Source organism: Echinicola sediminis (assembly GCF_054777495.1).
Window position 1 is genome coordinate 1 of the sequence record NZ_BAAHAP010000004.1, and the last position, 57,671, is coordinate 57,671.

Here is a 57,671-nt window from a genome sequence, read left to right on the forward strand (position 1 = left end):
AAGACAACAAATTCATGGATAAAATAAGACAATGTCATCCAACTCCTTTATATTCAAGAAAATGTTACTTTCTCGCAGTGACGTTCATAAAACGAACTCTGATAAATGTGGATTTGCTCGAATCCGCAATCATGAATAACCAGAGTCCAAAGGTTAATATTGATTTGATTTTGGGAGATGCATAGCCCATTGATGGGGAGGTCGGGATTGCAAATCCCGACCAGCTTCCCTAAGTAATGACTAACCCGCAACTTTGCCAAAATGGTTTGATAGAAAAAAGATGCCTGCACCGACTCAGGTGGGCTCAATTATTATCCTCCGGCACCTGTGTGCAGGGGCGTAGAGCAGCAGACGGAACAACGAATGCTTGTATAGAAACGGAATTCTGTCATCCAACTCCTTTATGTTTAAGAAAATATTAGTTTCTCGCAGTGACGTTCCCTGTCAATGCGAGGAGGTACGGTGTGGCAGTCTCCGTTTCATGAAAGGAGAATAAAAGGGGCAGCTCTGAAGTTGATTGGGAAATTTTGGCCCTTCCAGAACTAGTTGGGAAGGATCTTTGTATATAAGATGATCCGTTGGGGATTTAAACTCCACGATTGGGGGATTTTAAAAAAAACAGCCTTAATTTTGAGGCTCAATTACATAAGAAGGCAAACATATAGTTTAGGAATGTTATTTAGCTTATTTAAAAAGAATAAAGAAGAGAAGAAGAGAGGAAGCCAGTACCTGTCTCTAAAGGTCAGGGAAGTGGTCAAAGAAACTCCTGATGCCGTCACCATTTATTTTGAGCAGCCGGAGCCTTATCTGGATTACAAGCCAGGGCAATTCCTGACGCTGATTTTGGAGATTGATGGAAAAGAGGAACGTCGTTCCTATAGTCTGAGCACGTCTCCTTATGAAGATCCCCATCCCGGGATCACGGTGAAGCGCATTGAAGGGGGATTGGTCTCCAATTTCCTGAACGAAAAGATCCGTCCCGGAAAAACAGTGGAGGTGATGAAACCTATGGGACATTTTACCTCCGATTTTCATTCCAAAAACAAGAACCACTTTGTGATGATCGCAGGGGGAAGCGGTATTACCCCTATAATAGGGATAAGCAAATCCGTGCTGATCAATGAACCTCATTCAAAAGTGAGCCTGGTATACTGTAACCGTTCTGAAGACCAGATCATTTTCGATCAAAAACTTCAAGAAATGGTAGGGAAGTATGGCGACCGGTTTGAGGTGGTGCATACCCTCAGTCAACCATCTGATGAATGGTCGGGGCTCCAGGGCAGGCTTACCGAGCAAATGCTGGAGAAGATATTGGCCGAGAAGCATTATGCCGATGCTGAAAAGGAACTGTACTATCTCTGCGGTCCTGAAGGCTTGATGAAAGCCAGTGTTGAGGCTTTGCTGAACCTAAATGTTCCCCATGAGAACATCCACCGGGAGAGTTTTCATACCTCTTCTTCTGATGAGGCGGAGAGCGAAGAAAAGAAACTTACCGACGAACAGCCAGCGCTCACACGGGAAGTGGAGATCGAGCTGGAGGGAGAGAGCCACCGTTTTGAAGTTAGCCCTGGGAAAACCATTTTGGAAGCAGGCCTGGATGAGGGACATGATTTGCCCTATAGCTGCCAAAGTGGGCTTTGTACCGCTTGTAGGGGTAAGCTGGTCAGTGGAGAAGTGAAAATGGACCAAGATGCCGGTTTGAGTGAAAACGAAAAGAAAGACGGATATATCCTCTGCTGTGTTTCTCACCCTGTCAGTGGAGATGTGAAAATAGAAATCGGATAAGCAAATGACGATGAAGCAAAAATTTAGGATTCTTGAACGAAATGTGCTGATTTTGATCGCTATTCCTTTGCCTGCGTTTGCTTTTGCCTATCTGTATACGACCAGTAGTAATATGGAGCTTTCGATCCCCCGTTTACCGGAAATGTTCAATTCGGTATTGCTGGGGTTTATTTCAGCCTTATTGCTCGTAAGCTATATTGGTTTCAATAGAGGTATAAAAAGGCTGCGAGATCCTGAAATGCCACTGGAGGTAAAGTTGGCAAGGTACAGTAAACTGACCACGGTGAGGTTTTGGCAGCTCTTTGTATCCGGCTTCCTGTGCGCAATAGGTCTGCTGGGTTATCAAAATCCCGGCTTTACTGTCGCTTATGCGGTGACGTTGACGCTGATATCCCTTGGGAAGCCTACCCCCGACAGGATAATCCGCCTGATGAAGTTAAAAGGGGAGCAAAGGGAAACTGTCAGCGACTTTAACAGAAGAGACGAATAGATACAAAAAGGCTTCGGTGTGCAGTGCTAACCGAAGCCTTTTTTTTGAAATCATAGTTCTTCGATGGAGATCATTCCAGAACCTATTTTACCTTTAATCGTATGGGCTGCCCCATGGTCAATGACCAGGTGATCGGTGGATGACAGGTTACCTACTTTGACAAAGCCACTGCCAGCACTAAAGTCATAATTGAACTGGTCCAGCAGGGTGGTGACTTTGATCTTAAAGGCCCCAGAGGAGCCGTAAAAGGAGCTGTTGGGGCCGATGCCGACATGCTTGGCATTGATAAGCCCGGAGGACAGTTTAAGCTGGCCTAGGCTTGTTACATCCTCAAGGCTGGCACTTCCTGAGCTGATGTTAACATTAAGTTCTCCATCGATATGGCGGGCTTTGAGCTGTCCGCTTCCAGCAACCAAATCAGCGTTGCCTTTGATAGACTCGAGTTCTGCGATGCCACTTCCCATTTGACAGGTGACCTTTCCTTCAATATTTCTTGCGAAGATTTTTCCAGATGATCCCTGAAGTAAAAGGTCGCCTTCGATGTTTTCGATTTCCAGCATTCCGGAATTAGCGCGAAGCTCCGTCAATTCCGATTGGACATTTGCGATAAGCATTTTTCCAGAGGAATTACTGGCTCGTAATTTTATCTCCTTTGGACCGGTAATATGGATGTACTTTTTACTGCTGTGATGATTTTTCCAGTTGCTAAGATGCGGCTGATATGAAATTTTCAAAGTAGAACCAATCGTGACAAAAAACACGTTTTTATCAGATTCTTCGTCATTTCCCATATCCGCAATCACCTCGATAGAAGTTTTGGTTGGGTCACCCTGATAACTTACCTCTATGCTTCCACCTTCAATTTCCAGTTGGGAAATGCCTTCGAAAGTTTTTTCGATTTTTGATTGGGCCAGGGAGATGGCCGATCCCCAAAAGAAAAGAAGGAAACTTATACTCAGCGTACTTATTAATATTTTCATGTCAGTGTTGCTTTACAGTTCATTTTGTTTCTACTAAGCTTGATTCATGCCATGACTTTAAGTCATGGCATGAATTCGTTTGTCTTCAACTTTAGGAACAGTTATTTGCGTTAGGTTTGAGTTAAGCGAAACCACTAGAAGACAATCCCAAAAGTGATGGGGTTTAGCGCAGGGCCTTTGCCTTCTTGGAACAGTTCGTTCAGGTCATAGGAGGTAAAGAAGGTCAATCTGTTCACTCCTACTTCCCCTCTGAGACCATAGCGGAAATTGTTGAGGTAGAGGCCGGTGTTGAGTTTTTCCTTGTGCCTTCCGGAGCCTCCCAGTTCGCGGTAGTTGAACTTGCTTCTTCCGCCAACCCTATAACCCGCGTAGGGCCCAAAGGCCACTTTCAATCCCTTGTCTCCATTGTCATTCATTCTGCCAAAGTCAAGTTTGAACAGGGTCATGACCGTGATATAGGAGGCCGAAATTTTACTTTTAAACCCATCGATATCATTCCGTTGGACAAAGGCGATGGCACCATCGCCCCGGACGGCTTGGTAATCGCGGTTCTCAAACTTGAAGTTGTACCACTGCAGGCCAAGCCCAAAGTCCCAGTAAAAACCCTTTGATAATCGCTGGCTGGCCATCCAGTTGAGGCCTACGTTCCAGCTGCCCCAGCCCTTGACGGCATAGGGGAGGTCAGAGGAAGGAAATTGGCTATCCTGCAGATAGTTGTTGATGCCCAAGTCCACGTTAAAAAATGTCCGAAAAGAAGGTTCTGCTTTTTTGGTCTTTTCCACCCGTACTTTGGTAGAGGAACCGGACTCGTCGACGATAATCTTGATTCTTCCCACGGATACAGCGGTCTCGGTATCTCCTTCCTCTACCCGGACGATTTCCTTACTCTTGCCATCTTTATCCTCTACTTCTACCACCGTGAGTTCACCGGTCTCCTCGTTCAGTTCCAGGTCCAGTTCCCGGATAATCTGGTTGACATCCAGCGCTTTCAGTTTTTCAAAATCTTCCCTGTTATCCACCAGGATAACGATTTTGCCGGAATGTCCATATTCTATGATGATGCTGTCCTTTGGTGTCAGGAGAGGCATGTCCGGCGAGCTTGCAAATACCGTCTGCACAAGCGCCATAAATAGCACGGCCATTACATATCTTTTCATGTTATCTCAAATTTGTAGAATGGTTTATTTCGTTTCTTTTTTGGTGATCAATGCAGTGAAAAGGTTGTTTTTTGCATCCTGCAGCTCTGCATAGCCTTGGTCTACTTTGCCCAGCAGGCTGCCCAGGGTATTGATCTTATCTTCTATCCCTTCCACCAGGTTTTCTTTTTTGGGCTTCTCGCTGATGCCACTTGAGCGGATGCTGATTTTATAAGCGACGGGTTCAGGTGTTTCTAATTCCATTCCTTCGGTGGATATTTCTGCCACCAGCTCACTCATGTCCAGCTCTGGAGTTGCGATGACCGGAATGGCTTTCTCATTTTCCTGGGAGCTGTCAGCAGATAGAACTTCTTCTATCTTTTCTGTTGCTGCTGGTCTGGGCTTAATTACCTGAACACTGTTTTTTTTGCTTGCTTCGTTATTGGCAGCGACTTTTTCCGGATTAGGCGGTTTGGGAATGGACGGTTCATCACCGCCAACATTCACTTCCTGTCTGGCTGTTTTATCTTTAGGCTTGTCCTTGGACATGGGAGCCGTTTGTCTCAGCTCTTCCGCCATTGTAGGGGGCTCATTGGGAATAGGGGAAGGGAAGTTTTGCCAAAGCAGGTAGACCAGTGCCAAAGCAGCCAAGAAAACGGCTGCTATTCTGAGCCAAATGCCTTTGTTGCTGCCTTTTTTGGGTCCCAGCTGACGCTCCAGTTTTTCCCAGGCCAGAGTGCTTGGTTTTTCCTGGTGTTGCTGTAGCTTTTGGCTGAAGAGCTTGTCTATAGTGTGTTTTTCCTTATCCATTGATGCTCCTTTCTTTTAGCTGTAACAGGGTGATTTTTTGCTTCAGCAAGGCACGGGCCCTGCTAAGTTGGGATTTGGAAGTGTTTTCCGAGATTCCCAAAAGGTCTCCGATTTCTGCATGGGAATAACCTTCAATCGCATACAGGTTGAAGACGGTCTTGTAGCCCACTGGAAGTTCCTGGATCATTTCCATCAGTTCGTTGGCCTCCATGTCCGCAGGTTCCTGCCAGGGCAGGCCCGCTTCCAGCTGCTGGTCCAAATGGGTCTCCATGGAAAGCTTTTTGTTCTTTCTCAAGGTCAGCAGGGACTGTGTGACGATGATCCGTTTCATCCAACCTTCAAAACTGCCTTTGCCTTCAAATTGAGGAAGTTTCTCAAATATTCTCATAAAGCCTTCTATCATCACATCCTCTGCCAGGTCGCGGTCTTTGATATAGCGTAGACAGATGGCCAAAAACTTCCCCGCATACTGGTCATAAAGGTGCTTCTGGGCATCGCGATCCCCTTTGAGGCAACCTTTTATAATGTCAGTTTCTTGGGTAAAAGTTTTCCGGATAAACATGATGTTTGGACTTCCTTCGAAATTGCTTGCTGGCCCGCCTAATTGTCATCGATCATTAGTGACGGGGTTCAATGAGGTAGATACAAGTTACGCAAAAAGGGTTGCATGGCTTAGGTAAAAAATTGGAAAAAATCTTCAGGTAGATAGGATAGGACTACGGTGAATGTCCACAGTTGACTGTCCACTATGGACGGTCAACCGTGGACTTAAAAAAAGCTAATAAAAGCAGACCCTATGGAGAGGAGCCCACTAAAAGATAAGAATTTACACCGGCTAATACGCCGCTTTATAATTGATCACTATTTCTGCGCTTGTCCATTCACCGTCTTTGACCTCGATGGGATGGATATAACTGTCCAGGTCATAGACACTGGCAAAATATCCTTCATCTTCTACGGTAAAGAGGGAATATTGGCCTGGAGGCAAGCCGATGATAAAGCTCCCATCATCATCTGTTTCGAATTCAGCGACCATGGGCGTTTCGATCTTGGTGAACAAGGTGCCTCCCATAGTGGCCTGGTTGATATGGGTGCGCTTATAAACTCGGATGGTGCGCTTTACTTTCTCCCTTTCCGGTTTTTTGGGGATTTCAGCCCCACTATCGGTCACTTTGGGCATCAGGTTCCCTTCTATCCAGTAGGCCTGGCCCACAATGCCCTGTGTGTCCACTCGCTGGGCTTTGCAACCCAGGAGAAGTGATCCTGTTAGAAGGGGTACAAAGACAACAACTAGAAGTCTTAGGAGTTTTGAGGTGTTCATGGTTGGTGTAATATTAAGTTCAAATAATAAGCTTGGTCAAAAGATATAGAATCACATTTTATGCCAATTAGATTCCCTGAAAAATTTCAAAGGATTCTAGGTAGTTGGGGACAGCGGTATTCCAGCCAAAGCGTTCGTTCAGTTTTTCAGCAAAAGTTTCTGCAGCGGCTTTTTCGCCGTGGACCACAAAAGTCATCTTTGGTTTTTCTGCCAGGCAGTCTGCCCATCGCAGGAGTTCGTCCTGATCGGCGTGGGCACTTAGCCCGTTGATATAATAAATCGAGGCCTTTACTTCCACATCCAACCCATACATCCGGGAATATTTTTCCCCTTCCAACAATTTTCGGCCACGGGTTCCTTCTGCTTGGTACCCGACAAAAATGATGCTGTCCTGTTCGTTGGGCAGGCGGTTATAGAGGTGGTGCAAAACCCTTCCTCCGGTGGCCATGCCACTGGCGGAGATGATGATGGCATCGCCCCTCAGTCCGTTTAGGGACATGGAAGACTCCTGGCTTTGGTAGTAGTGGAGGTTTTTGTGTGTAAAAGGATTGGCATTATCCTCCTGTAAAGAGGGGCCGAGGCGGTGATAATGGATATGGTCCTTGTACAGCTTGGTGACATCTATGGCCATGGGGCTGTCCACATAAATAGGGATTTGTGGGATTTTACCTTTTTGCTGGAGCTTATAGAGGTAATACAATAGCATTTGCGTCCTTCCTACGGCAAATGCAGGAATGACTGCCACGCCGCCCTTTTGATAGGTTTCATTGATGGTACTTGCCAGAAACTCTTCTGGGCCGTTGCTGTCGTGTTTCCGGTCCCCATAGGTAGATTCAATGAAGAGGATGTCCGCTTTGGGCAAACCAATGGGGGGATTTAAGATGGGGTCATTATACCGGCCGATGTCCCCGGAAAACACCAGGGTTTTGGTCTGATGGTTTCCCCGTACCCGGAGTTTGAGAATGGCTGCTCCAAGAATATGTCCGGCATTATAGGCCGTCAGGGTGGTGGAGTCTGTCAGGGATACTTCCTCGTCAAACTGTATGGGGTGCAGCAAGTCGAACACTTGCTCAGCATCTTCCATGGTATAAAGTGGCTCAGGCTTTTCATGGCTGGAGTAGCCTTTTTTTCTGGCGTATTCAGCTTCTTCCTCCTGGAGTTTCCCCGCATCCAAAAGAAGGATTTTGACCAGGTCCAGGCTGGGCTCAGTCAGGATGATCTGCCCCCGGAAACCTTCTTTGACCAGTTTGGGGAGGTAACCGGAATGGTCAATATGGGCATGGGTGAGCAGCACCATGTCAATTTTGGAAGGGTCAACAGGGAAATTGTCCCAGTTGCGCTTTCTCAGCTCTTTGATCCCTTGGAACAAGCCGCAGTCTACCAGGATTTTGGTAGCATTGATCTCCAACAAAAAGCGAGAGCCTGTTACCGATTGGGCACCACCTAAAAATTTGACCCTTATATCCATATGGTTTATTGTTTAACTGTAAGTTAACCAAAAAGTCCAAAGAAATGAAAAAAAGCAAAGAAGACACCTTCCTTGCTTTTTCAAAATCAAATCAACGCATAATTGTCTTATTTTTTCATGAAAAAACGGTCTTTTGCCATTTCCCTGGACAGACTGTCGGCAGGGCTGTTTTTATGTTCACTCGTGCAGGTAAGACAGAGCAGGCCTTCTTCATTGAAAACCCAGTAATTATCCGAGGTCACATCTTTGAGCTTGTAGCCATTGGTATAGATGGTGCTTCTGATGATCGATAGCAGGGACTTGTCCATTACAAAGGGCCTGTTATAAGGGATATACAGGGTTTGATTCAGGTTTTGCCCCCTGAATTTGGCCATAGAAGAGAATTCCAAGGTACGGTCAAAGGTTAAGGTAGAGTCGTCCAGAGAATAGTGGTACTGGATGGCTTTGGCGTTTTCCTCCGCCTCTTCTATGCTTCGGCCCTGAGATTGGAACTTTTGTGAAAGGGACACGGTGCTGTCCTGTGTCCCTTTCAGGTACACATTTACCAGCCCCAGTTCATCGAAATTCCGCTCTCTTTTGTTGGCGGCAATAACAAGGGTGCTTTCGGGAACCGGAATGATCGTTTCCATCACATAAGTCCCTTCGTCCTTAAATTGGGCAATGGTCCTGGGGATCTGAAAAGCACATACCATGATGCTCAGCAGCCAGACTCCAAAGGTGACCAGTCCAAACCTGGAATCAATCAGGCTGTGTTTGATAAGGACACTGATTCCCAGTAAGGTAATGACTATTCCAGGAATTAGTACCGCCACGCTTGCCGCTATGGCCAGCCACACAGGGAGTAATTCGGATAGCATTTCTATGGGGATATTGTCAATCATGTACCTGAAGCTATCATTGGTAAAGAATTCAAAATAGGCCCCCAGAAAAGCCAGTGGAGTCAGCACGATGATCAAGCCTATAAAGAAAATGATCAGTCCGAACACCACGCGGATCACTTCAAGGATGAACTTTCCGAAGGGGCCCAAGGCCTTTCCCAGCTTATCGATGATTTTGCCGAGAAAGCGAAATGGGGCCAGCCAAGTTTTCCTTTGCTCTGTAGGTTGGGGCACTTCAGGGATTTGGCGGTGCTCGATGATGGTACTTTCAATATTGCTCAAGGTAATTTCTCCCCCCTTCATTTTGATCCGTTCGGTGATGGATTTGGCCAAAGGGGTGATGATCCATAAAATAAGGTAGATCACAAGACCGGCGCCTCCAGCGAACACCAGCCCGATAAAGGCCAGCCGAGCCCAAAGAACCTCTATGCTGAAATATGCTGCTAAGCCGCTGCAGACCCCGCCGATCACCCTGTCATCTGGGTTGCGGTAAAGCTTCTTGATTTTCTTGTCCTCGGGTACCTCATAAGAAACAGGGAGGATGATCCATAGGACGATATAGGCCAATACTGCCCACCAGCCCAAGGAGATGGAGAAATCCCATTCCCAGGGAAAGAAGTCAAAGTTATGAAAGGAAAACCGGCCGCTGAAGAGCAACAATATGGCTACCAGTCTGGTCCAAAGGGGATCAATGGCCAGGTAGTGGGCCAGTCCGGCGCAGACACCGCCGAGGATTTTGCTCCGCTCCAACCGGCTAAGTTTTTTATAGCCTTTGCCTGCTTCCTGATGAGGCGGCGTAATGTATTTGTAGAATTCATTGTCGCTGTCCTCATCGTGAAATGCTGATGGCTCCGCTTCTGTTTTGTTATCCTCTTCTTCCACAGCTTTGAAATCCGCAATGGTTCCCATCTTCTCGATCAGCTTGTCGACATTTTCTGCAGTGATCACCTGCTTGTTGTTCTTCAGGTTGGAAAGGAATATCTCCGCAATGCGGTTTTCGATGTCCTTGATGATTTCCTGGTTGTCTTCGTAATGAGAGAAATGCTTGTTGATCGATTCCAGGTACTTTTTCAGGGTGTCGTAGCCATCTTCTTCGATATGGAAGAGGATGCCGCTGATATTTATACTGATAGTTTTTTTCATGATCTTATCTTTTGGAAGTGATTAATGTGGTGGACTGTACCAAGTCATTCCATGTGGTGTCCAGTTTGGATAGAAATTCACTCCCTTCGGGGGTAATAGAATAGTACTTTCTCGGAGGCCCCGATTCAGATTCTACCCATTTGTAAGATACCAAGGCTGCCGTTTTTAGTCTGTTGAGCAGGGGATAAAGGGTGCCTTCTACCACAATGAGTTTGGCTGCTGTCAGTTCATCGATCATATCAGAGGCATAGACTTCTCCCCGTGATATGATGTGCAAAATGCAGAACTCCAAGATTCCTTTCCGCATTTGTATTTGGGTGTTTGATGCTTTCATCAATTTTGCTATTTATGAAGACGAAATAAGCCGGATGGACTTTCTTATTTTCTGCTTCGGTAGTGGATACTTCCCTTAACCATACCGAAAAATAATACCAAAGTTAAATCAGCTACCTTGCTATACCTATTTCCTTGCTTGGACAATTAGGGGTAAGCCAGGTTTGGGCTTGAAAAGTGCCTTTTTGAGCCTTTGGGCGATGGTTTTGGCTTGTGATAAAGAATGTTCGACGTTTGTAAATAATTTTGAGAATTCTTCAGATTGTCTTTTCGCCAATGTCCAGTGTATATCGAATGAACAGGGTTTGTTCGGTAATGAACAGATAAAGAGTAGTGATAAAAAGGAGAAATTGGCGCAAGGGTGTTCTTTCCTACAGATTTATTTTTTACTTTGCATAGGTGGAAAAAGACAGGAAAAATGGTTTTTGGCAGTTTTACTTTTTACTGCTATTGGTTTTGGTCTACGGCAATGGGATGGCCCAAGGGATAGCCCCCAAATATTCCAATGAATTTATGAATATAGGAGTCGGAGCCAGGGCATTGGGGATGGGAGGAGCACAGGTGGCTGCTGTTCAGGATGTCACTGCTGCCTATTGGAACCCGGCAGCTTTGATAGGGATAGAACATCGCTACGAGTTTTCACTGATGCATGCGGAGTATTTTGCCGGAATTGCAAAATATGATTACGCGGGATTTTCGACCAATATAGAAGAAGATAATCAGATTGCCATTTCCCTTATCCGGTTTGGCGTAGACGACATTCCGGACACCCGTTACCTCTATGATGCTAATGGAGCGATAAATTACGATAATGTACAATTTTTCAACGCAGCGGATTATGCCTTGATGTTATCCTATGCCAGGGATGTCAGTGACGTTTTTAAGGGAGGTATCAATGCAAAGATCATTCACCGCAACGTGGGGAAATTCGCCAAGGCTTGGGGCTTTGGATTTGACGTAGGGGGGATTTTTCTTATGGAGGGCTGGAAAATCGGGATCATGCTCCGGGACATTACCACGACGTTCAATGCCTGGTTTCACGATGCAGAAATGGTAAAGGAAATCTACGCCAAAACCGACAATACTATTCCTCAAAACAGTATTGAGCTTACCTTGCCAAGAAGTATACTGAGCATAGCCAAGGAATTCAGTTTTCAGGATGCGCTTACTTTACAGGCCGTGCTGGACCTGGACATGACTTTTGATGGAACCCGGAATACTTTGCTCAGCACCTCTGTAATGAGTGTGGACCCTCGGGTCGGTCTGGAGCTGGGATATCGGGAACTGGCGTATCTGCGGGGAGGGGTCAGCAATTTTCAATACATAAGAGATTTTGACGGACAAAAATCATTGTCGTACAAGCCGAGTTTCGGTTTGGGTGTATTTCTAAATGATAAGGCACAAATAGATTATGCCCTCTCGGATATTGGCGGCGTGTCTGAGACACCCTATTCCCATGTATTCAGTATAAAAGTGAGCTTGGAGCCTTTAGCTGAGGGTTTTAGGTTTTATAAAGGTTGGGGAGAAAATTAAATTGTTCAAATGAGAAAACTACTTCTCCTATATGTTCTTTTTACGGGCTTTGCATTCCTCTGCCAGGCGCAAAGCGAATGGATTGATTATGGATTGACCTATTATAAAATCCCGACATCGACAGATGGTGTATACCGCCTGAGTTATACCACACTCTCGGCCTCGGGCATGAATATGCAGGCTATTGATCCCCGGGAGATCAAGGTTTTTCACAGGGGCCAGGAGGTAGCGGTTTATGTGCATGGTCAGGACGACGGAAAGTTTGACAGGGGAGATTATGTCGAGTTTGTGGGGGAACGCAATGATGGGGAAGCCGATGAAAAACTCTATCCTGATCCGGACCATATGGCCAATCCCCATTACAATAACCATAGTGATGCCACGGCATATTTTCTTACCGTGACCAAAGGGACCCTTGGTAAAAGAATGCAGCGTAGGGATGTGGACCCTGCAGCCCCAACAGTGACTTCTTACCGGACAGAGCGGCTTCAGGTTTTTGCGGATCAGTATTCGTTGGGTCAAAGTTACCTGTTCAATATTCATTTGGGTATTTACGATAAAGGCCAAGGATGGACAGGACGGGCGGTCACCAGAGGGAACCACAGTGAAATAGGCTTTACCTCACTGGGGACTTTGACGGGAGGCTCCACGGTGGTTTTGGACCTTGGATTGTTGGGCCGTTCTAATGCCCCCCATAAGGTGGAGGTGAGAGTAGGAGCTACAGGGGCTAATTTGAGGTTGCTTCAGACTGTCGATTTCGAGCCCTTTGCTTTTTATCGTTTGGTGGCCAACTTATCCCCATCAGACATTGGCACAGATGGAAGGTTTTTGGTCAGGGTGACACCTGTCAGTACAGAGGGAAGCTCTGATAATGTGTCCATCAGTTATGCCAAGTTGGAATACGATAGGCAGGTGGGAGGTGAGGACTTGGATCAGGAAACCCTGTTGTTTGGACCCGGAGAAAGCAGTCTTTCTTTGCCTTCGGACAACTATATAGGGTATGATGTGAGCGACCTGGCTAATGTGGTGATGTTGGGGCAAAGTAAGGTAGGAAGCACGGTCAAGCTTCCCGTAGGGGTTTCAGGCAGGGAGTCTAAGGTGCTGCTTCAGGCAGCCAACAAGCTCGTAGAGCCCAATGTCCTTCAAAAGGTGAGGTTTCGTGATCTCCTACGTCAACGTGCCAACTACATCATTTTGACCCATCCAAGTTTGCGGGAGCCCACTTCGGTCAATGTCGATCCCGTGGCCGCTTATGCGGCGTACAGGCATTCCCCGGAAGGGGGAGGCTATGATACGTTGATCGTGTCAGCAGAGGAGCTATACAATCAATTTAACTACGGGGAAAAATCCCCCCTTGCCGTGAAAGAGTTTTTGAGGCAGTATTCAGCTCTTCAGCAACCGGAGTATTTGCTGCTGATGGGGCGGGCCTTTGGGATGTACAATTCAACCCGCTCGGGGGGGCAGACTTATTTCTACCGGGATAGACCGGAATTGTTTGAGATTCAGGATTTGGTGCCCACCTATGGTTACCCTTATAATGACAACCGCTTTGCGGTGGGACTTGACCCTGCTTCCCCCTTAGGAAAGGAGATCGCTATCGGCAGGATCCCGGCAAGAACTCCCCAAGAGGTCAACCAGTATTTGGCCAAGGTCAAGGAAAAGGAATTGCTGGGGGCCACCCAAGCTTGGCAAAAGGAGGTGATCCATTTAAGCGGGGGGCTTTCTGCCTTTGAACTGGAGCGTTATTATAATTTTGTCAAAGGTTTCGAAAATATAGCAGAAAACATCTACTATGGAGGGAATGTAACCACTTTCCGAAAGCGCACCAATGCTTCAGTGGAGCTGATCAATATTTCGGATAAGGTGAACGAGGGGGCAAGTATGATTACTTTTTTCGGGCATGCGGCGGTATCCACCACGGATATCGATGTGGGCTTTGTCAGTGTGGATGATTTAGGATACCGTAACAAGGGCAAGTACCCTTTTTTATTGCTCAATGGCTGTGATGCAGGAAATGCATTTGGCGGGGCTTATACTTTTGGGGAGGACTGGGTACTTACTCCTGACAGGGGGGCTTCCAATTTTATGGCCCATGCCAGTGTGGGGGTGGATGTTTACTTAAGGAGGTATTCGGAGTCTTTTTATACAAAGGCCTTCACGGATTCCACTTTGAATTATAAATCCCTGGGAAAGATTAAAATCGAAGCAGAAAAGCTGTTTTATGAACAGTATGGGGAGTCGGTGATGAACCAGGCCCATGCCAATCAAATGGTCATGCTGGGAGATCCTGCCGTGAAACTGTTTCCTGCTCCCAAGGCGGATTACTCGCTGAGCGACAATGAGGTGTTTTTCAGTGATTTTAGTGGGGAAGAGATCAATGCGCTGACCGACTCCATTGATTTGTCTTTTGTGGTTCGGAACCTTGGCAGGGTGGACCTGGATACCATGACGATCAGGGTAGTCCGTGCCCTGCCTGACGGGACGGTGATCAATTATGATGGAGAGCAGCTTGATCCTGTTTTTTACAGAGATACCGTACACTTTGCAGTCCCCAATATAGGGCTGAATTCAGCTGGTGAAAATGTGTTTACCATAACTGTAAATGCGGGTAGGCAGGTTGATGAATTGACTTATGTCAACAATACCGTGGTGGTAAGTGAATTTATAGAATCCAGTGGGACGCAAAACCTCAGTCCGCTCAACTTTGCATTGCATAGTCAGCAGGAGGCGGAGTTTGTAGCCCAGATCCCGGGCAAATCAATCGAGGACAGGGTGGTTGTTTTTCAGTTGGATACTTCACCGGAATTCAGCAGTGCCAAGAGGAAGGAGGCCAGGGTGAACGCCGACAATATTGCCAAGTGGAAGCAAAGCCTTGCAGGGATGATCAGCGGTTCGGATACGGTGACTTTTTATTGGCGTACGCGGTTTTTGGAACAAAAGGAAGGGGAGAGCGGCGATTGGACCAATAGCAGCTTTACCTATATTCCCCGAGGGCCGGAAGGTTGGGTGCAGCGGGAATTTGCCCAGTTGGGGGCAAATCAAGTGAACAATATGGAAATTACCCCTTCCAAAAACCAGTGGAAATACCAAGGGACCTCACTGGATTTGGAGGTGTTTACATTCGGCTCAGAGACCGAGGGGCTGACTTATGGCCAGGTACAGATTTCCTTAAACGGAACGGCCTACAATTTGGATCTCTTTCAGAGACGATGTACCAATGGATCATTTGGCCTGATGGCTTTTGATAAGCGGACACTGGCCCCTTATCTGGTAGTGCCTTTGACCAACTTTGATGTGCTTGACGGTAAAAGCTGCGGTAAAACCCCACAGATCATACAGAATATCCGCAATAGCTGGATCACCGGTGAGGGGCAGACCATGCTGTTGGATTATATCGAAGGGGTGAAAGAAGGGGATTATGTCATCATGTTTTCGGTGGGGCCTGTGACATTTGAGGCTTGGCCGGATGCTGCTTTTTTGAAGATGAAGGAGTTGGGGGCAAATGAGGCCACGCTGCGCAATATGAAGACCGGGGAACCTTATATTCTTTTTGGGAGGAAAGGGATGCGTCCCGGTGAGGCCCAGGAAATCCTTGCAGACAAGGCTTCGGAAATCCCCGCCAATGCGCAGGTAATTAATTTTAATGCCCAGATGAAGGGGTTTTATGATGAGGCCAGTGTGGTCAGTACAAGGGTAGGCCCGGCGTCATCTTGGGAGACCTTTTATAATCGGACCAAGCGCGGGACTTCCTCAGGTACCGAGCAATTTATGTTTGATGTCATTGGTGTGGACCAAAATGGTGGAGAGACCGTATTGTTTGAGGATCTTCGGGAAGGAGAAGTGCCCTTACATGAGGTGAATGCTGAAGCGTACCCTTACCTAAGATTGAGGTATAAGCTGGAAGATTCTGATACCGAAATCCCCGAGCAATTGTTGCGCTGGCAGGTCAATTATACCGGAGTGCCGGAGGGAGTGCTTGTCCTGAAGTCCAAAAAGGATCATTTTGAGTTGCAAGAAGGAGAGGAGGCTACGGTGGAGTTTGAATTTTTAAATATCTCCAATTATGATTTCACGGATTCACTCACGGTCACCTATCGTTTGTTGAATAAGACGTCCAATACGGTAACTACTTCCTCCCTAAAAATACCGGCAGTAAAAGCGGGGGGAAGTCATTCCTTTGAGATCAACTTCAGTTCTATCGGTAAGCCGGGACTCAATTCACTGGATGTATTTGCCAATCCGAGGGAGTTTTTGGAGTATTCCTACAAGAACAACCGATTGGATCTTGCAGATTATTTTGTGGTTGCCAGAGATGATCAAAATCCTGTTTTGGATGTTAACTTTGACGGCGTGTACATTATGGATGGGGATATCGTGTCTCCGAATGTGATGGTGACCGCTTTGCTGAAGGATGAAAATGAGTCTCTCTACAAGAAGGACACTACCGGGATGGAGGTCTACTTGAGACAAAACTGTGAGGGCTGTGAGTTTAAGAAGATTTCCTTTAGCCATCCGGCCCTGAAGTGGTTTGAGGCTTCTGATAGCAATGATTTCAAATTGGAATACCAGCCCGGACCCTTGGAAGACGGTACATATACCTTAAAAATAAATGCTGCTGATGCCTCTGGAAACAAGGCGGGAGAGAAGCCCTACGAGGTGACTTTTGAGGTGGTCAATGAGTCCAGCATTACCCATTTTTATCCTTATCCCAATCCTTTTAGTACAAGTGTGCGATTTGTATTTACGGTGACAGGGCTAGAACCGCCGGATCAGATCAAGGTGCAGATCATGACCGTAACGGGTAAGGTCGTCCGGGAAATTCTTCAGGAAGAGCTGGGGCCTATCAAAATCGGTCACAATATCTCGGAGTACGCCTGGGATGGGAAAGACGAATTCGGTGATCAACTGGCAAACGGCGTGTACATTTACCGGGTGCTGGTGCGAAAAGACGGGCAGTTTATAGAGCACCGGGCCACTTCAGGGGATAAGGCCTTTAAGAAGGGCTACGGGAAGATGTATCTTTTGAGGTGAGGATTGGGGATTGGAGGGTTGTAATATTGGGAGATTGTAAGGTTGGAAAATTGTAAGATTGGGGCCGAGGCAGAGGAATGGATTCGAAAGGGGGCATTGTTCAGGTGGTATGAAGAAGAACAGATGCCAGGGACCATAAGATCAGAAGTAGATATCCGCAAATAAATCGGGATGAACGCCAATAAAAAAGGCTCTATATGATTTAGTATGGCTAAACCCGCTAAAACATCCAATTGCAGTTCTCTTCTGTGTGGTTTATTGGAGGAGTAGATAGTTAGATATTCCAAGCCTGATTAAGTGCGATTTTTAAAAGGGGCTGGTATGTAGAGTTATAGCAAGGTGAAAATGCTTAAATTTAAGGAAAAAGCATCATGGGAGAACTGCCGGGCTATATAAGCATTGTTTTCGAGTTGGTTGTCTTTGGCACCGTAGCTTGGCTTTATGCTGCTGTTAAGTCCCGGCTTTTTCTGGTCATGGCGGTGGTATGGATAGTGTTGCAGTCATTGATCGCCCAATCAGGATTTTATCAATACACTGAAGCCGTTCCGCCAAGGTTGATGCTTTTTGGTGTCTTTCCTACCTTGCTATTGATCGCTTTCGTCTTTGGAACCGCAAAAGGGAAAGCCTTGATTGATCAGATTGACCTGAAAACCCTTACCTATTTTCATTTTATCAGGGTGCCTGTGGAAATCATCTTGTTCCTGCTTTTCCGGGAGGGGGAAATTCCTGTGAATATGACTTTTGAAGGGAGCAATTTTGATCTATTCTCTGGAATTTCAGCTCCTATAGTGGCTTACTTGGCCTTTAGGGGAGACCAGGTCAACAGGCGATTGTTGTTGGGCTGGAATATTGTGGGTCTTTTGTTGCTGTTCAATGTGGTCATTACCGCTATATTGGCCCTGCCCAGCCCTTTTCAGCAGCTCGCCTTTGACCAGCCCAATAGGGCGGTGATGTATTTTCCTTTTAACCTGTTGCCTGCCCTGGTGGTTCCAGCAGTTTTGTTCGGGCATTTAGTGGCATTTAGGAGGCTGGGGAAAATGAAGTAGGACTTAACTTATCCTTCAAAAAAAAAATCTTGCTTCTATTAAACAGGCAGAGATTTGGGGAATGAAAAAAACGGTTGTGGTTACTTTAACAATTGTTTATTGTCCTTTGTTTTTTTGAACACGGATGGATAAAGATAAACACAGATTTGGTTATAAATTTATTATACCTCTGTGTGCATGCTTTTTGCCTGGCTGACCGGCGAGGCAGGTCTGTGGTTTAAACAAACCTTATTCTGATAGGGAAAGATAAAATTTAGGTTGATTTATCAGTCTCCCCGGAAAATTTGCTTGGTACGTACTTAGGAGATGAACTTTGGTTGGCACAGATAGAGATGGGGTCAATAAATAGGGCAAAAAAAAGGCTCTCAAAAAGAGAGCCTGTGTACCCAGGGCCGGAGTCGAACCGGCACGAGTGTTACCTCATTGGTGTTTGAGACCAACGCGTCTACCAATTCCGCCACCTGGGCTTGATGACAAGGTAGTTTTACCATTGTTTTCAAAACTTTCGAAGATTTCTTCTCTTGTTTTGTTTCCGTTCCTTCCTGAACGGGATGCAAATATGGATAAAGATTTTATTCTATGCAATAGCTTTGGATGACTTATTTTGATTTTTTTTCATCCTTCTCACAGGAGTTTTTATTATTGGGTGATTAATCTACTCTTTAGCAAATACTTAGTGTTTTTGTCCGGTGAATTTGGCTTGGAAACTTTTTTCTCCAAGCTGGCGAAGGTGTTGCTTGTTTGTGCCTGTTGCTTGTCTAATTGTTGAGCCGCCCAGCGGATGATGGGGTATGCTCTTACGGGTAATTGCATGCCCGAACTGGATTGCAATTCGAAGGTTCAATAACCCAATAACTCAATAACCTAATAACTCAATAACCATATAACCAAATACCCTCCTTCCATCCAAAGCTGGCTAAACTTTGCCTTGTCTGCTTGGTCACAACTTGGTTACTCTACCTCAAAGTTGATCATCACCGGACTGTCGTATTTCAGCCCAAGCAGGTCTGCTCCATGGCCATGGTTTATGCCGATTTCCAGCAGGTCCAGACTGTTAAAGAAAGCAAAGCAATCCCCTGGCTCAACATTGTCATAAGCATGGTTGATCTCATGGAGTATTTCCCTGCTAAACTCGATGGTGAATTTGCCAGGGTTAAGTTTATTGAAGATGTCCTTGGGGATATTGGTGATCAGGTTGCCGTAATTGTCCACCCGAAGGACGTGGCCCACGATCTGTTTTTTGGTGGCCTTGATCTGTCGTGGCATCATTTTGCGGATGTTTTGCAAAGGGCCTCCGAAGTCATGGATGGCCGCACCGCTGGCCACTTTGGCCGCAATCGGTGCGAGAATATCTTTGGCGGGAAAAGCGCTGTCCTTGATGTGGATGTCCGCGAATTTGACCACTATGCCAGGGTCGTAGTCTGCGAGCATACTGAGGACCCCATTGTTTGGTCCAATAAAAATATGCTCTTCCAGCTTGATGCCGATAAATCCATCGGTCATGCCGCTGGTGCCATTTATGGCTACCAGATGAACGGTGCCTTTGGGGAAGTCTTTGTAAACTGACCTCAGGACAAAAGCGGCATGGGCAATATCATAGGTTTCTATTTTATGGGTGATGTCAATGATGTTCAGCTGAGGGTTGATGGATAACATCTTGGCTTTTACGGCAGGTACATAATAATCACAATCTCCAAAATCAGATAGGAATGTTACTAAGGCCATGGAACGAAGTCAGTTAAAATTTTGTACTTTTGTAAGTATAAACAAAAATAGAAATTTTATTCTGGTATAGAATAATCTGATAAAGCTAAATACAAAATAACGGATTGGTAGAAAAAGTCATCACTTTAGAAAATATTCCGCTGTTGGATTTTCTCGGTACTGAAAATGAGAACATTCGCCAAATAGCAGCGGCCTTCCCCAAGAGTAAAATTGTTTCACGAGGGAATGAAATCCGAATACAGGGCCGCGCCCCCGAAATCATCCGGATAAATGATGTGCTGAACATGCTTTTGCAGCATTTTAACAGGTTTGGCCAAGTTACTCCCGAAAACGTCAAAGAGTATATCGACCTGGAAGGAGTGCCTTTTGAGGAAAATCCCCAAAATGATGTCATTGTATTTGGCAACAAAGGGCTGGTCATCAAGCCTAAGTCCACCAATCAAAGGAAGTTGGTGGAGGCTGCTTACAAAAATGACCTTGTTTTTGCCCTTGGGCCTGCCGGAACCGGCAAAACCTATATCGCGGTAGCACTGGCGGTAAGGGCCTTGAAGAACCGTGAGGTCAAAAGGATTATCATCACCCGGCCTGCGGTGGAAGCGGGAGAAAACCTGGGTTTTTTGCCCGGTGACCTGCAGGAGAAGCTCGATCCCTACCTAAGGCCTATTTATGATGCGTTGGGCGATATGGTGCCCGCAGAAAAGCTGAAATTCTACCAGGAAAACAGGGTGATTGAAATCGCACCTTTGGCCTATATGAGGGGACGGACCCTGCACGATGCTTTTGTCCTGTTGGATGAGGCGCAAAATACTACCCGTGAGCAGATAAAGATGTTCCTGACCCGTATGGGCCCCAATAGTAAGGTGATCATTACCGGAGACCAGACGCAGGTGGATTTGCCAAGCAAGCAGAAGTCCGGCTTACGGGAAGCCCTTAGGGTTCTCAAAGACGTGAAAGGTATAGGTACGGTACAGCTGGGGGGCAAGGATGTGATCCGCCATAAACTGGTGAAGTCCATCATCGAAGCCTATGAGCAGGACGATAAGGAAAAAGAAAAACTGAGAGATGAACATAACCGTCCAAAAGGCCCGCACTGAAGAAGAGCTTAAAGAGGCCTTCGAAATCAGAAGAGAAGTCTTTGTCAGGGAGCAGCGCGTGTCCCCGGAAGATGAATATGATGAGTTCGAGGAGGATTCAACCCATTTTCTGGCCATGCTGGAAGGAAAGGCTGCAGGTACTGCCCGCTGGAGATTCACTGAAAAAGGAATCAAACTGGAGCGTTTTGCGGTGCTAAGGGCTGCCAGAGGAAAAGGGGTGGGGCAGGCACTGGTGGCTGCAGCTTTAAGGGATGTCCAAGAACACCCGGAAGCAAAGGGGAGACTGATCTACATGCATGCCCAGCTTAGCGCTGTTCCGCTTTATGAGAAATTCGGCTTTTTGAAAGTAGGGGATATTTTTACGGAATGTGATATCGAACATTATCAAATGGAGCGATATTTGTAAACAATTTTCTGTAATTCTTATTTAATTTAATATAGACAAGATTTTGTGGTTCAAATCTTTTAATTTATCCATTATTATTATGAAAAAGTTAGCGGTTGTAGCACTGTTTTTAGGGTTGATAACGCAAGGTTATGCCCAGTCAGCTGGTGATCACAACAAAAATGAAATCAAACTCAACATCCTAAACACGATTATGATAGGCTCTGTGGAAGTGGGTTATGAGTATTTTATCGACCGAGACCAATCCATCGGCATAGAGTATCTGATCAACGACCGTTTTGGCTATCATTCGCAAGGAGAGGGAAAAGAATTCAATACCAATAGCTTATTGGTTTCTTATAATTTCTATTTCCTCGATGATTACCAAACCGGAAGCCCTTATGTTTATCCGTTTTTCAAGTACCGTTTTGGAGAACTGGTTGAAGCTGAAGATCCTTTCGTAACGGACATGAACAGTGCGATCATTGGTATCGGAGCGGGTTATAAGTGGGTTCAGCGGGACAAATTCGCCATTGCCCCCTATATAAATATCGCAAGGGGATTTAGTGAAGAAGTGTCTGACCGATTTACCGGAGTGGAAGTGAATGCCGGTGTAAGCATAGGTTACCGCTTTTAAGGTAGCATTTATTGAATAAATTTCGAGAGGCTGTCTCATAAGTAGAAAATACATTATGATGAGACAGCCTTTTTTTCTGTTTGTCTCTTTTACGGATATTTTTTAACTTCCTAAGTACAATTTTTTTTAAGGGATGAAATTCAATGATTATCCATTTTTAAGGTATGTTCTGTTTTTTGTTTCAGGCATCTTGCTTCACCCCTTGGTCGAGGGGGGCAATAGTTTTGTCTTGGCCATGCTCATCGGGGTATCATTGGCGGTCTATTTGTTTATATTGCTTTTAGCGGGACAGAAAAGAGTATTTGGGCCGAAGTGGTGTTTCCCTGCTCTGGCTTACCCCCTTTTGATTTTGACGGGTTGGTTCTTGGCTGATCAAGAAGATGCCCAAAGTAAGGATAATCATTTGATGAAGGTAGGGAATATTCAAGGATACTTAGGGGTGGTGTTGGAGGCTGATACTCAGAAAGCCAATAGTGTGGCCAATAAAGTGGCTGTGAAATGGGTGAAAACAGCTAAGGGAGAGGTAGCGGCAACAGGTGAAGTCATCATTTATCATCGGCTGGACAGCGCCCTGCAGGTGGGAGAGTTGCTTTGGATTAAGGGGGCTCCAAAGGAAGTGGATCCTCCCAAGAACCCTGGAGAATTTGACTACCACCGTTATTTGGCGAATAAACAGATTTATTATACTCATTTTGTAGGAGAGGAAGTACTGAGGTTGGGGAGCTCTTCCTCTTTTTTGCCAAACCGCGTAGTCTATCGGGCGCGGGGAAAGATAAGCCGTTCTTTGGAGAAGTATGTGGCTGATGCTGCTGCCCGACAAGTGGCCAGCGCCCTTATTATTGGAGAAAAACAGGGGCTTGAAGAGCAGGTGAGCGAGGCTTATGTCCAGGCTGGTACCATGCATATCCTCGCAGTTTCAGGCTTGCATGTAGGCATGATTTACGGTTTTTTCTTTCTCTTTTTTAAGCCCTACCAGCTGACAGTAAGGAAGAGGATTGCCTATTTATCCGTTGTTGTATTATTGATATGGTGCTATGCCGCAATTACCGGCCTTTCTCCATCGGTAATGCGTGCAGCCACCATGTTTACCATCTTATCTCTGGCGCAAATGAAGTCCAGGGCACCTTCTATCCTCAATTCACTGGCCTTGTCGGCCATGGTGCTGATGGCCTTCAATCCTTTTATCATTTACGAGGTAGGGTTTCAGCTTTCCTATGCAGCGGTGTTGGGAATTGTATTGCTGCAGCCTTGGGTAGCCGCTTTATGGTTGCCCAAAAACAGGTTGCTCTGGTATTTTTGGGAAATAAGTTCGGTCAGCATTGCCGCGCAATTGGCGACCTTTCCGATCACTGCTTACTATTTTCATGTATTTCCCAATTATGGCCTCTTGGCCAATCTTGTGGCAATTCCAGGGGCTTTCTTGGTCATGGCAATAGGGCTTCCCTATATGGTTTTTGCCGTATTGGGGGTATTCGAACAGCCTATGGCTTGGGCATTGGAAAAAGTGGTAATGGGGCTGAATTATGTCATTTTTAAATTTCAGGAATTGCCCTTTGCCCAAACAGAAGGGATTTATATTGGCTTTTTGGGGATGCTTGTTTTTTGGACGGGGCTGGCCTGTTTGTATCAGCTGTCCAAGGAAAAAAAGAAAAGCTATGCCTATGCCTTTTGTGGTTTGGTCCTGCTATTTGGCGTGTACCGTGTGATAGAGGATGTGATGGACAAAAAGAAAAAAGTAGTGTACATCTATGCACTGAAAAAGGGCTTTGCGGTGGATTGTCTTTACCAGGGGGCATTGTATACCTATTCCGCCAATGTGGGCTCTGGGGACTTGGAGTTCCGAGTACAGCCCCATCAGAAGGCCCTGGGCTCGAACGGTTCTTTTTTTATGGTCGGAGAAAGATTGGGGGACGGGAATCGGATTTTTTTGCCCAACGGGGATGTGCTGAGACTAGAAAAGGGGAGGTGGGATTTTTCCCAACTTAACCAAAAGGAAGTGGCCTTGTTTGAAAAAGGGAGATGGAAAAAGCACGGGGACATTGCCTCTCTTTCTTCCATTGATCAGGCTGTAAGGATAATTTTACCGTGAGAGAAGTTATTTTTGGAAGAAAAGTTTACTCCTCCTATCTTCATCTATTAAAGCCTAAGAGTTATGGGAAATCATGTCAAGATAGCATTTAAGGATAAGCTGGCCATCATTACCTTGAACAGGCCAGAAAAGCGGAACGCCCTAAATGCAGCCATGATCGATGGACTGCAAGATGCCTTGGATAAGGTGGAGGGCGAAAAAAAGGCGAAGGTGGTGATCTTAAAGGCTGAAGGCAAAGTGTTCTGCTCTGGTGCTGACCTTGCTGATATCCGAAAGATGCAGGAAAATAGCTATGAAGAAAACCTGGAAGACAGTCAAAAGCTGAAGGCATTGTTCCAGCGGATCTATACTTTCCCAAAAGTGGTCATCGCCCAGGTTCAGGGACATGCCTTGGCTGGGGGCTGCGGCCTGGTTTCTGTCTGTGATTTTGCCTATACTGTTCCGGAAGCCAAGCTAGGATATACCGAGGTAAGGATAGGCTTTGTCCCTGCAATGGTGCTGGTATTCTTGATCCGAAAAATAGGAGAAGGGAAGGCCAAGGCGATGTTGCTGGGGGGAGAATTGATCGCAGGAGATCAGGCTGCCAAAGTTGGTTTGGTAAACGGCGTGTTTGAAGCGGGGGAATTGGAGAAGCGTGTGCTTTCTGTGGCAGAAGGGCTGGTCCTTCAAAATTCGGGGCAGTCCATGGCACTCACCAAGCAAATGATTGCAAAGGTGCAGGGAATGCCTTTGGAGGAGGCCTTGGATTATGCCGCGGAAATGAATGCCCGGGCCCGGGAAAGTGAAGATTGCAAGAAAGGTATTGCGGCATTTTTAGAGAAAAAGTCAATCGATTGGTAAGTTGAAGTCAAAAGCTCTTTCGGTATTAAAAAAGGTGTTTGGGTATGATGATTTCAGGCCCATGCAGGAGGATATTGTCCTTTCCGTTGCCCAGGGGAAGGATGTCTTGGCACTATTGCCCACAGGTGGTGGCAAGTCCATTTGTTTTCAGGTGCCCGCTTTGATGCAGGAGGGGATTTGTATTGTGGTCAGTCCCCTGATCGCGTTGATGAAGGATCAGGTGGATAATCTACGTAAGAGGGGAGTCCTGGCCACAGCGATTTATTCCGGTATGCGGAAGCGTGAGATCGACACGACCTTGGATAATTGCATTTATGGCAATTATAAATTTTTATATGTAAGTCCTGAGCGCTTGCAGACGGATCTTTTTATCGAACGCTTCAAGCGGATGAAGGTCAATTTGATCGCCGTAGATGAAGCACACTGTATTTCCCAATGGGGGTATGATTTTAGGCCTCCCTATTTGGAGATCGCAAAATTAAGGGAATACCACCCGGATGTTCCTTTTGTGGCGTTGACCGCATCTGCTACCCAAAGAGTTCAGGAGGATATTTTAGAAAAACTAAAGCTAAAACATCCGGAAGTATTCATAAAGTCATTTGAGCGGAAAAATCTCTCCTATTCCGTAAGGAAAGCTGAAAACAAGCTGGAAAAAGCCATTGAGATTTTACAGCGGGTCAACGGCTCTGCCATTGTGTATGTAAGGAGTAGAAAGGCGACCAAAGAGATCGCGGTGGCCTTGCATCAGCTGGGGATTTCGGCTACCTATTATCATGCAGGACTGGATAAAGACAGCAGGGAGGCCAGACAGCTGGATTGGAAAAACAATAAGGTCCGGGTGATGGTGGCGACCAATGCTTTTGGCATGGGGATAGATAAGCCGGATGTAAGGATCGTAATTCATATGGACAGTCCCGAAAACCTAGAGAACTATTATCAGGAAGCTGGTAGGGCAGGCAGGGATGAATGGAAGGCTTTTGCCGTGATTTTATACCAAGAAAAAGACCTTACCATGCTTATGGAAAGGGCAGAACAGGCTTATCCGCCCACTGAATTTATCAAAAGGGTTTATCAGAGTCTGGCGAATTATTATCGTATAGCAGTAGGGAGTAGCTTGATGGTGAGTTATGATTTTGAAATTATCGCCTTCACCGACACCTATAAGCTGGATCTGCTAATGACCTATCATGCCATCAAGATATTGCAGGAGGAGGGCTTGGTAGAGTTAAGTGAAGGGTTTTACAGTGCGAGTTCCTTTCACTTTTTGATTGCATCAAGCAAACTATATGAGTACCAGATCGCCCACGCCAGTTTGGATCCGGTGATCAAAGTTTTGTTGAGGATGTATGGAGGAGAGCTTTTTTCGGAGTATATAAAAGTCAGGGAAGACAAACTCTCTGCGGTTTTAAATATAAGTGAGGCTGAAGTGGTCAGGCTTTTGGAAAGGATGGACCATTTGGGGATCGCAGCGTATAATAAGAAGAAAGATAAGCCGCAGGTCACTTTTCTGACCCATCGATACGATGCGGGAAGACTGCCCTTGAACGTGAACAGGATAAAAGAGCGCCGGGAAAACAGTGTCTCCAAGGCAAAAGCCATGGTCGCCTATATAAAGAACAAGATGCTCTGTAGAACGTTACAGTTATTGGAGTACTTTGGAGAGGAAAAAGATCAGGGCTGTGGGGTATGTGATGTTTGCCTTGAAAATAGAAAACAAAAAGATATTCCTGCGCATCTGGATCAGGTACGAAATCGTCTGATGAAAACTTTAATCGGAGGAGAACTGTTTACCTATAAAGAACTCCTAACGGAGTCAGGAGTAAAGGATACTGATGATGAGGCCTTGGGGCTGTTGCGCCAGATGGAAGATGAGGGCGTCATCAGCAGTTTGGAAGATGGTAGAATAAAGATCAATATTGAATGACATTTGTAGATGATATTTTAAAAAAGATTTTTCCCAAAGATGAAAAGGCGGTTAGCCACAGGGAAAATACCAAGTATACCGAGGAAGACCGCAAGGAGATCAAGCTTTGGATGATGAGCGCGGAGGGAGAATCGGCTTTTGATGCTATCTATGGGAATTATCAACTGCAGAAGAAAGGAGAGGAAACTACTCCAGAAATACATGTTTACCGGTCCCCTTATGCCAATGGGATCGCCATTTTTTACGATTTGCCTTTCAATCCGAAAACTTTTTCAAAACTTTTCTTTGCTTTTGGCGAACGAATTGTAGATTTAGGATATGATCGGGTAAGTATCGAAAAAACCGTTCAGGAAAAAGCGCAAGGAGTAAACATCACTGAGAAACAGTACCTAAAACCCATACCAACCTTAATGGCAGGTCAGACTGACCAACTTTTTGGTAATATTTCCATAGAAAAAGTGTCGGTAAACCACCAGCCGCAAATGATCAAGATTCTTGTGACCGTATATTCTGATCGGCTATACACCCAGGCAAGATCATTTGAATCTCTTGTAGAAGTCATGTTTAATCACCAGTAATACCTATGAACAGAGAAGGGTTAAAAAAAATACTTAAAAGTTATCGGACGCCGTTTGAGGAAGAAAAATCATTCATTCATGAATTTATCGACCTCACCGATGAACCGATGGCCTTTTTGAGAGACAGAAAGGAAGGGCACTTCACCGCCTCCGCTTGGATTGTCAACAAGACAAGAACACACACGCTGCTGACCCATCACCGAAAGCTGAACCGTTGGCTGCAATTGGGAGGTCATGCGGACGGCAATGAGAACCTGATGGAGGTCGCCATGACCGAAGCCCGAGAAGAAAGCGGGCTGATTTCGCTGAAATTGGTCGATACCTATATTTTTGATATCGACAAGCACATCATTCCTGCAAATGACAAAGACCAGCAGCATTATCATTATGATGTCCGGTTTTTGGTGGAAGCAGCGATGGATGAGCCATTGACCGTCAGTGCGGAGAGTAAGGATTTGGCTTGGGTAAGCTATGAGACCGTTCCGGACGTGGTCAAAAGCAATGATTCCATCATGCGGATGCTGGAAAAAACCAGCAAGTCGGAGCTGGTTCATTAATAGGCCGCTTTCAATTGGTACCACTTCAGATTTGATGAGCCTCAGCATATGCGAAAATCCTGAGGAAGGGCAAAGTATGTTCTGATATTGGTAAAGATTTTGGGAATAGACTGCCAGATTGTTTATAATTCTTATCTTTGTCTGAAAAAATACCAAAAGTGAGAAAATTACTGATTGTCCCTTTTTTAGTTGGCTTATTGTGGAGCTGTGCCCCTTCAGAGCAAGAACTTTATGATGCAGGAGTCAAGGAGCTGGAGATGGGAAACTATACCGAATCCATTGTCTATTTTGACAAAGTGATCGATAAAAACCCTGAAAATACTTCAGCCTATAATGCCAAAGGGGTTGCCCTGTTTGAAATGGAAAAGTGGGACGAGGCGATAGCGGCCTTCACGGTATCCATGGAGAAGGATTCTACTTCTTATAAGCCTTACCTTAATCTGGGCAATGCCTATTTGGAAAAGAAAGAATTTAAAGAAGCGGTAAAGCATTACAATATGGCCAGCGCTTTGGATCCGAATCAGACGGATATTTATTATAACCGCGGACTGGCACTTTTGGGAATGGAGGAATACGAAGATGCCCTGTTGGATTTTGACATGGCCTTGCAAGTGGACCCCAACCAGGCGCTGACCCATTTTAACAGAGCCAAGGCTCTTTTAGGCAATAATAATCCCTTGGAAGCCATCAATGCATTGGACAAGGCTGTCACGCTCGATGATCAAAACGGGCCAGCTTATTATCTGTTGGGTGTAACCAAGATGAGCGCACTGGGAGAAAAGGAAGAAGGTTGTATTTACCTTAAAAAAGCACTCAGTTTGGGTTACGAAGCAGCCCAGGAGTGGATTGATGAATTTTGTGATAAGGAATCTTGATGACAACTATCGGAAAAGATATTAGCAAGGCGAAGCAACTCTTAGAAGCCGGAGAGCTGGTGGGGATTCCCACAGAAACGGTTTATGGTTTGGCCGGAAATGCATTGGATCCCAAAGCAGTCAGTAAAATTTTTGAAACCAAAAACCGCCCAAGTTTTGATCCGCTGATCGTCCATACCGGAAGTATTGAACAAATCAGCGATTATACCACCGGCGTGTTGCCGGAACTAGAGGAGCTGGCGAAAAGGTTCTGGCCGGGGCCACTGACTCTTTTATTGCCCAAGAAGGCGATCGTGCCTGATCTGGTTACCAGTGGTTTGGAGCAGGTGGCGGTAAGGGTTCCTAGTCATCCTTTGACCAGGGAGTTGTTGTTGTCCCTGGATTTTCCATTAGCGGCACCAAGTGCCAATCCTTTTGGCTATATTAGTCCTACCCAAGCCTCCCATGTGATGGATCAGTTGGAGGGCAAGATTTCTTATATACTTGACGGTGGAAGTTGTGATATAGGCCTGGAAAGTACCATTGTTGGGATGGAGCAGGGAGAAATCATCATTTATAGACTTGGAGGGGTGGAGGTTTCCGCCATCAAGGAAGTGGTGGGCAATGTCCTGATTTTGCCACAGTCCAGTAGCAATCCCAAATCACCGGGGATGCTGAAAAGTCATTACGCTCCCAGAAAACCCTTTGTTTTAGGTGAATTGGAGCAATTGGTGCCCCATTACCAGGCAAAAGGTGAGCGGTTTGGCGTTTTGAGTTTCCAAAAGCACTTTGAAGCGGTCGATGCCGCAGACCAAAGCGTGCTCAGCGAAAGCGGAGATTTTAAAGAAGCCGCACAGCACCTGTTTGCCGCCATGCGCTATTTGGACCAGCGTGATGTTTCCCTGATTTTGTCTGAGGAACTGCCTGAAAAGGGGCTGGGCAAGGCCATCAATGATAGGCTCAGAAGGGCTTCGGCAAAGTAATAAGTAGTTTTTAAAAGAATCTATAATCAATAAAAAACCTATTAACCATGAACAGTAGGATTAAATCTGTTGACAACCTAAGCTTTGAAGGCAAAAAGGCCCTGATCAGAGTTGATTTTAATGTCCCGTTGGATGCAAAGTTCAATGTGACCGATGATACAAGAATCCAAGCGGCACTGCCCACCATCAATAAGATATTGAAGGATGGGGGAGCTGTTATTTTGATGTCGCATTTGGGGCGTCCCAAGGATGGGCCAGACGACAAGTTTTCCCTGAAACACATTTTGCTGGATTTGGAGAAGGCTTTGGACCGTCCGGTGAAATTTGCTCCTGACTGTATCGGTGAAGAGGCAAAGCATTTGGCCGCAGGACTTAAAGGTGGAGAGGTGTTATTGCTGGAAAACCTTAGATTTTACAAAGAGGAAACCAAAGGAGATGCTGAATTTGCTAAGAAGTTGTCCACCTTGGGAGACATCTATGTGAACGATGCTTTTGGTACTGCGCACCGTGCCCATGCTTCCACTGCCATTGTAGCGGAATACTTCAATGACAAAGTATGTGGTTACCTGATGCTTTCTGAATTGGAAAATGCAGATAAAGTCCTAGGTAATCCGCAAAGACCGCTAACCGCCATTATGGGTGGGGCCAAGATCTCGGATAAAATCCTGATCATCGAAAAGCTGTTGGACAAGGTGGATAACCTGATCATTGGTGGCGGTATGTCTTATACCTTTGCCAAAGCTAAAGGGGGTTCTATCGGTGATTCTCTTTTAGAGGCGGACAAACTGGAACTTACCAAAGAACTGGAAGCGAAGGCAAAAGAAAAAGGAGTAAAACTTTATTTGCCGGTAGATAACATCACCTCAAAGGAGTTTGCCAATGATGCTGAGCAGGGTACGGCCAAAAGTGGCCAGATTCCTGATGGCTGGATGGGCCTGGATATCGGAGTGGAAACACGCGACATCTTTGCAGATGTGATCAAAAATTCAAAAACCATCCTTTGGAATGGTCCTATGGGTGTATTTGAAATGGAGAGCTTTGACAAAGGAACGAAAGCGGTTGCTGAAGCAGTAGTGGAAGCTACTGAAGCAGGTGCGTTTAGCCTCATCGGTGGTGGTGATTCCGCTGCTGCAGTAAATAAATTTGGATTTGGAGAGAAAGTATCATTTGTATCTACGGGTGGAGGCGCCTTATTGGAGCATATGGAAGGTAAAGTGCTTCCTGGAGTGAAGGCATTGGAGCCTTGATCCTTTAGCAAATAAGAAAATTGAGAAAGGCTGCTTCGAGAGAGGCAGCCTTTTTTGATGTCCGGATTTATGCCATGACTCAAAGTCATGGCATGAATCTTAGATAGCTCTAAAAATTCTTTCTAAATCAGGTTAGATGGGAAGAGCTTAGAAGCTCTTGAAAGTCCCCAGCCTACAGTGTTTTTTGACCCTTGTAAGCATGTACGGCCACTTAGGTCAAACTTTTAAACCTTTCAACCTTATCCCAACGATCATCAATACCTTATCTCCACTGACACCACACCACGCTGGATCATGTCCAGTCTTTGGGCGGCTTTTCGGGAAAGGTCGATGATCCTGCCGGAAGAAAAGGGCCCCCTGTCATTTATCCGGACTTTTACCGTTTTGCCATTTTGAAGATTTTTGACCTTTACCTTGGTGCCGAAGGGTAAATTCCCATGGGCCGCGGTCATTTTGCCAGGATGGTACTTTTCACCACTGGCGGTTTTTCTCCCATTGAATTTATCCGCATAGTAGCTGGCTTTGCCGGTTTGGACTTGCCTGGAAGAAAGGGAGAGAGAGGCACAGGAACTGGACAGCAGTAGGATACATATCCAGAAGAGGATTCTCTTTTTCAGAAAGACGGCAGATAGGGCAGAGGTCATATATTGGTGTTTGGTATATGGAATGTGGTATATAGTATTTGGTATTTGGCGCTCCGGTCCAAATGCCGCATGCCAATTACTTTTTTTATTTTACCCTATCAACTTTTAAGCCAGACTTACCTCACAAAAATCCATTCATTTTCCTTGCTTTGAGGTTGGGAAAATTCATAGCCCTCACGGTTGAAGAGCTTGATTTTTTCGGGTTCGGTGATTCTGTTTTTGATGATATAATCCGCCATCATCCCCCTTGCCTGTTTGGCAAAGATCCCGACCACTTTGTACTTGCCGTCGCGGTGCTCCTTGAAGTTTACATGGATCATTCTTGACTTGAGGGCTTTTTTATCCACGGCTTTGCCATATTCTTGGGAGGCCAGGTTGATGACCGGTTCTCCTTGGCTTATGCTGTTAATGGCCTTGGAGATTTTGGTTCCCCAATACTCGTAAAGGTTTTTTCCTTTTTTATTTTCTAAGCTGATGCCCATTTCCAGGCGATAAGGCTGAATAAGGTCCAGTGGCTTCAAAAGGCCGTAAAGTCCCGAAAGAATTCTTAAGTGGTTTTGGGCAAATTCAAGGTCCTCAGCCAGGTAATTGTCCACATCCATACTCCTGTACACGTCTCCTTTGAAGGCCAACAGTGCTTGTTTGGAGTTTTCTATGGTAAATTCTTTGTCAAAGTTATGGTATCTTTCTTCGTTTAACTGGGCGATATTTTCACTTACTTTCATCAGTTGGCGGATATCGGCCACTGATTTCTTTTTCATAAGGGACACCAAGGCTTTGATGTCTGTTTTAAAATCAGGTTGGGTGGCCAGGGAGATTTCAGTGGTACTCATATCCAGCGTTTTTGCTGGAGATATTAATGCGATCATAATTATTCAATTACAACAATGGCTTTTTTTATGGATTTTTCTAAATCTTGGTCTCTGCTCTTAAACTTTATAATCACCGGATAGGTTCCTATCGGGGCTTTTTGGCCATTGATCATTCCGTCCCACCTGCAGAAGGGCGAGTTTTCCGGGATATTTTCTTCAATGCAATGATAGATCAGTTCGCCCCATCGGTTATAAATGAGGACACTGATTTCGTCTACGAAGCTGTTGACATATACCACAAAATTCCTTTCCGGATCCCCTGGGATAAGGGCGTTAGGTGTTGTGATATTAAGCGTACAATCTTCAATGACCTCAAAAGTAGTGGAAAAAGTACAACCGGCCATATCGGTGACTACTAAAGTATAATTTCCGGCCTGCATTGGCGTGAAAGTGGGAGCTGTGCTGACCTGCTCATCTTCCAGGAACCACTGGTACCTGCTCCAGGTGCCCAAAGAATCGATGGTAGTGGACACTCCTTCTAAGGTACATATGGTATAGGTAGGGTCCAATGCCGGTGTTGTGGAATTGGACCGTAATACGGCCGCTCTGTCAGTGCCCAGAGAGCAGAGTCTGCCAAAGGCTTCATGGATCAGTCTGACCCTGTAAGTACCGGGATCGGTGACGGTAATTTGATCCATGCCGTCCAATCCGGGAATAAGCACACTGTTATTGTTGGCGTCCACCGTAAACCAATAGGGTCTGACATTGACATCGTCAGGAGCATCGTAAATGGCCGTCAGGGTAGCGGTGGTTCTTCCTTCACACATCCCTGAAGTGATTTCCAGTTCGACTTCCATTGCCCTAGGAAGGTCAGGTACTTCAAATTCCAAGGGTGCATGTGGGCATACGGTGCTGTTCATAGGCTGTACGTCCAAGGAATAGTTGCCAGGTGTTTTGGGCGCAAAAGTTCTGTTTCTTCCGATGATCTGGCCCAATGAATTTCTCCAAAGGAACAGGTAGTTGGCCGGATTAAAGCCCGAACCAAGTTCTGCGGTATAGCGAAGCCCGGTATTACAATCATAGGTTGGTTCCGATACTGAAAATACCACTTGGTCGTTCAGGGTCAGGTTCATTTCCCTCTGCCTGGGGCAGTTGACGCCGCTAGGGTCTTCACCTAAAACCGTATAAAGGCCCTCCTGATCAAGAATGTATTGACCATTTTCGGGTAAGACCACCGTCCCGTCCGGAGCGGTAATGGTATAGTCAATCCCTGTGCTCGGTTCGGGGCTGAAGTAATAAGCTTCGCAGCCAACAGGGTTGGTAGGGACAGAGAAGTTGGTCAGGGATTTGCCCTCAATGAGATATAATTGGGGATCAGTGACCGTACATCCATTAGGATCTGAAATCTGTACGGCATAGCTCCCGTCATCAAGCGGGATGGAGATGCTGCCATTGATCTCTCCGCTAATCTCTTGACCGTTTTCTTCCCTTGTGATAAGATAAGTGCCTGATGATGGGTTGCCGGTCAGGGTAATCTCCATACTTCCTTCGATTACCGTGTTAATGTCACAGGTCTCTGGTAGGGTAGTGATGGTGTAATCAAAACCTGCAGGAGGATTTTCATTGGAGATATTCACTGTTCTGGTAAACTGACATCCATCGCTTTCTGCGGTGACAGTGTAAATGCCAGGCAGCAAATTCTCTATGGGGCCCAATATTTCACCCTCACTCACATTGGTAAAGACTTGGTCAGTTTCATCAATGGTGACAGTTTCTGCGTCAGTGAGCATACTGATGGAAAAGCTTCCGTCAGCGGTGGCACAGTCCGTCGCTTGGTTGATAACTTCTGTGCTGAAATCAGGGATCGGTTTTATGAGGAGTTCGGCTTTTTTCTCTACAATACAACCTGGCAGGATGGGGTCTTCTGCTCGCATAATGATGTCATAAAGCCCCGGTCCAGGTAAGTCTCTGATATTAAGGTCCCATTCATATCCTCGCCCCAAGACGGTAGGTGCATCAGGACTTCCCTGAAGTTGATAAGACCATTCTCCCATCACGGGGGTGTCGGGCGAGAAGAGGATGTGATTGTCATCAAAACAGGTTTCTTCCGAGTCCTGGTTAAGGTTGAAATTAAACGCCGGGCCAGCAAAGACGGAGCCGGTTACAGGACAGGATTGAAAGTCGGGGTCAGCCCCCTCTGGAGTAACCAGGCTAACGGTTACCGTATAGATGCTCTCTTCCGTTATTTCGATAGAGTTGGAGTTTTCATCGCCAAACAGTTCCCCGGCAGCATTTCTCCATTCGAAATTGTACAAGCCTTCATCAGGATCGTATCCATCAATGGCGGTTAGGGTAACCACTTCACCGCTACAAAAAGTAACATCATCCTGAAGGGTAAGCACAGGAGGAGCCACCACCTCAACCTCCATGCTGCCGTTATAGTAATCCGGATTACCGCATCTTTCTACATCCAAGGTTACGGTGAACACGCCGGCCGTATCAAAGGAATATTCCAGGTTCTGGAAATCGTCCCCCTCGCCTGAAATGGTGAATACTGTAGAGCCATCACTGTCAATAATCCCCCAGGTATAAAAGTCGATGTCCGGTTCACCTGAGCCTTCAAACATCCCTAGGGCTTCTCCATTTTCATCGAGGCAGAGCCTTTCAGGACCTGAAATTTCAGGGTCTGGGACATTGCTTCCAGAGTTCTGTACATAAGAGGGAAGTCCAAGGTTGTTGGTGCCGTTGGTCAAAGGCCCCTGTTCATTGTAGGTGCTGTTGTTGCAGTCCGCTCCGGGGCTGATTTCGCCCACTTGCGGTGCACCCACCACCGAAACATAAATTTGTCCGTTGGGTCCCATCTGAATAGCCCCAAGATCAGGCCCGGCACTGCCGGATAGGAGTGTTCTACTGACTTGGATACATTGTTCTATTTGGTCTTGGGTGCTGGCATTTTCAAAGCAGCTGGGGCAGATTTCCGTGCTTGGGTTGTCCGGATCTGTATTGTCATCAATATCCACCCCTTGGATAAAGATTTCTTCTATCCCCTTACCGTTTTTGTAGGATACAAATATTTTATCACTGTCACTGCCAAACTCCAAACCGTAGACCTCGTCATCGCATTCGAGATCAATGGTTGCATATTCCGTTAACTCTCCTGTCTCTTCATCAAAGTCAAAAATATCCACTTTGCTGCACCCTCCCTCTGTAAGGGTGATGGCGAGTTTTTCTCCGTCAGGACTGAATTTCATGGACCCCACGCCCGTACCAAAATTGTGTGCGCTGCCAACTGAACTGGCAACGGCTTGGCCAATGCCCTGGGCGCTTACCGGGTAGGCCCTGAAGGTATTATTGCCTATCTCGTGGAACATGACCCAGGTGGTGTCTCCCGTTTCTATTGCGGCAGATTGCTCTGTCCCTGGGTTGAAGAGAAAATTGTCCCCACTGACCACGCTTCCCACCCCTTGTTGGTTTTCCCCCTTAATGTCGATCAGTGAAAATTTGACCGTATTGGAGCCGCTGGAAGAAGCTTCAGTGGTAAACAGGTAGTACAAGGTCTGTTCCTGAGGGACCTTTACAGCAATCACACTTTGCGCAGAGGAATTGTCTCCTCCGATGTCCTGCCCGTTCTGCATCGGGTTACCATTAAGGTCCCAAACCGTTTGGCCGTCGGTGTAGAAAAGTACCTCGCCTGCTTGGTCAGATATGGTGGTGGTACCGGCAGGAATGTCCCAGCCAGGATGTCCTTCAGGAATCTCCACGGGGCGGGGCAATGGCCCGTCCGGATTGTCAGGGTCGGGGTTAAAATCCAGTCCTGCATTGTTGCCAAAATACCAAATATTATTGGTCTGGTCATCGACTTTTTCATTGGCAACAGGGTCCCACATTTTGATGGTCGTCTCAGCGTAAACGTAACAGGATGAGCCCTGTTCTCTGGCCAATACCCAATAAGTTCCTGGCTCACAGACTTCATTTGCTCCTTCTGCAATCCAGCCTTCCTCTTTTTTATTGGACCAAAAATACTCGTAACTGGAGCCGCTGCCCTGGCCGCCACCGCCCCCAATGCCTATTCCTCCTCCGCCTCCGCCTTGGCCACCTCCCTGGCCTTCATCTCCAGAGCTTACCTCGAGCATTTCATTTAGGTCCAAACAGGTCATACAGGTCGTGGTATCCGAAGGGGTGAAGCTGGCCTGTAAATTGTTTTCCTGAAAGGAAATGGGATAGCTTGCCGTCTCGGTGGAGCCGTCCTCAAAAGTTACCGTCAGCGTCACATTGATACTTTGTTGGCCAGTGGCATCAGCGGGAAGTAGCAGGTGTTCCTCGGTGAGGTCCAGTTCTATTTCTTCTCCATCTTGGTCGACTGGCGGGGGGGCGATTTCCCATTCATAAGACTCCACCGGAATATTGGGCGGGGTGAGCAGAGAGGTGATCTGCAAAGGGGTGTTCATACAGGGCATCTGCGGAGACCAAGTAAAATCCACCGTCGCTTCAATGTCTGCGTTTGGGGCGAAGGAGGTGAAGGTATTTCCGCAAAAGTCAGTTCCGCCAAAAGGATCCTCGTCTATGTCTACAGCTAAAATTTCCGGTTCATCCGGGTTGGCGATCGCTCCTACAAAATAGGCATCACTGCCTGTTTCTTTGTAGATATAATAGAGCTTTCCATCTGGGCCTATTTTAAGGTCGGATATTTCTTCTATGGGATTTTGTAAAGGGATCCTTTCGGGCGTGGCACCGGGGTCTGTTAGCCGGAAAAGGTCCCCTCCCTGGCTGTAATAGATATAATCGCCCGAAGGGGTGACCGTCAGTCCGCCGAAGGCTTCTCCGTTTCCTTCGGTCTGTGGCATCTCATTCACAGAACCAAAGGTACCGTTGGCAGTATTGATGTTGACAAAGGCCAAATTGCCTCCGGTACCCTCCGGTAAGAGAAATAGTGTGCCGCGGTCTACATTGGTGTTTTCTACAAAATAGGAGGCTTTTGGGGTAAAGGGAAAGGGGCGAGCGGTCCGGTCAGAGAATACTCCCTCAGAATCCTGTATCTCACGGGTCACAATTTCTCCATTTTCAAAACTGACCAGAAAGTTGATGTCGCTACTGGTGCCGGTTCCCCTGATGACGGTTACGAATCCCTGGGCGGGCCCGATGACACCGTCTTCCGAAACGGCACCGGCAGGAGGTTGGCCAGGGGCTGCGCCCCCCTGGTCATTCATGTCCACTATGGCATATTCCAGGTTGCCGGAGTTGGAGAGGTAAAGGATGTAAAAAAGTTTTTCACCTCCTTCTTCGGTTTCATAGTCCAATGGAGCGATGGCAACGGTTTGTTTGCCGGTTTCCGTTCCTCCAAGCTCATTGCCGTCAAAATCCGGCAAACCCTGGATTTGCTCGTTAAGGTGGTTATAGACCAATGCACCGTCGGTATAAAACATGACCGCGCCTGTAATGGGGTCTATGGCTGCAGCAACATTTCCAGTGCCCAAGGGTTGGTTTCCGGGAAGGCTGTTAATGTTTGGCGTGTTTCCTTTTCCAAAAGAAATATAATTATTTTCTTGATCAGAACCACAGTAACCAAAAATCCATTCGTTATTATTGTATCCCTGGGAATAAACCAAGCCGCTGCTTGAAAGGCATAAAAAGGTTAGGATTATTGGAAGAATCCATCCGATATTTATGTGATTAAGCGTCCTTTTCATAATTTGCGGGATACGGATAACAACACCTTCGCGGGCAAAACGTTTATATGCTTAGTTACTCAAATAAACGAACAAATATTTGTTTAGGTCTTATATATACTTAGTTTTTTGCACTTTAGCCATAGTATCCTCCACTAGTTATAGTTTTGGACAGGATCCTCAATATAGTCAATATTATGCCGCTCCCCTTTATTTAAATCCGGCATTTGCGGGGGCTGATCTTCAGACCCGTCTAGGGGCCAATTACCGGAAACAATGGCCCGGCCTAGAGGCGGAGTTTACGACGTTTTCGTTTTACGTGGACACCTTTCTGGAGGAATATAATAGTGGCGTCGGTTTTATGGTAATGAACGATGTGGAGGGCGCTGCGGATTTGAGGTCATTGACCATTTCAGGGATGTACTCCTACGAGCTAAGGCTGAGCGAGGGGCTGTATTTTCGTCCCGGATTTCAGGCCAGCTATATCAGAAGGGATATAGGCTATTATGAAAACCTGGTTTTTGCCAACCAAATCAATCCCAATGATCCCTTCGGGCCAATTTTTCCCAGTGATACCAACTTGGCAGGTTTGGGAGAACCTGTAGACCTGCTTTCACTGTCTTTTGGAGGACTGTTGTTCACGGACAAGTTGTGGTTGGGAGGATCCGTGCACCATGTCAATGAACCCAACCAGTCTTTCCTGGATGAAAATGATTCCTCCAGCATACTGCCCCGAAAATTTTCAGCCCATGCAGGCTACAAGATATCTTTGGGGCATGGAGCGATGAGAAGGGATTTTACGCATACCTACAAGGAACGTTTTTTTGTGCCCACCATTAATTACAAGCGGCAGGGGCCTTTTGAGCAATTGGATCTGGGAGCCTATGTGTATGCCGAGCCGGTGATTTTTGGTCTATGGTATAGAGGCCTTCCTTATAAGCCGTTGAACAGTGAAAGTAATCGGGATGCCTTGGTGCTCCTGTTAGGCTTAAGCCTGCCATCAGGGATGGATATAGGGTATAGTTTTGATTATACCATGTCCCAGCTGGGGATACAGTCCGGAGGGGCCCACGAGTTGAGCGTTTCCCTACGTTTCCCAAGAAACAATCCCGGTGCACCTCGGCTCAGGGATACCTTGCTGCCTTGTCCTAAATTTTAGTAGCTTTGCCCCATGAGTGCAGAAGGACTGAAATACCTGATGATCGGATTGATAGTAGCCGGTTTTCTTTTCAATAAATTAACCAGCTGGCTGAATGTAAAGCAGCCTGTGCCGGAAGTGCCCCGGACCTTGATCAAGCACTTGGATCGGGAGAAACTTTTGGAAGCAAAATCCTATCAGAAAACCAACTATAATTTTGCATTGGTAACCGGGCTCATTTCCTTTTTGGTAACGATATCTTTGCTGTATTGGGGGCTGTTTGGGGTATTGGATAGCTGGATCAGTGACAGGATTGCCAATGGTATCCTGCAATCACTGGCGTTCTTTGGGATAGTGTTCCTCGCGTCAGACATCCTTTCCCTGCCATTTGATTATTACCAAACATTTAAAATCGAAGAGGAATACGGTTTCAATAAAACAAGTACAAAGACCTACGTGATGGACAAACTCAAGGGCTATGCCCTAGGTGTCATTCTTGGAGGAGGTCTACTGGTTTTGCTCCTCTGGTTGATCAATAGCCTGGGGCCTTCTTTTTGGCTTTATTTCTGGGCGGTGGCGGCCTTTTTTATGGTGCTGCTCAATATGTTTTATACTTCCTGGATTTTGCCGCTATTCAATCAACTGAAACCCTTGGAAGAAGGTGAACTGAAAGATAGCATCATGGCCTACGCCTCCTCGGTGGGGTTTTCTCTGGACAATGTATTTGTGATTGACGGAAGCACCAGGTCCACCAAGGCCAACGCCTTTTTTTCAGGCTTCGGAAAACGTAAGAAAGTGGTGCTGTACGATACCCTGATACAGCAACATACGACAGAGGAGTTGGTTGCCGTATTGGCTCACGAAGTAGGCCACTACAAGAAAAAACACATTCTTCAAAGCCTGTTCATCAGTGTAATTCAGGTGGGGTTGATGCTGTTTGTCTTATCGCTTTTTGTCAACAGCGAAAACATTAGCCAGGCCTTGGGGGGAGAAAGTACTGCCGTACATCTGAATTTGATCGGTTTTGCACTACTGTATTCTCCTATCTCCACCCTGCTAGGAGTGGGCATGAACATGCTGAGCCGGAAAAATGAATTTGAGGCTGATCACTACGCCAAGGAAACTTATGCGGGAGAACCTTTAGCAGAGGCCCTGAAGACCCTTTCGGTGAAAACCCTTACCCAAATCAATCCGCATCCAGTACATGTATTTGTGAATTATTCCCACCCTCCCTTAATGGAAAGGCTGGAGAAATTGGAGGAGTAGGTTAATTCCCATTAGAGGATTTAAAGAGAAGTTCTTGTTTTATTAATTTTTTGCTTAAATTAATCGAATTAAATAAAAACTTCAATTATGATAAGATCCTTCACCCTTTCTATTCCCTTTGTTTTGATAATGGTTCTGATTGGTTTTGGCGCCTGCAGTTCTTCTACAGAGAAGGCAGAAAAAGCATTGCCAAGGATAGCCATTGCCGGCTTGGCCATCGAATCCAGTACCTTTTCGCCTGCCGTAACAGAAGAAGATGCCTTCCATTCCAAAACAGGGGAGGATATTTTTTCCTATTATCCTTTTATGGCTCCGGATTCTGCCAATAGGAAGCGGGCCGATTGGGTTCCTACCTTGAAAGGACATGCTATCCCCGGGGGGATCGTGAGTAGGGAAGCCTATGAGTCATTGATGGAAAAGACACTTAGCATGCTAAAAGAAAACGGACCCTATGATGGTTTGTTTTTCGATATCCACGGAGCCATGAGTGTGCAAGGTCTGGACGACCCAGAGGGGGATATGATTGTAAGAATCCGGGAAGTGATCGGTGAGGAGCCAATTATTTCCACGTCCATGGATTTACATGGCAACGTGTCATGGAGACTGGCAAAGCATTCAGATATTATCACCTGCTACAGATTGGCACCTCATGAGGATGCTTTAGAGTCTAAAAAAAGAGCCATGGACAATCTTTTGGACCGCTTGGAAAGCGGAAAAGGAAAGCCCGCTTACAAGGCTTATATTCCTGTGCCGATCTTATTGCCGGGCGAGAAAACCAGTACACGCATAGAGCCCGGCAAGAGCCTTTATGCGAAGGTGAAGCCGGCTGCAGATCAGGAGGGAGTGGTGGATGCTGCTATCTGGATAGGTTATGCTTGGGCGGATGAGCCAAGAAACCATGGGGTGGTGATGGTGACCGGTGATGACAAAGATAAAGTGGCCCAGTCGGCCGAAGATTTGGCCAAAAGTTTTTGGGAAGTAAGGGAGGAGTTTGATTTTGTAGCCCCAACAGCGACATTGGAGGAAGCATTGGACGCAGCCATTGCCAGTGATAAGGTGCCATTTATGATCAGTGACTCAGGGGATAACCCCACAGCCGGTGGGGCAGGGGATGTTACCTGGACCCTAAAGGAGATTTTGGAGAGACCTGAATTTAAAAAGGAGGATGGCCCATCCTTGATCTATGCGTCAATTCCTGGACCTGAGCTTATTGAAGCGGCTGAAAAAGTAGGAGTAGGAGGGCAAGTGGAAGCCCCTGTTGGAGCAGCGGTGGATGATCGCTATTCAGGGCCGATCATGTTAAAGGGAACGGTGCAAGCTATAGAGCAAGGTGACCGAGATGCGGAAACGGAAGTAGTTGTGAAAGTGGGCAGCGTTAATGTCATCGTAACAAAAAAACGCAAGCCCTATCATCATGAAAGTGATTTCACAAATCTTGGCCTGAAGCCAAAGGAGACGGATATTGTCGTGGTTAAGATCGGTTATTTGGTGCCGGAGCTATACAATATGCGGGCAGATTGGCTGTTGGCACTTACTCCTGGGGGCGTCGATCAGGATCTTTTCCGTCTGGAATACGGACGTATTAAAAGGCCTATGTTCCCATTTGATGCAAATATGGAAGATCCGGATCTATCGGTGCAGTGGGTGCCCTTGTCTGATGAGTGAGAAAGTAAGGGTATTGGGTCTTGAGTCTTGAGTCGGGAGGCTTTAGTATCAAGTAACCGAATCATTAATGTAGAGAATAAAATATTTTCGAATCCCCTTTCTTTGGTTAGAAAGGGGATTTTTGTCTTAGAGGGGGAAGTGTCTGAAGATTGGTCTACTAAAAGTTGATTAACTTCATCTCCAAACAGTTAAATGGACTAATCATGCGGATCGTTTTAAGCAGAAAAGGATTTGATATGCAATATGGAGGCCAGCCCAGTCCGATTTTGCCGGACGGGAGCTTGTTGAGCTTGCCCATTCCAGAGGAGGCTGATCAGCAGTCTTATGGTGAGCTGATGCATCAAGGGCAACCTTATTCTGATTTGATCAGGACATTGAATCCCCATACAAAGCTGGGACCTGAATGCCACTGCCACCTGGATCCCGATTTGGTAGAAGAGGCTTTGCCCAGGTCAAAAGGTTGGCGCCCTCTTTTTGGTCAGACCGGGGCAGCGCAGGGGCATCTCGCCAAAAGCGGGATTGGTCCGGGAGATCTTTTTTTGTTTTTTGGCACTTTTAGAAGAACAGCATTTCATCAGGGGAGATTGAGGTATGTTAAGGACGCTCCCCAGGTACATTTGATTTTTGGTTATCTGGAAATAGGAAAGGTACTTGACCGGTTTGAAAAATTTGACCAAGAAGTAAGCTATCATCCGCATGCTCAGGAAAGATTTCGCGGAAGAACAAATAATTGTATTTATAAAGCGACCAAAGCCTTGAGTTTTTTGCCCCAGCTTCCCGGGGCAGGCGTATTAACCTATCATCCCGGACTGCTCCTTACCAAATTGGGTTATTCCAAGAGTCGCTGGGAACTGCCGGAGTATTTCAGGGAAGCGGAGATCAGCTATCATTCTCCCCAATCATTTAAAGCAGATTATTTTCAGTCAGCAGCCAAGGGGCAGGAGTTTGTGGTTAGTGGCGGGCAGCAAATCACAGGCTGGGCAAAAAGACTGATCAAAAAAGGAAGTAGTCTTTGAGGCAGAGGGGACCATGAGGCCGCCGTCTCTACCGATGAACTGAAAAAGTACCCTGATTTTTTTATCGTCCTCGGATGATTTCTTAGTTTCGCCGACTAATTGAAAAGTGATGACCTGTACTGCGAAGAGAAAATCAATTAAGTATATTGATCCTACCAATGTGTTGCCCCAGACGCCTTTTTGGGCCAGGCTGAAACACAATCAAGGCTATGAACCCAAGGGGTTTCAAGTGACGGTGGCAGAAGAACTTTTGGATCCCCGTGCAAAATCAGACCAAGAAATAAACGAGGATTTGTTGGTCTTGATCAAGCGCGTCAATGATAGCCATTCTTTTGCCTATGTGCCTTATGGGCCTAAGCTGGAACCGCTATTTGAGTATCAAGGGGCTTTTTTGGAGAAGTTGTCAGAAGCACTGAGGCCCCAGTTGCCTTCGGATTGTGCTTTTATCCGCTATGATTTGATGTGGCAAAACCAATGGGCTGATGAGGACGAACTTTATGACCAAAATGGCAACTGGCAGGGACCTCCCTCTCCTCAGACCCAAGAGTTCAGAGTGAATTTCAATACCAAGTTTTGGAACCTGAAAAAAAGTGTCTCAGATTCCTTGCCCAAGAATACTTTCTTTTTAGACCTCGAGAAGAAGGACGAAGAGCTTTTATATGAGATGCGGTACAATACCCGGTACAATATTCGGCAGGCGTTCAAAAAAGGTGTCGAAGTAAGAGAGCACGGCGTGGAAAAGCTGGAGGAGTGGTATGACCTGTATGAGGAGACGGGCCAAAGGAAGGGGATTGAATACCAGCAAAAAGATTATTTCTTGGATTTATTCGAACAGCAAGATGATAATGTAAGTGTATGCTTGCTGATGGCCGAATATGGAGAAGATATTGTGGCGTCTATGTTTTTGGTGCTTTCACACAAACGGGCCACTTATCTTTTTGGAGCGTCCGCATCTCATCAAAAGCAGGCAATGGGAAGTTATGCCTTGCAGTGGGAAGCCATCACGAGGGCCAAAGCCTTCGGCTGTGAAGAATACGATATGTTTGGCTGCGCACCCAATTTGGAAAAGTCTCACCCCCTACACGGTGTGCATTTGTATAAAAAGGGATTTGGAGGCCAATTATTCCATCGTATGGGCTGTTGGGATTATCCCTTTGTAGAAGAGGACTATGAGTTGATCAAGGCCCGGGAATTAAATGCTTAGCGCGCTGAACCAGGTTTAGGGGTTGGCGCCGGAAATATTCATGTCCAAGGTGTAAACAGCCTTGCTGGCTGTAATAAAGAGGGTTTTTCGGTCTTTTCCGCCAAAGGTCACGTTGGCCGTCCATTTTTGGGGGACGGGGATATGTCCGATTTTTTCTCCCTTGGGACTGAATATGGTGACACCATCCCCGGTCAGGTAGACGTTGCCTCTTGCGTCGATGGTCATGCCATCCGACCCCATGTCCACAAAAAGCTCAGGAGACCCTAGGCTGCCGTCATCCTGTATTTGGTATTTGTAGGTCTTTTTGTCCCCGATGTCTGCGATATAAAGTGTTTTTCCCTCTTTGGTGCCAATAATGCCATTGGGGCGGACAAAGTGATCGGCCACAACTTTGACTTCCTGGCCATTGGGAGATCGGTAATAAACCCTTTGCCTCTCCATGTCCATCTCTTGTCTTTTCCAATAAGGGCGTTGGTAATAGGGATCGGTAAAATAGATCCCTCCTTTTTTGTCAACCCAAAGGTCATTGGGGCCATTGAAGTTTTTTTGCTCAAACCCATCCAGGAGAACGGTGACATTCTTTTCATGGTCAATTCTCCAAAGCTGGAAATTTTCATCGGCACAGGCCAGTAAGCGGCCCTCTTGGTCAAAGTAAAGCCCGTTTGCCCGCCCGGCATCTTCCATAAAAATGCTTACTTCACCCGTTTCGGCAGACCATTTGTGTATACGGTTATTCGGCTGATCGGTGAAGTATACATCGCCGTTAGGGGCAAGCGCGGGCCCCTCGGTAAAGGCAAAGCCTTCGGCGGCTAATGTAGGTACTGTTCCTTCTTTATAAAGGGCTGTTTGTAAGGAATTGCAGGAAAAGAGCATTCCCAAGATGGTTGTGGATACAAAAAGTAAGGTAGTTTTATTGATCATAATGTTTACTGTCTTGAGCCCAATCTGATTTTTTCTGAATGATGCACTGCAGGTTTATAGAAAATCAATGTCCACATTGAAGGGGTATTTCATCAGGTAGTGCAGGGCGTCTTCCACTTTGAAGCCTTCGAAGAGTACCTTGTACAGGTTTTCGGTGATCGGGGCGCGCATGCCTGTTCCTTCCAGGAAAGTTTTGAGCAGTCGGACGGTATTGATGCCCTCGGCTACTTCCTCCATGCTGTCATTGATGTTTTCTAGGCTTTCACCTTTTGCCAGGCGGTAACCGACGGTATAGTTCCGGGAGAAGGTAGAACTGCAGGTAGCAACCAGGTCTCCGATCCCGGCCAGCCCTACAAAGGACTGTGTCTGCCCGCCCAAAGCTTTGCCCAGGTGGATCATTTCTACCATGCCGCGGGAGATCAGTAAACCCTTGGCATTTTCTCCAAGCCCCAATCCTGCCAATGCCCCTGAAGCGATCGCGATGGTGTTTTTGAGTACCCCACTCAGTTCTACCCCGATAATGTCCTGGTTGCCATAGACCTGGAATTTGTCAGAGCGCAGTAGTCTTTGTCCCTCCAAAATGACCTCGTTGAACCTGCTGGCAACTACCGTGGCGGCAGGTTGGCCTTTGGAAAGCTCCTTGGCCAGGTTGGGTCCAGCTAAGCAGCCTACCCTCACCACAACCGTTTCGTTCAGAATGACTTCGCTCATGGTCCAAATGTTTTCCCTGCTTATTTTACTGACATCGTCCAGTGTTTTGCCATCTGGCAGATTGAGCGCCAGTCCTTTGGTGCCATGGATCAAGATATGGTAAGGGTGCAGGTAAGGGGCAAACTTCCTCATGACGTCTTTCATGCCTGAGGAGGAAACTACCGGAAACATTACCTCGCAAGCCTGGCAGATTTGCTCAGGATCCGTGGTGGCAGAGATATTGGGGTGGAGCTTTCTGCCTTCAGCCCTATTGGTATTGTTGATTTCGTCGACGATTTCCGGTTTTCGTGCATACACAATTACCTTGCTTTTTTCGGCAAGGATATTGGCAATGGCCGTTCCAAAACTGCCAATGCCGATCACGCCTACCGGCCTGTCGTGGTTATTGGAAGAGTTGCTCGAGGTCATATCCGTCCAGTCTGTTGTGGTAATAATACAAAAGGCTCATGTCCTGTGTGGTGATGCCCCCGTCTTGGGTGCGGATCAAAGGGCGCTTGGCATGGTACATTCCCACATTGGACAGCCCATGTGCTATGATTTTGTCGATGCCTTGTTTTAAATGGGGGGCGACATGGAGCCCGCCCTTGCTCCTGATTTCCATGATTTTGTTCAAGACCCGTTGGCAATCGGTCCTGAAGTCGTCATAACTGATGGAGATGTCCTCCTCGGGCAAGCGCAAGAGGCTAAAGAGGTCCATCTTACTGTTTTGCCTTTTGATCATCTGAAAGGCCGTGAAGGCCACCAGGTGACTGCTGAATACCCTGTTGATTTTATGGAATTCCTCCACAATCCTTTCCCCGAGTTTTTGGGTGTAGACCTCTTCCCTCTGGGGATCCACCGTCACCTTGCCATTGGAAACAAAGTAATCCTTGCAATCAATGATCCTTTTATTGCTGTCCAAGCTGTTGCCATCTTTATCCACGTAGTTGCCCATGATATCCATGGCCTTGCCTATGGAGACAGAGATGTCAGAGCCCTTCGTGAAGAATTTGATAAGGAACTTGGATATTTTGTAGGAATTGGAAAATTCGTCGGTTTCTTTATAGTACCTCTCCTGTCCGGTAAGGCTGAGGTATTCCTTGATCAGGCTCGGAGCTTCCAGCACAAAATGGTAGTTAATGGTTACCGGGACAATAAATACCTTGCCGCTGACATCATAGAGGCCTTTTTCATAGTTGGCTCTTTGGGCCTCGATGGCCGTGCTCAACAGGCCAAGTTTTAACCTTTTTTCTATTCTTCCGCTTCTGGAACGGGTTCCTCCCGGGAAAAACAAGCTGTGGCAGCCAAACTGTATGGCTTCTGAGGAATAGGTTTTTAAGGTTTCCAGGTACAGCAGGTTTTTCTTCCTTCGATCTACTTTATATGCACCCAATGCATTCATAAAGTAGGCAAAGATGTGGATGTTGAAAAGGTTAAGCCCTGCCCCGTAAATATAGGGGGGCATCCCAAGGGTACTGATGGTCCATCCGATCAAAATACTGTCCAGGTTGCTGAAGTGGGTGGGGACCATTACAATGGTGCCTTTGGAAGCAAGGTTCCTGATTTGATCGGTTTCTCCTATGATCTGGATTTTGTCCTGAAGGGTGTATTGCTGGCTGAAAATGGAGCCGAAACCTTTTACCCTTCCGGCATTGAGCAAGCGCGAAAATCCGAAGGTGACTATTCTTCGCGTGGCTTTGTAATGGCTGTGTTTAAAATATCCTGCGATTTCTTCGGCATAGCGAAAGGTAATGCTGTCCAGGATTTTGAGATAACCCTGCTTCTTCTTTGCTTCGCTGATGTTTTGTTCCGATGAAATCTGCACCAAGGCGGATTTCACACCGGACCAAAAGTCATTTTCATCATCGGGGTCTACCAACCATGGGTTTTGCTTTATCCGCATTTTTTCGCGGTAAAGCGTGGTTTCCAGCTCTTCTTTAAGCAGCTCGAGGTTGTTGCCCGTGATATTGATGATCCTATCTTTACTTTGGGAGGCGATCTTCTGCACGAATTCTTTTCGGCTTTTGGATAGCTTCACCACCGGCCACTCATCTTTTCGTGGAAGAATGGGGTCGTATTTGTGTTTGATATAATCGTCAGTCAAGGGGAGAAATTTTGATGATTTTTCAAAGATAATCAAAAAAAGAAGCTTTGATAATAGGCTTAACGGACCCTTCTTTGTCAAATTACCATTTGAGATGAAAAACCCGAACGCTTCAGGTGTGCCGTCAGGTGTTTTTGGAAGCCTTTCAGCATGAATATCTTCAAGGTAGTAAAACGGTTACCGGTACCGACAAAGTAGGTATGATAAGTCAATGAAATCAAAAATAGCATTTAGTTCCTTACAAATTTATCTAAATGAACTTTTTTTGATAATTTAAAAAATATTTTATCCATTAAGAAAAATTGATTCTTTGAACGCCCTCGGTAGATGTTTGGTGAGCCTGTCGCTGCTTATTTTTCTTGTTGTCCCGATAGTATTTGGGCAGAAAAGTGAGTCGTCCCTTCGGAAGCATGAACTGTTTTTGCAGGTGGATAATGATGCTTTTGCCTTTACCCATTTTGATCGATATTACACCCACGGGGTCTTTTTGGGGTACAACCAATATTTGAACGAGAATGAAAGGATTAAAATAAGCTTTGTCCAACAGATATATACCCCCGAAAAATACACGGTAAAAGATATCCGGTTTTATGACCGTCCCTATGCCGGGGTCCTCTATGGACGGGCGGCCTACCAGCGCCATTTCAGCCGGGCCTGGTTGGAAGGAGGCATGCTCTTGGGTAAGATAGGTCCCGGATCAAAAGCTGCGGAGGTGCAGCTTTGGTACCATCGGGTCTTTGGTTTTCCGCAGCCCCAAGGCTGGGATTTCCAGATCCGAAGTGGCGGACTCATCAATTTCCACGCGGAGGGCGCCTATCAATTTTTCAGGATGGCATGGATGGATTTTTGGATATTGGGAAGAGGGGCTGTAGGGAATTTTGACCAAAGCATCCAGGTGAGCCCCAGGTTGCGTTTGGGGGATTTTCTTGCACAGGGCAATGGTTTTATTTCCGGAAGCCGGGCAGGACATTCTCAAGCTAGAGAGACTTATCTGTTACTTGGGGCAAACCTCAAAAGAGTGTACAAAAACGCTACCCTTCAGGGAACTGAAGGTTCCGAAACATGGGATATGGTGACAATGGATCCTATGAAGATGCAAAATGAGTATTTTGCTGAAATGGTCCTGGGCTTGGGGCGTTATGGCGTATCTTACCGCTTTTCCTATCGTACCCAAGAAACCTCCCAGGCAGAGGGGCAGTTGTTGGGCAGCCTTCGGTTTTCCTATTTGTTTTAAGAGAAAGGAAAGGGTGGTGATCAAAACCAGTTTCAGGTAGCGAATATTCATGGCCTCCATTTTGTCAATGGCATATTAGATTGTATTATTGCATCACCAAAAAAGTGATGAAGGCAGACCTAAAACAAATACAAGCGCCCATAGCGACGGAAATGACCGACTTTGAAAAGAAGTTTCGTTCTTTTATGAAAAGTAAGGTCAAGCTTTTGGATCATATTACAAGTTATATTGTCAAACGAAAGGGTAAGCAGATGCGCCCCATGTTTGTTTTTTTGACTGCGGGTGTTACAGGAGGGATCAACGAGTCCACTTATAGAGGGGCTGCGTTGATAGAATTGCTTCACACAGCTACTTTGGTTCATGATGATGTCGTAGATGATGCCAATTATCGCAGGGGATTTTTTTCAGTCAATGCTCTCTGGAAAAATAAAATAGCCGTTCTGGTCGGTGATTACCTGCTGTCAAGGGGCTTGCTGCTCAGTGTGGATAATAACGATTTTGAGCTGCTTAAGATCGTGTCCAATGCAGTGCGTGAAATGAGTGAAGGGGAACTGCTGCAAATTGCCAAAGCAAGAAAGCTGGATATCACCGAAGAGGTTTACTATACGATCATCCGTCAAAAAACAGCCAGTCTTATTGCTGCATGTTGTGCCGTCGGGGCCCTGACTGCCGGGGCTGATGGACAAACAGTGGAGCAAATGAGGGATTTTGGTGAAAAAGTAGGGATGGCCTTTCAGATCAAAGACGATCTGTTTGATTATGGGGATGATGAAGTAGGGAAGCCTGTGGGAATAGATATCAAAGAGAAAAAAATGACCCTCCCGCTGATCTATGCGCTGAACCACGCCAGCTGGTCGGACAAAAAGCGTATCATTTATTTGATCCGAAATAAGAATGAGAACAAAAAAGCGGTAAACCAAGTTATCGCTTTTGTGAAGGAATCCGGGGGATTGGTATATGCCGAAGAGGTGATGAACAGGTTTTTTCAGGAGGCATTGGATATACTGAAAGCAATGCCGGATTCTGACTATAAACATTCTTTGGAGAATCTGGTGAGGTATACCATAGAGCGGAAAAAATAGCCGCTGAGAACTTTTTTCGATTTCATCCAAGGATTAGTTTTTTCCTATTGAAAAGTCCAATCTGGAAAAGTGTCGGTGGCTAAGCCTCTTGAGCAGACCCCGAGACTGTCAACTGTGTCACTGATCCTGTCAAGTGTGTGACTGAGCTGTCGAGTGTGTCACTGAGCCTGTCGAGTGGGTCACTGAGCTTGTCGAGTGGGTCACTGAGCTTGTCGAGTGGGTCACTGAGCTTGTCGAGTGGGTCACTGAGCTTGTCGAAGTGTACCCCAATCATCCATAACGACCCCAAGAATCTTCCGTTTTTTAGTTAACGAATGTAGGGCTGGCCAATCAGCTAGTGGCCACTGTTTGCATGTATCGTTTTTTTCTGGCCCGAATCATGGTCTGAAGGGCTAGGTTGAATGTGCTTTTTGGATTCAGTACCTCATATTTTCTAATTATGCGATGGGAAAAAGTAAAAATGAGGGAAACTATGGGAATGTTCCCCACCTGTTTGGGTTTTGGTTTTTTTTGGTGTGGAAACAACCTGTTTTTGGCTAAAAATAGGTTGTTATAAGGCTTCAGTGACTTTTGAAAGGAGTTTTTAAGGCGGTTTTGGGGCTTTGTAAGTAGGTGAATATCAGTGGGTCTGTTCGGTAATTTTTTAAAAAATAATTGGTGTAAAGTAAAGTATTGGGTACATTTATAAGGAAGTGGGAAAAAGTGGGGGAAGGTGGTGGATTGTGTGATTGCTTTTATTACTTTTGTATTTGAACGAGACTCGATCAGTAAGACATGGGCAATTTCTCTAGCGAATATTACTGCAAGCTTGACGCCAAAGGACGTCTGGTATTGCCTGCCAAACTCAAGGCGGGCTTACCGGAGACTTTTGGTAATGAGCTGGTTATGCGCAGGGGTTTTGATCCGTGTTTGGTGCTTTATCCGATGAATGAGTACCGGAAATTGGACAATAAAGTCTCGGCTTTGGATGATTTTGATCCAAAGCAAAGGAATTTTAAGCGAAGCTTTTACCGTGGCAATACGGAAGTGGAGCTTGATTCCACAGGCAGGTTTTCCATACCCAAGCCTTTATTGCGCTTTGCGGGCATCAACAAGGAGGTGGTCGTGGTAGGTATGGGGAAAACCATAGAGATCTGGGATCCTGAGCAGTATGAAGAGTTCTTGATCAGTGACCCTGATGTATTTGCCGAGCAAGCGAAAGAATATTTGTCAGATTCTAAGATATGAGTGCAACCGAATACCATATTCCCGTGATGCTCCATCAGTGCATTGAAGGGCTGGCTATACGTCCGAATGGTGTATATGTGGACCTAACCTTCGGAGGAGGGGGGCATTCCAAAGAGATCCTTAAGCATTTGAAGGATGAGGGGAGGCTGTATGGTTTTGATCAGGATGAAGATGCGGCGGCAAATGCCCCTGAAGATCCCAAGTTCACGTTTGTGCAGGCGAATTTCAGGGACCTAAAGCGTTACCTGAGGTTGTACGGGATAAGCAAAGTGGACGGGATCTTGGCAGATCTTGGGATTTCCTCCCACCAGATAGATGAACCTTCCAGAGGGTTTTCCACCCGTTTTGAGGGGGATCTGGATATGCGCATGAACCAAATGGGAAGTTTGTCGGCCAAAGAGGTGCTGAATACTTACGAAGAAGCCGCGCTGCATAAGGTTTTTGGAATCTATGGTGAAGTGAAAAATGCCAAGACGCTGGCACAATCCGTGGTTTCGGAACGTGCCTCAAGGCCTTTTGAGACGACGGAGCAGTTCAAGCAATTGCTGCAAAAGCTGGCTCCCCGTGGCAGGGAATTCAAATATTTTGCCCAAGTGTTTCAAGCCCTGCGCATAGAAGTAAACGATGAAATGGGGGCTTTGGAAGAGGTGCTGATGCAGGCTGTGGATGTGCTGAAACCAGAGGGGAGATTGGTGGTGATGAGCTATCATTCTTTGGAAGATAGGATGGTGAAGAATTTTATCAATAAGGGCAAGTTTCAGGGTGAAGTGGAAAAAGATTTCTTTGGAAACCTGGTCCGGCCCTTGGAGCCTGTGACAAGAAAGGCGGTTCAGGCCGATCAGGAGGAAGTGGCTGCCAATAACAGGGCCAGGAGTGCCAAGTTGAGAATTGCAAAAAAAGTATAATCATGGAGGGGAATACTTTTAAGAAAAAGATGAAAAGAGGGGCGAATGAAAATCGCCATTCCGGGAAGCCGTCAAACAATAAAAACCTGTTTGGGCTGATTGAGCAGAAACTCAAGATGAACGACTGGTTTGGGGAAGGTATTCCTGTGAAATTAGTGCCCCCGTTCCTATATGCCGCTTTATTGGCATTGATCTATATCTGGAGCAACCACAAGGCGGATAGCACCATTCGGGAGATTGAAAAGCTCCAGCAAGAAGTGGAAGATCTCAGGGCTGACGTGACCACTTTAGAAGCGGAATATATGTTCAGCAGTAAACAGTCCGAGGTGGCGAAAAAAATACAGGTCTTAAACATTTACGAAATAGAAGAACCTCCGATAAAGATTATCAAGGATAAATGAACATTAAGAAATCCATATTACTAAGAGTAAGACTTGCCTTTTTGGCGGTGGTACTTTTCGCAGGGGCTATCCTTTACAAGATAGCCCATGTTCAGTTTGTGGATGGAGAGAAATGGCGCCAAAAGGCAGAGGACATCAACCTGCAATACAGAAAAGTCAGTGCTACGAGGGGTAATATCTATAGCCAGAACGGGAGTTTGCTGGCTACCAGCCTTCCGTTTTACAGGGTGGCAATGGATCCGGGGATAGCGGATGAAGATGTTTACCGGGCGGGAATCGACTCTTTGGCAAGGAACCTGTCGGCTTTTTACAAGGATAAATCAGCCAGTGCCTACAAGCGCATCATCAATGATGCGCGAATCGAAGGACGAAGGTATTTGGTGATCAACAGGAAACAAATCGGCTATCAGGAGAAGCAAAGAATGTCCGATTGGCCCATTTTCCGCAAAGGAAGAATGGGCGGCGGAGTGTTGTTTGAAAAAGTGGAGAAGCGGTACAACCCGTTCAAAAATTTGGCGGGAAGGACCATTGGTTTTCTTAACGAAGACCGCTATGGGGCAGGTCTGGAATATAGCTTCAATGGCTATTTGGAAGGTAAAAATGGGGAGGCCCTGTTTCAGAAAATAGCAGGGGGAACCTGGAAGCCTGTCCATGATGCCGAAGATATCCGTCCAGAGGATGGTCATGATGTGGTGACCACGATCGATATCAATATTCAGGATGTGGCCGAGTCTGCCCTGCTGAGACAGTTGATGAACAAGGATGCGGAGTACGGTTGTGTGGTGGTGATGGAAGTGAAGACCGGACATATCAAAGCCATCGCCAACCTGGAAAAGCGGGACAACGGCTATGGCTACGGGGAGTATTACAATTATGCTGTAGGTGAGCAAGGGCTTACCGAGCCGGGCTCCACTTTCAAGCTGCTTTCCATGCTGGCTTTGCTGGAGGAGGGAAAGGTGAATTTGAAGGATACCATTGATACCGGTAACGGAACCTACAAATTCTATAACCAGACAATGAGGGATGCCAAATTCGGAGGTTATGGAAAACTTACCATTCGTGAGGCGTTTGAAAAGTCATCCAACGTGGCCATATCGAAGTTAGTCGATGAACATTTTGGTGTGGATCCAGCCAAGTTTCTCGCTTATGTGGAGCAAGTAGGATTGGATAAGCCCATTGGCTTCCAGCTAAAAGGAGAAGGGATGCCCTATTTCAAGGATCCAAGGGACAAAAAGAACTGGTACGGTACCACTTTGCCATGGATGTCGATAGGCTATGAGCTGAAACTCTCCCCTTTGCATACCTTGACCTTGTACAATGCAGTAGCCAATGGCGGTAAGGTTGTAAAGCCGATGATTGTAGACCGTATTCAAAAGGGGAATTATGTGGAGGAGGAATATGAAACCGAGGTGCTCCGTAAAAGCATCGCTTCTGACGAGACAATAAAGCAGCTACGGTCTCTGCTGGAGGGAGTGGTGGAAAACGGTACCGCCAGAAATATCAGTGACAGTGATTATAAGATTGCGGGTAAAACGGGGACAGCCCAAAAGCTGGTCAACGGAAGGTATACGCGAAGGTACTATACTTCCTTTGCCGGGTATTTTCCTGCGGATAAACCCAAATACAGCATGATCATCGTGATCGACAGCCCAAAAGGATTCAATGCCTACGGAGGGGATGTGTCAGCGCCGGTGTTTAAAGAGATTGCAGATAAGATTTATGCCCAAGACCTTAACTTAAATGATAAAGAACAGGAGAGAAAAGCGGGAGGGGCTAAGTTAAGCCAAGAGGTCTTCCCATATATACAGGCAGGGAAAGCAGATGAATTACAGATGATCTGTAACCGTTTCGGATTGTCCAATCATTATGATGGGGCGGAGCGATGGGTAAAGTCATCAGTAGTGCATAGGTCCATCGCCTGGAAGGCCAATAAAGTGGATGCACCATTGGTTCCGGATGTATCAGGAATGACCTTGAAGGATGCCCTGTACGTGCTGGAAAATAAGGGGCTGCGCGTGAGTTATTCCGGAAACGGAAGGGTAAGAAGGCAGTCCATAAGGGCAGGCTCGAATGTGCCCAAAGGAGGAAGTATAAGTATTGAGTTAGGCTAATGAAGACCTTAAAGGACATATTGTACAAAGTTTCCTTGACTTCCAGTACCGGTAATATGGACGTGGAAGTGAAGGATATCGTCTTTGATAGCCGAAAGGTAGTGGCAGGGGCGTCATTTGTAGCTGTCGCCGGCACCCAGGTAGACGGGCATGGATTTATTGCCAAAGCGATTGAGGCAGGCGCTACCAGCGTGGTTTGTGAAAAATTACCAGAGCAACTTGATAAGGGAATTACCTATGTGCAGGTGGTGAATTCCACGAAGGCTTTGGGGGAAATGGCTTCCAATTTCTACGGCAAGCCTTCTTCGAAGATGAAGATAGTGGCAGTGACGGGGACCAACGGTAAAACCACCTGTGTGACCTTGCTGCATAGGCTGTTTATGGAATTGGGCTATGTGACGGGCATGCTCAGTACAGTGGAAAACAAAATCAACGAAAAGGTAATACCAGCGACCCATACCACTCCTGATAGTGTGGCCATCAATAAGCTGATGGCAGAAATGGTGAAGGCAGGATGTACCCATTGTTTTATGGAGGCCAGTTCACATGCCATCGTGCAGGAGAGAATGGCGGGACTGCAGCTTGAAGGAGCGGTCTTTACCAATATTAGCCATGACCACCTGGATTACCATGGGACCTTTGATGAGTACATCAAGGCCAAAAAGAAGTTGTTTGACGAATTGCCCAAGGCTGCCTTTGCACTGGTCAATGCCGATGACAAGCGTGGAATGGTCATGCTTCAGAACACAAAGGCAAGGAAGCAGACATTTGGGTTAAAGTACCCCACGGACTTTAAGGCCAAAGTGCTGAGCAATACCCTGCAGGGACTGGAGCTCGACATCAATGGCAAGCAAGCCTGGTTCAGGTTGATCGGGGAGTTCAATGCTTACAATATTTCCGGTGTGTTGGGGACAGCGGTGCTGTTGGGCGAAGAAGAGGAGGAGGTTTTGATGCAGCTTTCCAAGATCAAAGGCGCGCAAGGAAGGTTTGACCAACTGGAAGTGGGGGGGATCACGGCGATAGTAGATTATGCCCATACACCTGATGCCTTGGAAAATGTACTGAAAACAATACAGGGAGTTCGTACAGGCGGCGAAAAGGTGATCACCGTCGTAGGGTGCGGAGGCAACAGAGATAAGGCAAAGCGTCCTATAATGGCGAAGATTGCCACGGAAATGAGCGATAAGGTGGTGCTGACCTCTGATAACCCCAGGGATGAAGAGCCTATGGACATTCTCCGGGATATGGAGGCGGGGGTCAATCCGGTTTCATTGAAAAAGACCCTGGTGATAGCCGATAGAAGAGAGGCGATCAAAACGGCCTGTGTTATGGCCGAAAGGGGGGACATTATCCTTGTGGCCGGAAAGGGCCATGAAACCTATCAGGAAATCAAGGGGGTGAAGCACCCTTTTGATGATTTCAAAACAGTGAAAGAATTAATTCAACTTATACATACGAATAAATAATGCTTTACCATCTTTTTGATTATATCGACAGTGCATTTGATTTTCCTGGAGCAGGGGTGTTTAAGTACATTTCCTTTCGCGCAGGAATGGCTGCCATGCTGTCTCTGATCATCACCATTACTTTTGGTAAGGGCATTATTAACTGGATCAGGAAAAAGCAAATCGGTGAAACTGTCCGCGACCTGGGACTTGCCGGGCAGACGGAGAAAAAAGGCACCCCGACCATGGGCGGGCTGATGATGATTGCGGCCATTATCATTCCTACTTTGCTCTTTGCAGATGTTTACAATATCTATATCGTTCTGCTCTTGGTGACCGTGGTATGGTTGGGAGGGATCGGTTTTCTGGATGATTTTATCAAGGTGTTCCGGAAGAATAAAGAAGGCCTTGCCGGGAAATTTAAGATCATTGGACAGGTAGGGATAGGCATTATTGTGGGCGCCACACTTTACTTTCATGAGGATGTCGTGGTCAGGGAGTTCCAGAACCCTGTTTCCATAGATGAGGGAATGGTGGAAACTCCGGCTTTCAAAGATGTTAAAGCGATGAAAACCACCATCCCATTTATGAAAAACAACGAGCTCAATTACGAAAATTTTCTGGGCTTTATGGGAGAGGACGTGACTCCTTATTTGTACATCCTGCTGGTGATTTTTATCATCACGGCTGTATCCAATGGAGCCAATATTACCGATGGGATTGATGGTTTGGCGGCAGGAACCTCTGCTATCATTGGTTTGGCCATTGCCATTTTTGCCTATATCAGTGGTAATGCCATCTTTTCCCAATACCTGAATGTGATGTTTATTCCCAATTCCGGAGAGCTGGTGATTTTCTGCTCGGCTTTCTTGGGGGCCTGTGTTGGGTTTCTGTGGTACAATTCCTTTCCGGCCCAGGTCTTTATGGGAGATACGGGCAGTTTGATGCTGGGCGGGGTGATTGCAGTGCTTTGCCTGGCTTTGCGCAAGGAACTATTGATACCGGTGCTCTGCGGGATCTTTGTGATAGAAAACCTGTCGGTGATCATGCAGGTGAGCTATTTCAAATATACCAAAAGGAAATATGGTGAAGGCAGAAGGATTTTCAGGATGTCTCCTTTGCACCACCACTATCAAAAAGGCGGGATCCATGAATCCAAGATCGTTACACGTTTTTGGATTGTGGGCATTTTGCTGGCGATTATCACATTGGCAACGCTTAAACTAAGATAAGGATGAAAAGAATAGCCATACTAGGAGCAGGAGAAAGTGGG

The 57,671-nt window shown here is 46.3% G+C and carries 45 protein-coding genes and 1 tRNA gene (1 of these 46 running past the window's edge); 30 read left to right on the forward strand and 16 right to left on the reverse strand.

Translation table 11 applies throughout. From position 1 onward, the window contains the following. The first annotated feature begins 672 nt into the window (after positions 1-672). Positions 673-1,785, forward strand: coding sequence for a 2Fe-2S iron-sulfur cluster-binding protein (locus ACYVAA_RS01800; protein WP_460538306.1), 1,113 nt, complete (start codon positions 673-675; stop codon positions 1,783-1,785). 10 nt (positions 1,786-1,795) lie between these two features. Next, positions 1,796-2,275 (forward strand): hypothetical protein, encoded by a 480-nt coding sequence (locus ACYVAA_RS01805; protein WP_460538307.1) that lies wholly within the window; start codon positions 1,796-1,798, stop codon positions 2,273-2,275. 50 nt (positions 2,276-2,325) lie between these two features. Here the strand turns inward: ACYVAA_RS01805 and ACYVAA_RS01810 are convergent, their stop codons facing one another. The 8 genes from ACYVAA_RS01810 to ACYVAA_RS01845 form a co-directional block, all read right to left on the reverse strand. Continuing rightward, complete coding sequence (locus ACYVAA_RS01810; protein ID WP_460538308.1) at positions 2,326-3,255, reverse strand: DUF4097 family beta strand repeat-containing protein; 930 nt, start codon at positions 3,253-3,255, stop codon at positions 2,326-2,328. A 134-nt stretch (positions 3,256-3,389) separates the two neighbouring features. After that, complete coding sequence (locus ACYVAA_RS01815) at positions 3,390-4,412, reverse strand: porin family protein (RefSeq protein ID WP_460538309.1); 1,023 nt, start codon at positions 4,410-4,412, stop codon at positions 3,390-3,392. A gap of 24 nt (positions 4,413-4,436) precedes the next feature. Continuing rightward, the gene (locus ACYVAA_RS01820; protein WP_460538310.1) at positions 4,437-5,201 is read right to left on the reverse strand and encodes a hypothetical protein; all 765 of its coding nucleotides are present in this window, start codon (positions 5,199-5,201) and stop codon (positions 4,437-4,439) included. Next, a complete protein-coding gene (locus tag ACYVAA_RS01825) occupies positions 5,194-5,763 on the reverse strand; it encodes an RNA polymerase sigma factor (RefSeq protein WP_460538311.1) in 570 nt (189 codons plus the stop codon). Before ACYVAA_RS01825 ends, ACYVAA_RS01820 begins: the two co-directional genes overlap by 8 nt. Positions 5,764-6,036: 273 nt before the next feature. Next, positions 6,037-6,522 carry a carboxypeptidase-like regulatory domain-containing protein gene (locus ACYVAA_RS01830; RefSeq protein WP_460538312.1) on the reverse strand — a complete coding sequence of 162 codons (486 nt, stop codon included), beginning with the start codon at positions 6,520-6,522 and terminating at the stop codon, positions 6,037-6,039. A gap of 67 nt (positions 6,523-6,589) precedes the next feature. Continuing rightward, a complete protein-coding gene (locus ACYVAA_RS01835; RefSeq protein WP_460538314.1) occupies positions 6,590-7,990 on the reverse strand; it encodes an MBL fold metallo-hydrolase RNA specificity domain-containing protein in 1,401 nt (466 codons plus the stop codon). 107 nt (positions 7,991-8,097) lie between these two features. Beyond that, positions 8,098-10,011, reverse strand: coding sequence for a PspC domain-containing protein (locus tag ACYVAA_RS01840; protein ID WP_460538315.1), 1,914 nt, complete (start codon positions 10,009-10,011; stop codon positions 8,098-8,100). A gap of 4 nt (positions 10,012-10,015) precedes the next feature. Further along, positions 10,016-10,345, reverse strand: a complete 330-nt coding sequence (locus ACYVAA_RS01845) for a PadR family transcriptional regulator (protein WP_460538316.1) — start codon at positions 10,343-10,345, stop codon at positions 10,016-10,018. A gap of 443 nt (positions 10,346-10,788) precedes the next feature. On the opposite strand from ACYVAA_RS01845, the gene ACYVAA_RS01850 reads away from it, so the two are divergent. From ACYVAA_RS01850 to ACYVAA_RS01860, 3 genes are all read left to right on the forward strand, one after another. After that, positions 10,789-11,877: a putative type IX sorting system protein PorV2 gene (locus ACYVAA_RS01850; RefSeq protein ID WP_460538390.1), complete on the forward strand. Its 1,089-nt coding sequence runs from the start codon at positions 10,789-10,791 to the stop codon at positions 11,875-11,877. A gap of 9 nt (positions 11,878-11,886) precedes the next feature. Then, positions 11,887-16,908: a putative type IX secretion system sortase PorU2 gene (gene porU2, locus ACYVAA_RS01855; RefSeq protein WP_460538318.1), complete on the forward strand. Its 5,022-nt coding sequence runs from the start codon at positions 11,887-11,889 to the stop codon at positions 16,906-16,908. Positions 16,909-17,279: 371 nt separating this feature from the next. Then, positions 17,280-17,954, forward strand: a complete 675-nt coding sequence (locus ACYVAA_RS01860) for a hypothetical protein (protein WP_460538319.1) — start codon at positions 17,280-17,282, stop codon at positions 17,952-17,954. Between the two features lie 383 nt (positions 17,955-18,337). On the opposite strand, the gene ACYVAA_RS01865 is transcribed toward ACYVAA_RS01860, so the two are convergent. Continuing rightward, positions 18,338-18,421: transfer RNA gene (locus ACYVAA_RS01865), tRNA-Leu, on the reverse strand. Between the two features lie 484 nt (positions 18,422-18,905). Further along, complete coding sequence (locus ACYVAA_RS01870) at positions 18,906-19,679, reverse strand: SAM hydrolase/SAM-dependent halogenase family protein (protein WP_460538320.1); 774 nt, start codon at positions 19,677-19,679, stop codon at positions 18,906-18,908. A 104-nt stretch (positions 19,680-19,783) separates the two neighbouring features. Here ACYVAA_RS01870 and ACYVAA_RS01875 point away from each other — a divergent pair, with 104 nt between their 5' ends. From ACYVAA_RS01875 to ACYVAA_RS01925, 11 genes are all read left to right on the forward strand, one after another. After that, on the forward strand, positions 19,784-20,773 hold the full coding sequence (locus ACYVAA_RS01875; protein ID WP_460538321.1) for a PhoH family protein: 990 nt from the start codon (positions 19,784-19,786) through the stop codon (positions 20,771-20,773). Further along, a complete protein-coding gene (locus ACYVAA_RS01880; RefSeq protein WP_460538322.1) occupies positions 20,742-21,179 on the forward strand; it encodes a GNAT family N-acetyltransferase in 438 nt (145 codons plus the stop codon). The genes ACYVAA_RS01875 and ACYVAA_RS01880 overlap by 32 nt, the downstream gene beginning before the upstream one ends. Before the next feature lie 79 nt (positions 21,180-21,258). Then, positions 21,259-21,795 carry a DUF3575 domain-containing protein gene (locus ACYVAA_RS01885; RefSeq protein WP_460538323.1) on the forward strand — a complete coding sequence of 179 codons (537 nt, stop codon included), beginning with the start codon at positions 21,259-21,261 and terminating at the stop codon, positions 21,793-21,795. Positions 21,796-21,928: 133 nt separating this feature from the next. Beyond that, the gene (locus ACYVAA_RS01890; RefSeq protein WP_460538324.1) at positions 21,929-23,884 is read left to right on the forward strand and encodes a ComEC/Rec2 family competence protein; all 1,956 of its coding nucleotides are present in this window, start codon (positions 21,929-21,931) and stop codon (positions 23,882-23,884) included. Positions 23,885-23,947: 63 nt separating this feature from the next. Then, positions 23,948-24,724 (forward strand): enoyl-CoA hydratase/isomerase family protein, encoded by a 777-nt coding sequence (locus tag ACYVAA_RS01895; RefSeq protein WP_460538325.1) that lies wholly within the window; start codon positions 23,948-23,950, stop codon positions 24,722-24,724. Between the two features lies 1 nt (position 24,725). Further along, the gene (locus ACYVAA_RS01900) at positions 24,726-26,648 is read left to right on the forward strand and encodes a RecQ family ATP-dependent DNA helicase (protein WP_460538326.1); all 1,923 of its coding nucleotides are present in this window, start codon (positions 24,726-24,728) and stop codon (positions 26,646-26,648) included. Next, positions 26,645-27,226 carry a hypothetical protein gene (locus ACYVAA_RS01905; RefSeq protein ID WP_460538327.1) on the forward strand — a complete coding sequence of 194 codons (582 nt, stop codon included), beginning with the start codon at positions 26,645-26,647 and terminating at the stop codon, positions 27,224-27,226. Before ACYVAA_RS01900 ends, ACYVAA_RS01905 begins: the two co-directional genes overlap by 4 nt. Positions 27,227-27,231: 5 nt before the next feature. Further along, complete coding sequence (locus tag ACYVAA_RS01910; RefSeq protein ID WP_460538328.1) at positions 27,232-27,783, forward strand: NUDIX hydrolase; 552 nt, start codon at positions 27,232-27,234, stop codon at positions 27,781-27,783. A gap of 158 nt (positions 27,784-27,941) precedes the next feature. Beyond that, on the forward strand, positions 27,942-28,658 hold the full coding sequence (locus ACYVAA_RS01915; protein WP_460538329.1) for a tetratricopeptide repeat protein: 717 nt from the start codon (positions 27,942-27,944) through the stop codon (positions 28,656-28,658). After that, positions 28,658-29,620 carry an L-threonylcarbamoyladenylate synthase gene (locus tag ACYVAA_RS01920; RefSeq protein WP_460538330.1) on the forward strand — a complete coding sequence of 321 codons (963 nt, stop codon included), beginning with the start codon at positions 28,658-28,660 and terminating at the stop codon, positions 29,618-29,620. The genes ACYVAA_RS01915 and ACYVAA_RS01920 overlap by 1 nt, the downstream gene beginning before the upstream one ends. Positions 29,621-29,667: 47 nt before the next feature. Further along, entirely contained in the window at positions 29,668-30,867 is a 1,200-nt protein-coding gene (locus ACYVAA_RS01925) for a phosphoglycerate kinase (protein WP_460538331.1), read from the forward strand. Between the two features lie 254 nt (positions 30,868-31,121). Here the strand turns inward: ACYVAA_RS01925 and ACYVAA_RS01930 are convergent, their stop codons facing one another. From ACYVAA_RS01930 to ACYVAA_RS01940, 3 genes are all read right to left on the reverse strand, one after another. Next, entirely contained in the window at positions 31,122-31,511 is a 390-nt protein-coding gene (locus tag ACYVAA_RS01930) for a septal ring lytic transglycosylase RlpA family protein (RefSeq protein ID WP_460538332.1), read from the reverse strand. Positions 31,512-31,627: 116 nt separating this feature from the next. Further along, positions 31,628-32,380 carry a YaaA family protein gene (gene yaaA, locus ACYVAA_RS01935; RefSeq protein WP_460538334.1) on the reverse strand — a complete coding sequence of 251 codons (753 nt, stop codon included), beginning with the start codon at positions 32,378-32,380 and terminating at the stop codon, positions 31,628-31,630. Between the two features lie 2 nt (positions 32,381-32,382). Continuing rightward, on the reverse strand, positions 32,383-38,010 hold the full coding sequence (locus tag ACYVAA_RS01940) for a T9SS type B sorting domain-containing protein (protein WP_460538335.1): 5,628 nt from the start codon (positions 38,008-38,010) through the stop codon (positions 32,383-32,385). Between the two features lie 79 nt (positions 38,011-38,089). Here ACYVAA_RS01940 and ACYVAA_RS01945 point away from each other — a divergent pair, with 79 nt between their 5' ends. The 5 genes from ACYVAA_RS01945 (at position 38,090) to ACYVAA_RS01965 (ending at position 44,278) form a co-directional block, all read left to right on the forward strand. After that, the gene (locus ACYVAA_RS01945) at positions 38,090-39,148 is read left to right on the forward strand and encodes a PorP/SprF family type IX secretion system membrane protein (protein ID WP_460538336.1); all 1,059 of its coding nucleotides are present in this window, start codon (positions 38,090-38,092) and stop codon (positions 39,146-39,148) included. Positions 39,149-39,160: 12 nt separating this feature from the next. Further along, on the forward strand, positions 39,161-40,393 hold the full coding sequence (locus ACYVAA_RS01950; protein ID WP_460538337.1) for a M48 family metallopeptidase: 1,233 nt from the start codon (positions 39,161-39,163) through the stop codon (positions 40,391-40,393). Between the two features lie 129 nt (positions 40,394-40,522). After that, a complete protein-coding gene (locus tag ACYVAA_RS01955; RefSeq protein ID WP_460538391.1) occupies positions 40,523-42,058 on the forward strand; it encodes a M81 family metallopeptidase in 1,536 nt (511 codons plus the stop codon). 203 nt (positions 42,059-42,261) lie between these two features. After that, positions 42,262-43,074 carry an Nmad3 family putative nucleotide modification protein gene (locus ACYVAA_RS01960; protein WP_460538338.1) on the forward strand — a complete coding sequence of 271 codons (813 nt, stop codon included), beginning with the start codon at positions 42,262-42,264 and terminating at the stop codon, positions 43,072-43,074. 109 nt (positions 43,075-43,183) lie between these two features. Then, on the forward strand, positions 43,184-44,278 hold the full coding sequence (locus ACYVAA_RS01965; RefSeq protein ID WP_460538340.1) for a lipid II:glycine glycyltransferase FemX: 1,095 nt from the start codon (positions 43,184-43,186) through the stop codon (positions 44,276-44,278). A gap of 15 nt (positions 44,279-44,293) precedes the next feature. On the opposite strand, the gene ACYVAA_RS01970 is transcribed toward ACYVAA_RS01965, so the two are convergent. From ACYVAA_RS01970 to ACYVAA_RS01980, 3 genes are read right to left on the reverse strand one after another with little or no spacing between them, the layout of a single operon-like run. Beyond that, on the reverse strand, positions 44,294-45,199 hold the full coding sequence (locus ACYVAA_RS01970) for an SMP-30/gluconolactonase/LRE family protein (RefSeq protein WP_460538341.1): 906 nt from the start codon (positions 45,197-45,199) through the stop codon (positions 44,294-44,296). A gap of 54 nt (positions 45,200-45,253) precedes the next feature. Next, positions 45,254-46,318: an NAD(P)H-dependent glycerol-3-phosphate dehydrogenase gene (locus ACYVAA_RS01975; protein WP_460538342.1), complete on the reverse strand. Its 1,065-nt coding sequence runs from the start codon at positions 46,316-46,318 to the stop codon at positions 45,254-45,256. Then, a complete protein-coding gene (locus ACYVAA_RS01980; RefSeq protein ID WP_460538344.1) occupies positions 46,293-47,993 on the reverse strand; it encodes a 1-acyl-sn-glycerol-3-phosphate acyltransferase in 1,701 nt (566 codons plus the stop codon). The genes ACYVAA_RS01975 and ACYVAA_RS01980 overlap by 26 nt, the downstream gene beginning before the upstream one ends. Positions 47,994-48,303: 310 nt before the next feature. Between ACYVAA_RS01980 and ACYVAA_RS01985 the strand changes: the two genes are divergently transcribed. The 9 genes from ACYVAA_RS01985 to murD all read left to right on the forward strand — a co-directional run. Further along, entirely contained in the window at positions 48,304-49,227 is a 924-nt protein-coding gene (locus ACYVAA_RS01985) for a lipid A-modifier LpxR family protein (RefSeq protein WP_460538345.1), read from the forward strand. 107 nt (positions 49,228-49,334) lie between these two features. Then, on the forward strand, positions 49,335-50,309 hold the full coding sequence (locus ACYVAA_RS01990; protein ID WP_460538346.1) for a polyprenyl synthetase family protein: 975 nt from the start codon (positions 49,335-49,337) through the stop codon (positions 50,307-50,309). Between the two features lie 774 nt (positions 50,310-51,083). Next, a complete protein-coding gene (gene mraZ / locus ACYVAA_RS01995; RefSeq protein ID WP_460538347.1) occupies positions 51,084-51,536 on the forward strand; it encodes a division/cell wall cluster transcriptional repressor MraZ in 453 nt (150 codons plus the stop codon). Further along, entirely contained in the window at positions 51,533-52,441 is a 909-nt protein-coding gene (gene rsmH / locus ACYVAA_RS02000; RefSeq protein ID WP_460538348.1) for a 16S rRNA (cytosine(1402)-N(4))-methyltransferase, read from the forward strand. The genes mraZ and rsmH overlap by 4 nt, the downstream gene beginning before the upstream one ends. A 2-nt stretch (positions 52,442-52,443) precedes the next feature. Continuing rightward, a complete protein-coding gene (locus ACYVAA_RS02005; protein ID WP_460538349.1) occupies positions 52,444-52,842 on the forward strand; it encodes an FtsL-like putative cell division protein in 399 nt (132 codons plus the stop codon). Beyond that, a complete protein-coding gene (locus ACYVAA_RS02010; RefSeq protein ID WP_460538350.1) occupies positions 52,839-54,953 on the forward strand; it encodes a penicillin-binding protein in 2,115 nt (704 codons plus the stop codon). Before ACYVAA_RS02005 ends, ACYVAA_RS02010 begins: the two co-directional genes overlap by 4 nt. Then, positions 54,953-56,419 (forward strand): Mur ligase family protein, encoded by a 1,467-nt coding sequence (locus ACYVAA_RS02015; protein WP_460538351.1) that lies wholly within the window; start codon positions 54,953-54,955, stop codon positions 56,417-56,419. Before ACYVAA_RS02010 ends, ACYVAA_RS02015 begins: the two co-directional genes overlap by 1 nt. Then, positions 56,419-57,630 carry a phospho-N-acetylmuramoyl-pentapeptide-transferase gene (gene mraY / locus ACYVAA_RS02020; RefSeq protein ID WP_460538352.1) on the forward strand — a complete coding sequence of 404 codons (1,212 nt, stop codon included), beginning with the start codon at positions 56,419-56,421 and terminating at the stop codon, positions 57,628-57,630. Before ACYVAA_RS02015 ends, mraY begins: the two co-directional genes overlap by 1 nt. 2 nt (positions 57,631-57,632) lie before the next feature. Beyond that, positions 57,633-57,671, forward strand: partial view of a Mur ligase family protein gene (gene murD, locus ACYVAA_RS02025; protein ID WP_460538353.1) — the start only. 1,302 nt of this gene lie beyond the right edge of the window; 39 of the gene's 1,341 nt are visible here — the first part of the coding sequence; it begins with the start codon at positions 57,633-57,635; its stop codon lies off the right edge, out of view.

Coding starts and splice junctions, on each gene's coding strand:
- ACYVAA_RS01800 (WP_460538306.1), top strand. CDS start 673: ATGTTATTTAGCTTATTTAAAAAGAATAAAGAAGAGAAGAAGAGAGGA.
- ACYVAA_RS01805 (WP_460538307.1), top strand. CDS start 1,796: ATGAAGCAAAAATTTAGGATTCTTGAACGAAATGTGCTGATTTTGATC.
- ACYVAA_RS01810 (WP_460538308.1), bottom strand. CDS start 3,255: ATGAAAATATTAATAAGTACGCTGAGTATAAGTTTCCTTCTTTTCTTT.
- ACYVAA_RS01815 (WP_460538309.1), bottom strand. CDS start 4,412: ATGAAAAGATATGTAATGGCCGTGCTATTTATGGCGCTTGTGCAGACG.
- ACYVAA_RS01820 (WP_460538310.1), bottom strand. CDS start 5,201: ATGGATAAGGAAAAACACACTATAGACAAGCTCTTCAGCCAAAAGCTA.
- ACYVAA_RS01825 (WP_460538311.1), bottom strand. CDS start 5,763: ATGTTTATCCGGAAAACTTTTACCCAAGAAACTGACATTATAAAAGGT.
- ACYVAA_RS01830 (WP_460538312.1), bottom strand. CDS start 6,522: ATGAACACCTCAAAACTCCTAAGACTTCTAGTTGTTGTCTTTGTACCC.
- ACYVAA_RS01835 (WP_460538314.1), bottom strand. CDS start 7,990: ATGGATATAAGGGTCAAATTTTTAGGTGGTGCCCAATCGGTAACAGGC.
- ACYVAA_RS01840 (WP_460538315.1), bottom strand. CDS start 10,011: ATGAAAAAAACTATCAGTATAAATATCAGCGGCATCCTCTTCCATATC.
- ACYVAA_RS01845 (WP_460538316.1), bottom strand. CDS start 10,345: ATGAAAGCATCAAACACCCAAATACAAATGCGGAAAGGAATCTTGGAG.
- porU2 (WP_460538318.1), top strand. CDS start 11,887: ATGAGAAAACTACTTCTCCTATATGTTCTTTTTACGGGCTTTGCATTC.
- ACYVAA_RS01860 (WP_460538319.1), top strand. CDS start 17,280: ATGGGAGAACTGCCGGGCTATATAAGCATTGTTTTCGAGTTGGTTGTC.
- ACYVAA_RS01870 (WP_460538320.1), bottom strand. CDS start 19,679: ATGGCCTTAGTAACATTCCTATCTGATTTTGGAGATTGTGATTATTAT.
- ACYVAA_RS01880 (WP_460538322.1), top strand. CDS start 20,742: ATGAACATAACCGTCCAAAAGGCCCGCACTGAAGAAGAGCTTAAAGAG.
- ACYVAA_RS01885 (WP_460538323.1), top strand. CDS start 21,259: ATGAAAAAGTTAGCGGTTGTAGCACTGTTTTTAGGGTTGATAACGCAA.
- ACYVAA_RS01890 (WP_460538324.1), top strand. CDS start 21,929: ATGAAATTCAATGATTATCCATTTTTAAGGTATGTTCTGTTTTTTGTT.
- ACYVAA_RS01895 (WP_460538325.1), top strand. CDS start 23,948: ATGGGAAATCATGTCAAGATAGCATTTAAGGATAAGCTGGCCATCATT.
- ACYVAA_RS01905 (WP_460538327.1), top strand. CDS start 26,645: ATGACATTTGTAGATGATATTTTAAAAAAGATTTTTCCCAAAGATGAA.
- ACYVAA_RS01910 (WP_460538328.1), top strand. CDS start 27,232: ATGAACAGAGAAGGGTTAAAAAAAATACTTAAAAGTTATCGGACGCCG.
- ACYVAA_RS01920 (WP_460538330.1), top strand. CDS start 28,658: ATGACAACTATCGGAAAAGATATTAGCAAGGCGAAGCAACTCTTAGAA.
- ACYVAA_RS01925 (WP_460538331.1), top strand. CDS start 29,668: ATGAACAGTAGGATTAAATCTGTTGACAACCTAAGCTTTGAAGGCAAA.
- ACYVAA_RS01930 (WP_460538332.1), bottom strand. CDS start 31,511: ATGACCTCTGCCCTATCTGCCGTCTTTCTGAAAAAGAGAATCCTCTTC.
- yaaA (WP_460538334.1), bottom strand. CDS start 32,380: ATGATCGCATTAATATCTCCAGCAAAAACGCTGGATATGAGTACCACT.
- ACYVAA_RS01940 (WP_460538335.1), bottom strand. CDS start 38,010: ATGAAAAGGACGCTTAATCACATAAATATCGGATGGATTCTTCCAATA.
- ACYVAA_RS01950 (WP_460538337.1), top strand. CDS start 39,161: ATGAGTGCAGAAGGACTGAAATACCTGATGATCGGATTGATAGTAGCC.
- ACYVAA_RS01955 (WP_460538391.1), top strand. CDS start 40,523: ATGGTTCTGATTGGTTTTGGCGCCTGCAGTTCTTCTACAGAGAAGGCA.
- ACYVAA_RS01960 (WP_460538338.1), top strand. CDS start 42,262: ATGCGGATCGTTTTAAGCAGAAAAGGATTTGATATGCAATATGGAGGC.
- ACYVAA_RS01965 (WP_460538340.1), top strand. CDS start 43,184: ATGACCTGTACTGCGAAGAGAAAATCAATTAAGTATATTGATCCTACC.
- ACYVAA_RS01970 (WP_460538341.1), bottom strand. CDS start 45,199: ATGATCAATAAAACTACCTTACTTTTTGTATCCACAACCATCTTGGGA.
- ACYVAA_RS01975 (WP_460538342.1), bottom strand. CDS start 46,318: ATGACCTCGAGCAACTCTTCCAATAACCACGACAGGCCGGTAGGCGTG.
- ACYVAA_RS01990 (WP_460538346.1), top strand. CDS start 49,335: ATGAAGGCAGACCTAAAACAAATACAAGCGCCCATAGCGACGGAAATG.
- mraZ (WP_460538347.1), top strand. CDS start 51,084: ATGGGCAATTTCTCTAGCGAATATTACTGCAAGCTTGACGCCAAAGGA.
- rsmH (WP_460538348.1), top strand. CDS start 51,533: ATGAGTGCAACCGAATACCATATTCCCGTGATGCTCCATCAGTGCATT.
- ACYVAA_RS02005 (WP_460538349.1), top strand. CDS start 52,444: ATGGAGGGGAATACTTTTAAGAAAAAGATGAAAAGAGGGGCGAATGAA.
- ACYVAA_RS02010 (WP_460538350.1), top strand. CDS start 52,839: ATGAACATTAAGAAATCCATATTACTAAGAGTAAGACTTGCCTTTTTG.
- ACYVAA_RS02015 (WP_460538351.1), top strand. CDS start 54,953: ATGAAGACCTTAAAGGACATATTGTACAAAGTTTCCTTGACTTCCAGT.
- mraY (WP_460538352.1), top strand. CDS start 56,419: ATGCTTTACCATCTTTTTGATTATATCGACAGTGCATTTGATTTTCCT.